The organism is Paraglaciecola sp. G1-13 (genome assembly GCF_055809255.1).
Genome location: NZ_CM147903.1, coordinates 1,440,361 through 1,498,031, shown reverse-complemented (window position 1 = coordinate 1,498,031; position 57,671 = coordinate 1,440,361). Strand labels below are relative to the sequence as shown.

Annotated in this window: 44 protein-coding genes (2 of these 44 only partly in view); 24 read left to right on the top strand and 20 right to left on the bottom strand. The window is 43.9% G+C overall.

Annotated features, from left to right (window positions below; all coding sequences use genetic code 11):
• Positions 1 to 802 carry the 3' portion of a LysR substrate-binding domain-containing protein gene (locus AC0L6N_RS06360; protein WP_473479935.1) on the top strand. 101 nt of this gene lie to the left of the window's left edge, so only the last 802 of its 903 coding nucleotides appear in the window; its start codon lies beyond the left edge, outside the window; the stop codon is at positions 800 to 802.
• Positions 803 to 1,001: 199 nt separating this feature from the next.
• On the opposite strand, the gene AC0L6N_RS06355 is transcribed toward AC0L6N_RS06360, so the two are convergent.
• The gene (locus AC0L6N_RS06355; protein ID WP_473479933.1) at positions 1,002 to 2,000 is read right to left on the bottom strand and encodes an NADP-dependent oxidoreductase; all 999 of its coding nucleotides are present in this window, start codon (positions 1,998 to 2,000) and stop codon (positions 1,002 to 1,004) included.
• 157 nt (positions 2,001 to 2,157) lie between these two features.
• Between AC0L6N_RS06355 and AC0L6N_RS06350 the strand changes: the two genes are divergently transcribed.
• A complete protein-coding gene (locus AC0L6N_RS06350; RefSeq protein ID WP_473479931.1) occupies positions 2,158 to 3,066 on the top strand; it encodes a LysR family transcriptional regulator in 909 nt (302 codons plus the stop codon).
• A 21-nt stretch (positions 3,067 to 3,087) separates the two neighbouring features.
• Here the strand turns inward: AC0L6N_RS06350 and AC0L6N_RS06345 are convergent, their stop codons facing one another.
• The 3 genes from AC0L6N_RS06345 to ffh form a co-directional block, all read right to left on the bottom strand.
• Positions 3,088 to 4,293 (bottom strand): GAK system CofD-like protein, encoded by a 1,206-nt coding sequence (locus AC0L6N_RS06345; protein ID WP_473479929.1) that lies wholly within the window; start codon positions 4,291 to 4,293, stop codon positions 3,088 to 3,090.
• Positions 4,294 to 4,461: 168 nt separating this feature from the next.
• Positions 4,462 to 4,731: a Rho-binding antiterminator gene (locus AC0L6N_RS06340; RefSeq protein WP_473479928.1), complete on the bottom strand. Its 270-nt coding sequence runs from the start codon at positions 4,729 to 4,731 to the stop codon at positions 4,462 to 4,464.
• A gap of 116 nt (positions 4,732 to 4,847) precedes the next feature.
• A complete protein-coding gene (gene ffh, locus AC0L6N_RS06335) occupies positions 4,848 to 6,224 on the bottom strand; it encodes a signal recognition particle protein (RefSeq protein WP_473479926.1) in 1,377 nt (458 codons plus the stop codon).
• A gap of 233 nt (positions 6,225 to 6,457) precedes the next feature.
• Between ffh and AC0L6N_RS06330 the strand changes: the two genes are divergently transcribed.
• On the top strand, positions 6,458 to 7,246 hold the full coding sequence (locus AC0L6N_RS06330; protein ID WP_011574496.1) for a cytochrome C assembly family protein: 789 nt from the start codon (positions 6,458 to 6,460) through the stop codon (positions 7,244 to 7,246).
• Positions 7,247 to 7,349: 103 nt separating this feature from the next.
• The gene (locus AC0L6N_RS06325) at positions 7,350 to 8,639 is read left to right on the top strand and encodes an HlyC/CorC family transporter (protein ID WP_011574495.1); all 1,290 of its coding nucleotides are present in this window, start codon (positions 7,350 to 7,352) and stop codon (positions 8,637 to 8,639) included.
• A gap of 28 nt (positions 8,640 to 8,667) precedes the next feature.
• Here AC0L6N_RS06325 and AC0L6N_RS06320 read toward each other — a convergent pair whose 3' ends face one another.
• Together AC0L6N_RS06320 and sixA are read right to left on the bottom strand one after the other, a co-directional pair.
• Positions 8,668 to 8,859, bottom strand: coding sequence for a hypothetical protein (locus AC0L6N_RS06320; RefSeq protein WP_041713566.1), 192 nt, complete (start codon positions 8,857 to 8,859; stop codon positions 8,668 to 8,670).
• Between the two features lie 69 nt (positions 8,860 to 8,928).
• Positions 8,929 to 9,402 carry a phosphohistidine phosphatase SixA gene (gene sixA / locus AC0L6N_RS06315; RefSeq protein WP_473479924.1) on the bottom strand — a complete coding sequence of 158 codons (474 nt, stop codon included), beginning with the start codon at positions 9,400 to 9,402 and terminating at the stop codon, positions 8,929 to 8,931.
• A 109-nt stretch (positions 9,403 to 9,511) separates the two neighbouring features.
• Between sixA and AC0L6N_RS06310 the strand changes: the two genes are divergently transcribed.
• From AC0L6N_RS06310 to AC0L6N_RS06300, 3 genes are all read left to right on the top strand, one after another.
• A complete protein-coding gene (locus AC0L6N_RS06310; RefSeq protein WP_473479923.1) occupies positions 9,512 to 12,292 on the top strand; it encodes an insulinase family protein in 2,781 nt (926 codons plus the stop codon).
• A 189-nt stretch (positions 12,293 to 12,481) separates the two neighbouring features.
• The gene (locus tag AC0L6N_RS06305; RefSeq protein ID WP_473479921.1) at positions 12,482 to 16,999 is read left to right on the top strand and encodes an EAL domain-containing protein; all 4,518 of its coding nucleotides are present in this window, start codon (positions 12,482 to 12,484) and stop codon (positions 16,997 to 16,999) included.
• 357 nt (positions 17,000 to 17,356) lie between these two features.
• Positions 17,357 to 17,509 carry a hypothetical protein gene (locus tag AC0L6N_RS06300; RefSeq protein ID WP_191917753.1) on the top strand — a complete coding sequence of 51 codons (153 nt, stop codon included), beginning with the start codon at positions 17,357 to 17,359 and terminating at the stop codon, positions 17,507 to 17,509.
• 199 nt (positions 17,510 to 17,708) lie between these two features.
• Here AC0L6N_RS06300 and fadJ read toward each other — a convergent pair whose 3' ends face one another.
• Both fadJ and fadI read right to left on the bottom strand, forming a co-directional pair.
• A complete protein-coding gene (fadJ, locus tag AC0L6N_RS06295) occupies positions 17,709 to 19,862 on the bottom strand; it encodes a fatty acid oxidation complex subunit alpha FadJ (protein ID WP_473479919.1) in 2,154 nt (717 codons plus the stop codon).
• Positions 19,863 to 19,872: 10 nt separating this feature from the next.
• Positions 19,873 to 21,183, bottom strand: coding sequence for an acetyl-CoA C-acyltransferase FadI (fadI, locus tag AC0L6N_RS06290; protein ID WP_006994137.1), 1,311 nt, complete (start codon positions 21,181 to 21,183; stop codon positions 19,873 to 19,875).
• Positions 21,184 to 21,581: 398 nt separating this feature from the next.
• Between fadI and AC0L6N_RS06285 the strand changes: the two genes are divergently transcribed.
• From AC0L6N_RS06285 to AC0L6N_RS06250, 8 genes are all read left to right on the top strand, one after another.
• Entirely contained in the window at positions 21,582 to 22,538 is a 957-nt protein-coding gene (locus AC0L6N_RS06285) for an AAA family ATPase (protein WP_011574490.1), read from the top strand.
• Positions 22,539 to 22,549: 11 nt separating this feature from the next.
• Positions 22,550 to 23,521 carry a DUF58 domain-containing protein gene (locus AC0L6N_RS06280; protein ID WP_473479917.1) on the top strand — a complete coding sequence of 324 codons (972 nt, stop codon included), beginning with the start codon at positions 22,550 to 22,552 and terminating at the stop codon, positions 23,519 to 23,521.
• Positions 23,518 to 24,021: a DUF4381 domain-containing protein gene (locus AC0L6N_RS06275; protein ID WP_473479915.1), complete on the top strand. Its 504-nt coding sequence runs from the start codon at positions 23,518 to 23,520 to the stop codon at positions 24,019 to 24,021. Before AC0L6N_RS06280 ends, AC0L6N_RS06275 begins: the two co-directional genes overlap by 4 nt.
• Positions 24,014 to 25,045: a vWA domain-containing protein gene (locus AC0L6N_RS06270; RefSeq protein ID WP_473479913.1), complete on the top strand. Its 1,032-nt coding sequence runs from the start codon at positions 24,014 to 24,016 to the stop codon at positions 25,043 to 25,045. The genes AC0L6N_RS06275 and AC0L6N_RS06270 overlap by 8 nt, the downstream gene beginning before the upstream one ends.
• Positions 25,038 to 26,993 carry a VWA domain-containing protein gene (locus AC0L6N_RS06265; protein ID WP_473479911.1) on the top strand — a complete coding sequence of 652 codons (1,956 nt, stop codon included), beginning with the start codon at positions 25,038 to 25,040 and terminating at the stop codon, positions 26,991 to 26,993. The genes AC0L6N_RS06270 and AC0L6N_RS06265 overlap by 8 nt, the downstream gene beginning before the upstream one ends.
• A 4-nt stretch (positions 26,994 to 26,997) precedes the next feature.
• Complete coding sequence (locus AC0L6N_RS06260; protein WP_473479909.1) at positions 26,998 to 28,752, top strand: BatD family protein; 1,755 nt, start codon at positions 26,998 to 27,000, stop codon at positions 28,750 to 28,752.
• A gap of 185 nt (positions 28,753 to 28,937) precedes the next feature.
• Entirely contained in the window at positions 28,938 to 29,495 is a 558-nt protein-coding gene (locus AC0L6N_RS06255; protein ID WP_011574484.1) for a sigma-70 family RNA polymerase sigma factor, read from the top strand.
• Entirely contained in the window at positions 29,488 to 30,195 is a 708-nt protein-coding gene (locus AC0L6N_RS06250) for a DUF3379 domain-containing protein (protein ID WP_473481269.1), read from the top strand. Before AC0L6N_RS06255 ends, AC0L6N_RS06250 begins: the two co-directional genes overlap by 8 nt.
• 110 nt (positions 30,196 to 30,305) lie before the next feature.
• Here the strand turns inward: AC0L6N_RS06250 and AC0L6N_RS06245 are convergent, their stop codons facing one another.
• Positions 30,306 to 30,764 (bottom strand): GNAT family N-acetyltransferase, encoded by a 459-nt coding sequence (locus AC0L6N_RS06245; RefSeq protein WP_473479907.1) that lies wholly within the window; start codon positions 30,762 to 30,764, stop codon positions 30,306 to 30,308.
• 106 nt (positions 30,765 to 30,870) lie between these two features.
• Here AC0L6N_RS06245 and putP point away from each other — a divergent pair, with 106 nt between their 5' ends.
• The 7 genes from putP (at position 30,871) to AC0L6N_RS06210 (ending at position 39,234) form a co-directional block, all read left to right on the top strand.
• Positions 30,871 to 32,406, top strand: coding sequence for a sodium/proline symporter PutP (gene putP, locus AC0L6N_RS06240; RefSeq protein ID WP_473479905.1), 1,536 nt, complete (start codon positions 30,871 to 30,873; stop codon positions 32,404 to 32,406).
• Positions 32,407 to 32,426: 20 nt separating this feature from the next.
• A complete protein-coding gene (locus tag AC0L6N_RS06235; protein WP_473479903.1) occupies positions 32,427 to 33,647 on the top strand; it encodes an EAL and HDOD domain-containing protein in 1,221 nt (406 codons plus the stop codon).
• A 130-nt stretch (positions 33,648 to 33,777) separates the two neighbouring features.
• Complete coding sequence (gene cysD / locus AC0L6N_RS06230) at positions 33,778 to 34,692, top strand: sulfate adenylyltransferase subunit CysD (RefSeq protein WP_473479901.1); 915 nt, start codon at positions 33,778 to 33,780, stop codon at positions 34,690 to 34,692.
• A complete protein-coding gene (gene cysC, locus AC0L6N_RS06225; RefSeq protein WP_011574478.1) occupies positions 34,692 to 35,288 on the top strand; it encodes an adenylyl-sulfate kinase in 597 nt (198 codons plus the stop codon). Before cysD ends, cysC begins: the two co-directional genes overlap by 1 nt.
• Positions 35,288 to 36,076 (top strand): 3'(2'),5'-bisphosphate nucleotidase CysQ, encoded by a 789-nt coding sequence (gene cysQ, locus AC0L6N_RS06220; protein WP_473479899.1) that lies wholly within the window; start codon positions 35,288 to 35,290, stop codon positions 36,074 to 36,076. Before cysC ends, cysQ begins: the two co-directional genes overlap by 1 nt.
• A gap of 2 nt (positions 36,077 to 36,078) precedes the next feature.
• Positions 36,079 to 37,488, top strand: a complete 1,410-nt coding sequence (gene cysN / locus AC0L6N_RS06215) for a sulfate adenylyltransferase subunit CysN (protein ID WP_011574476.1) — start codon at positions 36,079 to 36,081, stop codon at positions 37,486 to 37,488.
• Positions 37,489 to 37,506: 18 nt separating this feature from the next.
• Complete coding sequence (locus AC0L6N_RS06210) at positions 37,507 to 39,234, top strand: SLC13 family permease (protein WP_473479897.1); 1,728 nt, start codon at positions 37,507 to 37,509, stop codon at positions 39,232 to 39,234.
• Positions 39,235 to 39,444: 210 nt separating this feature from the next.
• Here the strand turns inward: AC0L6N_RS06210 and rluF are convergent, their stop codons facing one another.
• From rluF to AC0L6N_RS06175, 7 genes are all read right to left on the bottom strand, one after another.
• Entirely contained in the window at positions 39,445 to 40,398 is a 954-nt protein-coding gene (gene rluF, locus AC0L6N_RS06205; RefSeq protein WP_473479895.1) for a 23S rRNA pseudouridine(2604) synthase RluF, read from the bottom strand.
• A 78-nt stretch (positions 40,399 to 40,476) separates the two neighbouring features.
• The gene (locus AC0L6N_RS06200; protein ID WP_473479893.1) at positions 40,477 to 43,275 is read right to left on the bottom strand and encodes a DUF349 domain-containing protein; all 2,799 of its coding nucleotides are present in this window, start codon (positions 43,273 to 43,275) and stop codon (positions 40,477 to 40,479) included.
• Positions 43,265 to 43,546, bottom strand: a complete 282-nt coding sequence (locus AC0L6N_RS06195) for a YeaC family protein (RefSeq protein WP_006994118.1) — start codon at positions 43,544 to 43,546, stop codon at positions 43,265 to 43,267. Before AC0L6N_RS06195 ends, AC0L6N_RS06200 begins: the two co-directional genes overlap by 11 nt.
• Positions 43,546 to 43,872 carry a hypothetical protein gene (locus AC0L6N_RS06190; protein WP_011574472.1) on the bottom strand — a complete coding sequence of 109 codons (327 nt, stop codon included), beginning with the start codon at positions 43,870 to 43,872 and terminating at the stop codon, positions 43,546 to 43,548. Before AC0L6N_RS06190 ends, AC0L6N_RS06195 begins: the two co-directional genes overlap by 1 nt.
• Positions 43,873 to 43,966: 94 nt before the next feature.
• Positions 43,967 to 45,640: an alanine/glycine:cation symporter family protein gene (locus AC0L6N_RS06185; protein WP_011574471.1), complete on the bottom strand. Its 1,674-nt coding sequence runs from the start codon at positions 45,638 to 45,640 to the stop codon at positions 43,967 to 43,969.
• Between the two features lie 87 nt (positions 45,641 to 45,727).
• Positions 45,728 to 46,855 (bottom strand): M14 family metallopeptidase, encoded by a 1,128-nt coding sequence (locus AC0L6N_RS06180; protein WP_473479890.1) that lies wholly within the window; start codon positions 46,853 to 46,855, stop codon positions 45,728 to 45,730.
• 292 nt (positions 46,856 to 47,147) lie between these two features.
• Positions 47,148 to 48,608: a glyceraldehyde-3-phosphate dehydrogenase gene (locus tag AC0L6N_RS06175; protein WP_011574469.1), complete on the bottom strand. Its 1,461-nt coding sequence runs from the start codon at positions 48,606 to 48,608 to the stop codon at positions 47,148 to 47,150.
• A 70-nt stretch (positions 48,609 to 48,678) separates the two neighbouring features.
• On the opposite strand from AC0L6N_RS06175, the gene AC0L6N_RS06170 reads away from it, so the two are divergent.
• Positions 48,679 to 49,581: a DUF2989 domain-containing protein gene (locus tag AC0L6N_RS06170; protein ID WP_473479887.1), complete on the top strand. Its 903-nt coding sequence runs from the start codon at positions 48,679 to 48,681 to the stop codon at positions 49,579 to 49,581.
• Positions 49,582 to 49,715: 134 nt separating this feature from the next.
• Here the strand turns inward: AC0L6N_RS06170 and msrB are convergent, their stop codons facing one another.
• The 4 genes from msrB to malQ form a co-directional block, all read right to left on the bottom strand.
• Positions 49,716 to 50,099, bottom strand: a complete 384-nt coding sequence (msrB, locus tag AC0L6N_RS06165; RefSeq protein WP_011574467.1) for a peptide-methionine (R)-S-oxide reductase MsrB — start codon at positions 50,097 to 50,099, stop codon at positions 49,716 to 49,718.
• Positions 50,100 to 50,228: 129 nt separating this feature from the next.
• Positions 50,229 to 52,304 carry a glycogen debranching protein GlgX gene (gene glgX / locus AC0L6N_RS06160; RefSeq protein ID WP_473479884.1) on the bottom strand — a complete coding sequence of 692 codons (2,076 nt, stop codon included), beginning with the start codon at positions 52,302 to 52,304 and terminating at the stop codon, positions 50,229 to 50,231.
• Between the two features lie 3 nt (positions 52,305 to 52,307).
• Positions 52,308 to 54,497 carry a 1,4-alpha-glucan branching protein GlgB gene (glgB, locus tag AC0L6N_RS06155; RefSeq protein WP_473479882.1) on the bottom strand — a complete coding sequence of 730 codons (2,190 nt, stop codon included), beginning with the start codon at positions 54,495 to 54,497 and terminating at the stop codon, positions 52,308 to 52,310.
• 50 nt (positions 54,498 to 54,547) lie between these two features.
• Complete coding sequence (gene malQ / locus AC0L6N_RS06150; RefSeq protein WP_473479879.1) at positions 54,548 to 56,743, bottom strand: 4-alpha-glucanotransferase; 2,196 nt, start codon at positions 56,741 to 56,743, stop codon at positions 54,548 to 54,550.
• A gap of 235 nt (positions 56,744 to 56,978) precedes the next feature.
• On the opposite strand from malQ, the gene gap reads away from it, so the two are divergent.
• Positions 56,979 to 57,671 carry the 5' portion of a type I glyceraldehyde-3-phosphate dehydrogenase gene (gene gap / locus AC0L6N_RS06145; RefSeq protein ID WP_473479876.1) on the top strand. The gene runs 303 nt beyond the window's last position, so only the first 693 of its 996 coding nucleotides appear in the window; the start codon lies at positions 56,979 to 56,981; the stop codon falls past the right edge of the window.

Genomic DNA, 57,671 nt, shown 5'->3' with positions numbered 1-57,671 from the left:
AGCTTTAACTTATACCATCAGTAAACTTGAAGCGGATTTGGGAGTTGCTCTTTTCGATCGCAAAGGGCAACGGGCTATACTAACTCCGGCCGGCAAATTGGTGCTTAGCGAGGGGAGTGAAATATTAAGAGCCGCCGACGATTTAGAAGAGCGGGTTCAACAATTAGAATCTGGCTGGGAATCAAAATTGGTGATCTCAAAAGATACAATCATCTCTGAAGCGCCATTACTCAAGCTTATCGCGGAATTTTGCACTCTGGATAAACATGTAGACATCACCTTGATTGAGGAAGCACTTGGTGGCGGTTGGGATGCACTTCAAACAAATCGTGCCGATATTGCTTTAGGCGTTACGGGCGAATTACCCAAGGGACAATATGATGTCGCGCTTCTTGGGGAGTTAGAATTTGTATTTGCTGTGAGCGCTAAGCATCCGTTGGCAGATTTTATTGGTTTAATTGAAGGGCATCATATACGCCAATATCCTTACATAGTCGTGGCCGATAGTTCCCGCACCTTGCCGGGACGTACCAGTGGGTTGTTCGATAATAAACAGTTGATTCGAGTAAGTAGCATGAAAAGTAAAGCCCAAGCCCAGGCCGCCGGGATTGGCGTGGGTTTTCTACCTATTCATATTGCAAAGCCATTTTTAGACAATGGCAGCTTAGTGGCAAAAGGTACATCACTACCTCGCCCGCCTATTCCTATTTATTTTGCCAGAGAAAAATCAACCTCAGGCAAGGCCGCGCAATGGTTCTGGGAGCGATTGAGTCAGTATAATTGGCTGGCCCCTCAATCGTGAAATCTTACATAACAGTGCATTTTTTTGGTCACATCACACTTCAAAAACAGGCGATTTAAATAGCTCGATGAAGATTGCGCTTTGAACACATAAAGATTCATAAGCTGGCAGGAAATTAACTTTCCAGCCAGCATAGAAAGTAATGAATGCTATCTATGAAACGGTTATCAAAAGAGTCATTCATTTGTAGAAACAATCGTTAAAGCTTAACCATTAATTTCCCATTGTTGGCACCACTTAACAGCATGTTCAACCCATCAACTGCTGATGGTAACCCCTCAAGTACGTGAGCACGGTATTTAATTTGCCCTTTCATCACGTAGGGCGTTAACTTCGCCAGTAATTCAGGTACCTGAGCGTAATGGTCAGGCATTGTAAAACCTTGAATGGTGAGTCGCTTCTTAATAATCGGGATCCAGTTAGGTCCAGCGCTCGGCTGTGAGGTAGCATAATCTGAAATCATTCCGCATACCGCTATGCGCCCATGGGCATTCATATGCTCAAAGATATGCTGCTGAATTGCGCCACCGGTATTTTCAAAGAAAATGTCCACACCATTTGGCGCAAGTTCATTTAGCTTGGCGTTCATATCGTCTGATTTATAGTTAATCGCGCCATCAAACCCTAGCTCATTAACTAACCACTGGCACTTTTCGTCAGAACCAGCAACACCGATAACCGTCAACCCATCTGCCTTTGCAAGTTGACCTACTATGGAGCCTACTGACCCCGCAGCGCCGCTAACCACAATAGTTTCTCCCGCTTTTGGCTTAGCGACTCCGAATAAGCCTTGAGTGGCCGTTAATCCGGGTAAAGCAAACACTGACAATGCTTGTTCTTCGCCTACGCCCGCGGGTAATTTGTTTAAGCCTTGGCCGGTACTGACGAAGTACTCTGTCCAGCCGGTCATCCCCATGACTTTATCCCCTGCTGTAAAATCGGGATGATTACTTTCTACGACTTCACCTATACCAGAAGAGCGCATGACATCGCCAAGTGCTACGGGTGGAATATAACTTTTGGTATCAGAACTCATCCAACCGATCATCGCAGGATCAAGTGACATGTAGGTTTGCTTGACCAAGATTTCACCAGGTCCTGGCGTAGGCACCGGTTTTTCAACGACTTCGAAAGTTGAAGCGGGGATTGGGCCTGGCTCTGGGCGTTGAATAAGGTTTATAGCGGTATACGTTGACATTATATTTCTCCTAACAATCGTATTTTGGTGTTTTCACTGCTATTTCAGCGATAAATATTATATTAGGCTTTATTTTGCTAAGATAACTCCCCATAAAAGCCAATCTTTATTGTCTTAATAGCAATAATAGAGCGAAATAAAGCGAAACAGATAATTTATGGATCAGCTCAGAGCGATTCGATACTTTTGCAAAGTAGTTGAAACCGGCAGCTTCACCAACGCTGCTACAACTTTCAATGTCCCCCCCTCATCTCTGTCACGAAGGGTCGCTGACTTAGAGCGTTCGTTAGGTGCAACCTTGCTTAAGCGCTCAACGCGAGTGGTGAGGTTAACTGAAATAGGTCAAACCTATTACAATCAAGTCAATGATATATTGCGTCAATTAGAGTTAAGTAATGACACGGTGCGTAGCTATCAAACAGTACCTACAGGGCAGCTTAGGATCAGTGCCATGGTTGAATTTGGCGAGCCCATATTGTTTCCATTATTAGAAGAATTTTCACAGCGTTATCCGCAAATTATTCTTGATGTGCGCCTCAGCGACGAACTATCGGCCTTGTCCCGAGACGAGGTAGACATTGCTATACGAGGCGGGTATGCGCCCAATGAGCGCGTGATTGCAATTAGATTAATGGAAAATCAATTTATTGCCGTTGCCACTAAGGCTTATTTAGAACGATATGGCACACCAAATACACCATTGGATCTCTGTCATCATAAAGGATTGTATTATCGAACCCCTAATGGTCCATTGCGCTGGATCAGCGAAATAAACGGCCAATGGCAAGACGTATCCGCCCCACAGGTGGCGGTTTCAAACAATGGAAAATGGTTATTAGGGAAAGTGCTAGCGGGGCAAGGCATGATGATGGCGCCCAAATGGCTGCTTAAGGAATATCTTGTTTCCGGGGACCTGCAAGAGTTAAGCCTGTCTCCCGAAATTAACATCACTTCGAGCAGTGATTTCGGTATTTATCTTTTGTACCAAAAACAGCGCTATTTAGTGCCAAAAGTCAAAGCAGCAGTGGACTTCCTGGTCGCAAGAATAAAACAATTGCATGCTTAAGTGGTTCTGAAGATAATCAATTTAAACGTGATTTTTGCAGATATCTAATAAACTTCTTAACAGCAATTCATCATTGTAAAACGGCGCACTGCGCATCGTCACTAAATCACGCTGTACGACTTTAATTCCCAGCTCGCGGAGTCGCTCAAAAGGAATCCCACCCGCGTAATATTTCTCATTTACATCGAGCAAAATGGTACTGATATATTTGGCTGCTGGAAGAGGTTGTTCTGTGTGTTTGCGCAAATAGCTAATGAGAGTCAAAACACAATCTTCTAAGCTCATACCTAGCTGTTCAGGATCATTACCTAGATTGGGAATGTAGACCTTTGGATTTGGGTTTCTGCTGACAGCATCCCCTACTCCGACAGGCAATAAATTAGCCACGATACTGGTAAAAAAGCTGCCAGGTGGATAACAAATCATATCGGCTTGCTCAATATATTGGCGATTTTCGCTTAACAAAGAACAATCGACAGCCTCGGGGTTTTCATCGCTCTCGCACAAAAAAAGTTTGGTAATAGCGCTATGCAATACAGGGGTTTCTTTGGCCGTTAATAAATGCTGACCAATCACCGTACTGCCGTCCTGCAATTCTGCGGCTATTTGCAAGTTACACTCGACTATCGGCCTGACTACACCACGGATATCCAACATTTGATGAAAGAAATCGATGCTACATTGCAGTCTATTTTCACCTGCGCACAGGGTATCGATGAACAACAAATTACCGATACTGGCACCGTTTAAATCAAAATTATCAGGCAAACATTGCAACACCCTAGCCATTTTATGACAGAACATTTGGCGCTTTTCTATTTCTAGCGAATGCACAAGTGGATCTTGGCCTTCTGCCATCGACTTAAGATGTTCACGAAGAACGTGCTGAGCTGCAATAGAGGACAATCGATAACCCAATAAGCGAGCTACAACGTTTTGTTCCGGCGTAATATTGTGACTTAGGGCCAGTAAACGATTTCGAATATCTCCAACGCCTGGTAATGCAAAATGCCGACGAATGGTCGCTGAACTGCCACCTGAATCAAACGGTGTTACAAGGTGCACCGAATTATGCGTTGCTTCTATCAGTGGCTGACAGAAACTTCGCAATGCGCTACCGCCACTGAAAAATAAAAGGTTCTTCCCCTGATGCGCTGCCCTATGCTGAGCGTCCAAAGGAGACAGAACAGACGTTAATTTTGTGTGCTGAGTTGGCTTAACGCGCATAAATAGAGGCATTCATATGATGAGGTTAACCCTGAGTGTGACTTTATTATTATGCATAATAGATTACACCTTCGTACAAAAAAGCCAAGGGCGAAGGTAATGTTGCTAGAGTAAAAGCTATATTAAGACGCCGTAAAATTGATAGCGGCTTGTGAGTTAGCGTTTTTACTAGGCGTTGTTTTTAGTGGCCAATGACTTTGAAAACCTGATTTCGCTAAAATGTGGGTTTGCATGTTGAGCTTGCATCAAAGCAATTAAATTGAGCGCTATGCTGCATTCCCCTTCTGCTGAATGAAGCACAATACATTCTTGTTTCTGCTTATTGTAGCTTGTGTCTTTTGCCGTCCCTTTAATCTCACTACCATCGCGCAAACGTAACAAAATTGGCATGTTAAATAAGCAAGCTAGCTCAATATAATCTTGTTCAGCACATTTCATCGTTCATCTCCTGTCTGTCCTAAAGATACTGACTCATGTCAATGAGCTATAAAATGCAAAAAAATAGCCCAACAATGTGGGCTATCAGTATCAGCAAGCTGCAATAAAAACGCTAGTTAACGTGGCGGGAACATTCCACCAGGACCACCAGGGGGCATCATACCTTTCATGTTGCGCATCATTTTCTTCATGCCACCGCCTGACATTTTCTTCATCATCTTCTGCATTTGGGTAAACTGCTTCAACAGGCGGTTTACGTCTTGAATTTGAGTTCCAGACCCCATAGCAATTCGACGTTTGCGTGAGCCTTTGATGGTATCGGGCTTAGCACGCTCAAGGGGTGTCATTGAATTAATGATCGCTTCCATTTGATTAAATGACTTATCGTTGGCCTTGTCTTTCACCTGAGCGGTCATGTTGCCCATACCGGGTAGTTTATCCATCATGGACATCATGCCGCCCATATTACGCATTTGTTCCAACTGCTCTTTGAAATCTTGTAAGTCAAAACCTTTGCCTTTCTGTACTTTCTTGGCAAGACGTTGGGCTTTATCTTTATCAACTTTACGCTCAACTTCCTCAATCAGGCTCAGTACATCACCCATACCCAATATACGCGAAGCAACACGCTCAGGGTGGAAAGGTTCAAGGGCGTCAATCTTTTCGCCCATACCCAAGAATTTAATAGGCTTGCCAGTGATATGGCGAACAGATAATGCAGCACCACCGCGGGCATCACCGTCTGTCTTCGTCAAGATAACACCGGTTAATGGCAACGCTTCATTAAACGCTTTGGCCGTGTTCGCGGCATCTTGCCCGGTCATGGCGTCCACCACGAACAATGTCTCTATCGGTTTAATCGCTTGATGAAGGTCTTTAATCTCTCCCATCATTTCTGCGTCTATGTGTAAACGCCCCGCAGTATCGACTAATAACACATCAAAGAATTTTTTCTTTGCGTGATCAACTGCTGCATTAACAATATCAATCGGCCTTTGTTCTATCGTCGACGGGAAACACTCTACACCGACTTCAATCGCTAGGGTTTCAAGCTGCTTGATGGCCGCAGGACGATACACGTCAGCACTGACCACAAGTACTTTTTTCTTTTCACGGTCGGTTAAATAGCGCGCTAGTTTACCCACGCTGGTGGTTTTACCCGCACCTTGCAGACCTGCCATGAGTACGACTGCTGGCGGCTGCGCGGCAAGGTCTAAGCCTTCATTGGCCTGCCCCATGACAGATTCCAACTCAGCTTGTACAATTTTGATGAATACCTGGCCGGGATTTAAACTTTTTGAAACTTCGGTGCCTACAGCACGCTCTTTCACCTGCTCAATGAAGCTTTTTACCACTGGCAAGGCGACATCGGCCTCAAGAAGCGCCATGCGTACTTCGCGCAGGGTGTCTTTGATGTTGTCATCAGTTAATCGGCCACGGCCGCTGATATCTTTGAGAGTTTTGCCTAAGCGTTCTGTTAAATTTTCAAACATAGCAAATTGGTACAAGTTAAATTCTAGATGTGCTTATGATACCTAAATTCCTCCCAGATAAGAACCAAAGCAGTACAACAAATAAAGTTAATGAGAATTATTGCTAAACACTAGGTATGAAAGGTCATAATGGTTATACTCCGTCGTCTCAGAGCGTTAATCGTTCGCGTTTTTGCCCTTCAGGCTTCGTTCGTGAATTCGCTCAACATCAATACGGAAATCGAGGTTAGATCATGTTGTTAGGCTTAATTTGTTTTTGCCTATATGCTGGCGCTGCTGGCGTAATATTATTGAAGTTTTTTGACCATAAGGGCCCCAACCTAAAACTGTCTTATGTATTAGCTATCGCAGCGATAGCCATGCATGCTTGGCTATTAAATAACGATATTTTTGTTAGCCTTGGCGAGAATTTAAGCATGCTCAATGTTGCTTCACTTGTCGCATGGTTGATTAGTGTGACCATGTTGATAGCCGCCTTTACCATGCCAAATACCATTTTACTGCCTGTGGTGTATTCATTTACTGGTGTCATAATTCTGCTTGACCTCTTTATTCCCGATGCGCACATTATGCAAATTGGCGTGCGCCCTGAATTAATGATTCACATAGGGTTAGCGCTATTTGCTTATGCTTGTCTTGGTATTGCCTTACTCTACGCGCTTCAGTTGGCATACATCAACATGCGCCTTAAAGAGAAAAAAGCCTCGCTCTTGCACTCTTCCCTCCCCCCGTTAATGATGGTTGAAGGCATCCTCTTCAAATTGCTTACCGTTGGTACCATTCTTCTAACACTGTCATTAATAAGTGGGTTTGTATTCTTAGAAAACATGTTCGGCCAAGGACAAGCTCACAAGACCATTTTGTCGATATTGGCTTGGTTGGTGTTTTCTGTTGAGCTATTTGGACACTTCAAATTTGGTTGGCGCGGTAAACCCATTATTTTCGCCACTATTTTGGGTTCAATACTTTTGAGTCTGGCTTATTTTGGTAGCCGGTTTGTCAAAGAAATAATTCTAAGCTGATCCTGTTTTTAGCCAATATCTATAGTAAAATAAGCCAACTTGCTTGAAACGTGGGGAATTTGCCCTTAAAGTTTCGCTTTAACAACCTTTAGGGATCCCTTAGTTGGACGATATATCAACAGGTAGTCTATTTATTCTACTTGGTATTTTAGTATTACTTTCCGCTTATTTTTCTAGCTCTGAAACCAGTATGATGTCGATCAATCGATATCGACTAAAACACTTGGGTAACGAAGGCAATAAAGGTGCCCTGAGAGTTCAAAAGCTTCTTGAAAGGCCTGATCGCTTGATCGGTTTAATCCTTATTGGCAATAATCTCGTCAATATTGCAGCATCGGCAGTTGCAACCGTCTTAGGGTTACGTTTATACGGAGATGTCGGTATAGCGATGGCGACAGTGGTGCTCACCCTGGTTATCCTTATTTTTTCTGAGGTCACACCTAAAACGGTTGCAGCACTTTATCCAGAAAAAGTCTCTTTTCCAGCCTCTTTTTTCCTTCTACCTATGCTTAAGTTACTTTACCCATTGGTGTTTTTAGTAAACGGAATAACTAATTTTATTTTAAAGCTGTTGCGCATCAGTACTGATGACAGTGGCAGCGGTAGTTTAAGCAGAGAAGAACTGCGCACCGTAGTACACGAAGCGGGCGCCATGATCCCCAAAAAGCACCAAGACATGTTAGTGGGCATTTTAGACTTAGAGAAAGTGACCGCTGAAGATATTATGGTCCCACGCAATGAAATTGTGGCCATAGATATCAATCATGAATGGAAAGACATTCAAAAACAGTTGATAAACTCTCAACACACTCGTGTTTTACTGTATCGCGACAGCATTGATGACGCAGTTGGCTTTGTTCATGTGCGTGATGCCTTGCGGTTGCTGTCCAAAGACGAGTTTACCAAATCCAGCCTTTTGCGCGCCGTTCGGGAAATCTACTTCACCCCTGAATCGACACCATTACATACATTAATGTACAAGTTTCAAGCCGTTAAAGAACGCATTGGCTTAGTTGTGGACGAATACGGTGATATTCAAGGTTTGGTTACCTTAGAAGATATCCTTGAAGAAATTATTGGTGACTTCACCACAAGCATGGTGCCGGATCATAGCAAAGAAGCAGATACTCAGCAGGATGGAAGTGTACTGGTTGACGGTAGCGCCAATGTTCGAGAGTTAAACAAAGAGATGGATTGGCATTTTCCCACCGAAGGACCAAAAACCCTTAATGGGATTATTTTAGAGTATTTGGAAGATATTCCAGAAGCTAATATCAGTTTACGATTAGCTGGCTATCCTCTTGAAATTATCGAAATGAAAGATAACGTTGTCAAAACAGTACGAATAATGCCGCAATTCTACTTAGCACAAGATAATAATAGATCTGATTGAGCGAGATTATACCAACACCATTGAAACCTTAAATTTTGGTAAGGGGGTCTTTTGCCAGTCTGTTTTGACGGATTTTCTCTTTTGCTAGCTCTACTTTTGTATTCAGGTTTGTCAGGCGCTCGTAAATGCCCTGAAGCTCAGAGTCATGAGTCAGTTGTGCATTTGATACATGATGTTCAAGTACCTGCTTTAAGTAGGCAGGTAAATTTTTGCCTGGCATGAATGTAACCCCTCTAACGAGTTATCGGTTCTCATACTCAAATCTATAGTGAAAGTTTATCCCTTAACTTCAAGATGGGTGATAAATATCCAACACCGTCCCTGAGTGTGTGGTTGGTTGATAATCAACCATAACTATACTCGAAGTGTCAAAAAATAACGAATGTTGTTGTCCTGTCACCTCGTCTAAAAAATAACTCACAAACGGCATATGGCTCACAATTAATAGAGAATGTTTCACCTTATTCTCTTCGAGTAAATAATCAATGTAATCATGAGTTAGCCAAATGTTCCCGTCAGGCGTGATATCATTTGATACAGTTTGGCTATGGACTGTTATCTCTTCACCGACCGCTTCCAATGTTTGTCGTGCTCGGATAAAAGGGCTAACAAGGCTCATCTCGATCCCTGACGGCTCACAGCGGTCTAATAACCATTGCCCTGCAGCCTTGGCCTGCTCTAGACCAAACCTAGTTAATTCACGGGAACTGTCTTCATATTGAGCAGTCTCGGCTTCGCCATGACGCATGATAATAATATGCATAAATTACTGCTGAATGGTTAACAAACTTTGTTACGCTTAATATAGCAAATAAATGTTTGAAAATCCGAGAGTTGAGTGTTTTTTGCGTTATGCTATTTCAGCGCAATATATGAAAACAGGATCTAGTCTTTTGCTTACTCATCGCCTCGATAATCGTCACTATCACTTTTCTCAGTTTGAGAACGGCTTGAGAGTGATATTTGTCGAAGACCCAAGCAGTGAAGTGTGCAACGTAGCGGCTACTGTTGGCAATGGTCATTTTAGTGATCCTGTTGATTGCTTAGGCTTGAGCCATTTGTTGGAACATATGCTGTTTCAAGGCAACAAAAAATATAAAACGATAGATGCGTTTGATACTTTTCTTTCTTTACATGGCGGCTCGGTAAACGCTGCCACCGGCTCAGAATATAGTCACTATTACTTTTCGGTAACCGGTGAACATCTCTCATCTGCACTTGATCATTTCAGTCAGTTATTGACAGCGCCTTTATTTGAAACAGAGGCAATTGAAAAAGAAATCGGCGCGATTGATGCTGAGTTTTCATTAAAAATACACGACGATTTGCGCAGGCTATATGAGGTGCACAAGGAAACAGCTAACCCGGACCACCCTTTTAGTCAATTTTCTGTCGGTAATGCAACCACCTTGGGTGAACTTAATTTACAAGAAGTGCGGCAGCGTCTAAAAACACTGCATCAAGATAAATACGTCTCTCAAAATATCGCATTGTGCATCATCAGCCCATTTAGTCATCAAACGAGTTTAACGCTCGTTGAGCAATATTTTGGACAACTGGAAAATAGAAAACCGTCTAAGCGCCCCCCTTTACCAGCACTTTACCTGCCCGAGCAGTTGGGTATTAGAATTGATATTACCCCCCTAAAATCGGCTCGCAGGCTTATCGTCACGTTCGCACTGCCATGTGTACACCATTATTATCGCACTAAACCGCTAAGTATTATCAGCGAGTTATTGGCTGATGAGGGCCCAAATGGCTTACTTGGATTTTTTAAAGAAAAGGGATTTGCTACCAATATTAGTGTCGGTGGTGGTATCGAAGGCAGTAACTTTCGAGACTTCAATGTCAACCTACAACTAACAGAATTGGGGTTAGCCAACATTGACTCCATGTTAGAAACGCTATTTCAATACCTAGGGAATATTAGGCAGCACAGTAAACTGCGCTTCTTTGATGAAAAGAAAGCATTGCTGGAACAAATCTGGCAATTTGCTGATGCCATAAAGCCGATTGATGAAGCCGTTAGCTTATCCAGCGCAATATTTCTTTACCCTTGTGAACACCTTATTGCCTCAGAATACATACTCGATAAGGCCGACCCTTCAATCGTGGACGAAATACTGGCTTTTTTTACGCCGTCAAATATGCGCGTTAAAGTCGTCTCCCCTGATGCTCAAACAAACCAGATAAGCCAGTGGTACAACACCCCTTACGCAGTGTCTCCCCTGCCCCCTCAATTGCTAAAGAAATTGCAAAATGAGAGTTGCAGTTCGCTTTTAATGTTACCAGAAGAAAATCAATTTCTAAGCCTCGAGCATACATTGATTCAAGCTGAAAAGAAGTATTCTGTACCCCAAAACATAGTTGCGTCAGAGGACTTCAATGTCTGGTTTGGTCAAGATACCCAATTTGGTTTACCAAGAGGTGATTGCTATATCTCATTCGATTGTCAAGCAGCCACCACTGGGGTTGAAGCGACAGCATCTAGAAAACTGTGGATTGCCTTACTCAATAACCATTTCCAGCAAGCTTATTATCAAGCAAATGTAGCAGGGCTTAATTATCATTTGTATTCTCACCAATGTGGTTTTTCTCTGCATACCAGTGGCTTTAGCGCCAAACAACTGACCTTTAATCAGGAGCTAATAGACCAATTACACTCTTTTGAAGACTTTGAAAAACACTTTGAGCAGATTAAACAACAACAATGTCAGAGCCTACACAACAACTTACTGAACAAACCCATCAACCGATTATTCGCCAGACTCTCGGCTTTCATGCAGCAAAATACCCATACACCACTGAGTATGGTCGCTGCCATGGAGAGCACAACACTTGAACATGTCCACACCGTAAAAGGCCAATTGCTAAATGATAGATATATGGAATCTCTCATTTTTGGAAACTGGGATATCAATCACGTAAACCGATTCTCCGATAAATTACATCAACAACACGCATTATATAGCGGGCACAAAAAGCTATCGAGGAGTGTATTTGATTTATCAAAGCAAGATTCGTTACTTCACGCCCTTCCCTGTGAACATCCGGATGCCGCTGTGGTCATTTATTACCAATCTCCCAATACCGGGCGCCGGGACACATTGTTGACGATATTATTAGAACAATTAGTGTCACCTGTCTTTTTTAACTTTGCCCGCCAGCAAGCGCAATTGGGTTATTTAGTGGGGAGTGGTTATGTGCCGTTCAACCAACATCCCGGCATAGCATTCTATGTGCAATCACCTAAATATTCGGCGCAATACCTCATTACCGTCATCCGAGACTTTTTGAAAAAGTTAACAGTAGATCTATTGTCTTATCAGAAAAATTGGCGTGACATAAAACATGGCGTGATGAAGCAATTATGTCAAAGAGATGCAAATCTAAGTATCAAGAGTCAACGTTTGTGGTCTGCATTAGGCAATCAAGACTATCGTTTTTCTCAAAATAGAGACACGGCAAATGAATTAGAATGCATCGAGTTTTCGGATCTAATGAACTTCGTAAACGGTCTCATCATCGGTAAAAACACGGGTGAATTAATACTGTACAGCGACCCTAAGCATTCAATATCGGCCGATGAGCTTTTGACGACTCCAGTTGACGATGTCTCGGAGTTTAAAAAACGCACGCCGTTAGTAGAATAAAGCGTTAATATTTCTTTAATAGACCGAACAATTCACTGCTTGTTAGTAAAAGTTAGCTGTAGCGTTAAAAAGTAACGATTAAAACTTGTTAAGGCCCCATATTTTAGGCATATTTAAGGCCGTGGGTACTACGGATAGTTTCCTAAATATTAATAATTACAAAGCAGAAAAACTGCTGACAGGTGTTAATTGCGTACTTTAACTATTCCATCCATCTTTTGGTGTCTGTGGCTCGTAAGCGCTACTTTTGGCTTTTTTAATGCCGCTCATGCTCAAACGTTTTCATTTGATAATCTCACCAAAGCCGACGGCTTAACGCAAAATACCATCACCGACATCATCGAAGATAAGCGCGGCTTTATGTGGTTTGCCACTGCAAACGGCTTGAGCCGTTTCGACGGCTATGAATTTGTCAATTATCAACACAACCCAAATGACGTTAAATCATTACCTCATGATTTTATGAGAACCATGTTAATAGATCAGGACGGGGCACTGTGGATCGGCACGCAAAACGGTCTGGCGCGCTACAATCCTTTATCGGATGATTTCACTCGTTATAACCAACAAAATAGCAGTTTAAATAACAATATTATAAATACCCTAAGTCTCACCAATACTGGAAAATTGCTAGTCGCTAACGAATCGACTCTTTACACGTATTCTAAACAGACAAATGATTTCACCCCAGTAGAGGTATCCTCGGAACGACTGCCTGCAGAAATTAAAGCTATACTTGTCGAAGATACTTTTAGCATCATTGGTAGCTACGGACACGGCATTTATCTACTAGAGAATGAGTCAAATACACTCTATAACTTAAACGCTCAAAACCCACTTAACATCACTATTCCTGCTCAATATTTATTTGATGTAAAGCATTTCGGAAACAGTTATTGGTTTGCGACCGAGCTTGGCGCCTATATGTGGGATAAAGAAACTCAAGAGCTACTGCATTTCAACGGGAACAGCTCGCCAAGCCTTCTTGGAAACGAAGTACGCAGCATCCAACAAGGCAATGATGGAGATATCTGGCTCGGTACATCAGCTGGTCTAACAATTGTAAGTAAGACAAAGGATACTACTAAGCATATTTCACCAGATAGTGGCTTAGCCAAGCTCCCCTCACAAAGCGATGCTGGTATATTCCTACTCAGTATGTTTCGTGATAGTAACGATACCTTATGGCTTGGTTCACATACCGGAGGGGTGTATCGATACAATCAAGACTCAGCACTTTTTCGTCATTATGTCTCAACTGCGTCAAATACGAATACATTGGCTGGCGATGTAGTGTGGTCAATAAAGCTAGATAGTAAGGGGTTGGTGTGGCTTGCAACTCAGGCTGGCGGCATATCCGAGTTTAACACTGATACGGAGCGATTTACGTCCTGGCTTGAAGACTTTGAGTACAGTATTTGGGACATGACTATCGACGAAAAAGATCGCCTTTGGTTAGCAACAAGTGGAGGAATATACATTTATGAGAAAGCCGATAATGGCGAATTAAGCCTCTTGAAAACCCTATCTAAAGGTAACTTTTATTATAGGGTTTTGTACTCTAAAAATAAGATTTGGCTAAAGTCCCTTGATAATAAATTACGATGGATAGATACAAGTGATTTTAGCGCCCACACCATACAACTAGGCAATAAAACATTTAAGACATTAGATCCAGTATTCATAGATAGCGAAGAGCGGTTATGGTTAAGAGGAAACAATGAACTCCTGCTCTTTGACATGAAAACGCAAAAACTTGATCAGCTGTCGAACGATCCGCTACTTACCAGCAACAATTTTAGCGCCGTGGTTGAAACAGACGAGCAGTTTTGGTTAGCGTCTCTTGAGTTCGGGCTTATTGTTTTGGATAAGCAAACTTTCCAAGTTACGCAAAAAATAAATGTCAGTTCTGGGTTATCTGATAATCAAATAGTACAAGCTTTGAAAGTAGACGATAGTATTTGGCTAACTACCATGGCAGGCGGAATCGAAGAAGTTTCTATTTCATCTGCTCAGGTCATCCAACAAATAACGCCTGAGAGACTCAATTTTAACGATTTCAATGAAGGCGCTGGACTCGTCACTTCAGATAGGAAAATTTTATTTGGCGGCTCACAAGGTTTTAACCTGTTCGATCATGACCAAATAACTCAGAACAGACCGCCCTCAAGCAGCAACCTTGCTAATAGCAATATTTCAATTCCCCCAATCATTACTCACCTAGGATTATTCAATAGAAAAATCGACGTTCATAGTGTAGGCAGCCCGTTACGAAAGCCCATTTATCTTACCGATGAACTTACACTTTCTAACAGCTCAAATCACGTTAGCTTAACCTTTGGGCAACTTAATCCGCTAGATGCTAAAGGGTATTCTTATCGTTATAAGTTAGGTGGTTATTCTAATAAATGGCTGGATGCAGATAAGCGTACGCGAGAAGCGACTTTTACAAACTTAGACTTTGGCCGATATCAATTTGAGGTTCAAAGCCGGCATAACATGGACCCATGGTCTAAGTCCCGAAAGTTGACAGTCAACATCGAGCCACCGCTATGGTTACATCGCAATGCCCTCATTTTTTACTGCATATTAGTGTTGTTCAGCATATTGGCGGTGGTTAAGCAATATCGCTCTAAGCGTGTGGCACGCTTGGCAATAACCGAAAGTGAAGAGCGTTTAAAACTGACACTATGGAGCAGCGGTGACGAATTATGGGATTGGGATATATATCAAGGTCAAGTGTTCCGCTCAAATACGTGGGGGATCATGGACTTTCCTCAAGATGATATTCGCGTTAACAGTGCCTACCAAGCCAATATCCACCAGAACGATCTAAAGCGGGTTCAGGATGCGCTTAACGAGCACCTACAAGATAAAACCGAGCATTTTGAAGTCACATACCGAGCAAGCACCTTTAAAGGTGAATGGTTGTGGGTGCTTGACCGAGGCAAGGTTGTTAGCCGTGATAACAATAATCAACCTGTTCGGATGACGGGTACATTTAAAAATATTAGCCACCTGAAAGAAGCTGAAGAGCAACTAAAGCTTTTCAAACGCTCCATTGAAACCATTTCAGACGGCGTATTTATTGCAGATACCAGCTTTAGATACATTTCTGTCAACAAGGCATATTGTAAATACACTGGCGAAACGCGAGAGCAAGCATTAGCAAGTTATCTCACTTTCCATCAATATCCTGGGGCTTTTACCGAAGAAGTAAAAAAATCCCTTCGTCAGAAAGGCAATTGGAACGGAGAGGTCGAATCAAGACGAATAAATGGTGAGAAGTATGAGATGGAATTGAACATCGATGCCATCAATGATGAGGACGGCCGCATTAGCCATTACGTAGGTGTATTTTCTGATATTACACCTAGAAAAAGCACCGAAAAAGAATTGCTTAAGTTAGCCAATACTGATCCCCTTACCGACTTACCAAACCGCTCTTTCTTTCAAGCGAGCCATAATAATATTGTGCGCCGTGGCACCCAGCATGCGTTGGTATGTTTAGACATGGACAACTTTAAGAAAATTAACGACTCATTAGGTCATCAGACCGGCGACTTATTGATTAAACAAATAGCACGGCGTTTGCAGAAATTAGCCGGTAAAAGTGCAACGTGCTACCGCCTTGGAGGCGACGAATTTAGTATACTGCTCGACAAAGACACTGACGTGCACAGTGTGACGCATTTCACCCAATCCATTTTAGATGACTTGGCCCGCCCTTTTTTAATCAATCATCAAGAATTTGTGCTGGGTGCCAGTATTGGGATCGCGTTTTATCCTGAAGACGGTAGTTCACCACAGGAATTATTGAAAAATGCGGATACTGCTATGTATTTCGCCAAGAACGCTGGCGGTAACAAATATCAATTTTTCAGCGGTGAAATGAATCAAAATGCAGTGCGCCAATTACAAATAGAGAATTTGATACGCCACGGCTTAAAGGAAGATTTATTTAACGTTTATTATCAGCCTAAGATTGACATCGCTACCGGCAAATTGGTTAGTATGGAAGCCTTAGTGCGCTTTGAACATCCAGAGAAGGGCATTGTGAGCCCGGCTCAGTTCATCCCGTTGTCAGAGCAAACTGGACAAGTCATCGATATTGGTGAAGTGGTATTACGAAAAGCTTGTGAAGACACCAAACGTTGGGTTAAAGCGGGGATTTTCACCGGTCGCGTGGCGGTTAATATATCAGCGCGTCAATTTGAATTACCGGATTTAGATGAGAAAATCGAGAGCATTTTGCAAAAAGCAGATCTTTCGCCATTGCATCTAGAGTGTGAAATTACCGAAGGCACATTGATGCAAGACCCTGACAATGCTCTGCGCATGATGACTCGTTTGCGTGAAAGAGGCATACATTTAGCCCTTGATGACTTCGGTACGGGCTACTCTTCTCTGGCCTATCTAAAACGATTCCCGCTTAACACCCTTAAAATAGACAAAGCCTTTATTGACGACATTGCCACCAGCAGCGTTGACCGGCACATGACTGCCGCTATTATCACCATAGCGCACAATCTTGGCCTCAAAGTTGTTGCCGAGGGTGTAGAGCTCGAAGAACAGATGTCAATATTACGTCGCTATGAATGTGAAATGCTACAAGGCTATCTTTATAGCAAGCCTCTGAGCTCTTCACGCTTCGAACGGTTACTAAAAGAAAATCACCAGCTAAACAAATTATTGCAAGGTAGCTAAGGGTACCCCTTAGCTTTTTTCAGCCACTAGCGTTGCCTAGTTTTCATCACCAAAAAATTGAAACGCTATCGTTAACAACCCCATACTACATGGCTTGGGGAGAATTCTATTTGATTCATCTTCTCCTTGTTCGCTAAAAATTATGAATCTTGATCTATATAATGATCGCAAAGTATTGCGATACGGTTTTTGAAAGTATCTTTACCTTCTCGCGTATAGATAACCTCCCCGCTACATAATTTCATCGTGTATTAATTCTACCTTGAGCACATTGGCACACAATAAGCATTAATACTTTCGACTGACAAATAATAGTCAGCAAAACGTCAATAATAAAAATATAAAGAGGAATATCCAATGTTAAAAGCTTATGCAATTGCTCTAGCCCTTACTACCGCTGCTCCTGTTGCTACACAATCTGTTGAAAGCGCTAAAGCTCCTGAAGCGACAAAAACAATAACTTCAACGGTAGAAAATAAAGCAATAAGAGTAGGTTCAGTAAGATTCTAAATGACTAAATACTAATTGAATTTTATTATTCAGTAGAAAAAAAGAGAGAGGAACTCTCTTTTTTTATGCCTGTAATTTAAGGTTGGTATGACGAGTCGGAACACTCCGAGTTAACTAATTGGTTATTTTGTAAAAATAAGGCATAAAAAAACCGAGCTGGTCTGCTCGGCTTTCAAAGGCTAGTTAAAATACACATTAGCTATTTTGGGTAAAACGTATCCTTACTTTCTGCCATGTCTAAAAGGCGCTTAGCAGGCGCAAACTTGTCACCGAACTGCTGCTGATAATGCGTTAATCGTTCCACAACGTGGTTAATGCCTAAGGTATCCATGTATCTAAACGGGCCGCCTAAGAATGGTGGAAAGCCGATACCAAATATCGCACCTATGTCACCGTCTCTAGGATTACGCACAACACCTTCGTCAAGACATATAGCGGCCTCATTAAGCATGAGTAACACACAACGTTCGGCAATAGTATGCTCGCTCAAGCGGCTATTAGGCGTAATGCCAAGTAGATCATAAACGCTTTCATCGACTTCTTTGCCAGGCTTTTTACCCTCATAGTTATAAAAACCACGCTTGTTCTTCTTACCTTTTCGATCGTCCGCCAATAATTTGTCAAAACCTGGCGCTGACTGGAATCGCTCACCGAACTCAGCAACCAAAATTGGTCCTATTTTAGTGCCAACATCAATACCAACTTCATCTAAAAGTTTGATGGGTCCCACAGGGAAACCGAATTTGACTAACGCCTTATCTATCTGCTCAATGGGCTCACCAGCCAATAGAATTTCAGCAGATTCATTCATATATGGCGCTAAAATTCGATTAACATAAAAACCTGCGCCGTCTTTTACAACGATCGGGGTTTTACCTTGCTTCTTCGCTAGCTCAACCGTAGTGGATATTGTTTGGTCAGAGGTGGCTTCATGCGCAATAACTTCTGCCAAGGGCATCTTATCTACCGGTGAAAAATAATGTAAACCAATAACATTTTCAGGGCGCTTCGCCTTAGCGGCAATTTGACCTATAGGGATAGAAGATGTATTCGAAGCAAAAATCGTATGCTCTGAGCAATGCTCTTCCACATCCGCAACCATATTTTGTTTCAACGCTAAATCTTCGAAAACCGCTTCAATCACCACATCGGTGTTATCAAACCCAACATAATCAACAGAGCCTGTTAGCCGTGATAACTGAGATTGCATTTCTGAGTGCAGCATAAACTTGCGCTTCACTTTTTTGTTCAAAATATCGTAGGAATATTTCATCGCATGCGCGATGCCATCGCTGCGGATATCTTTGATTCGAGCCGGAAGTTTAGCTTTGGTTGCCGTCACAAACGCAATGCCACCGCCCATCAACCCACCGCCTAACACGCCGATTTTCTTCAGTGTTTTAGGCGCTACTCCTTCCACGCCATTTTCTTTTTTCATTTCGGTGGTCGCGAAAAACAAACTACGTAGAGCAGCTGATTCAGACGTCATAACTAGATGACCAAAATGCTTAGCTTCCACAGCAAAACCTTGGGTTCTTCCCTTCTCTAATCCCGTTTCGATGCAATCAATAATGCGCTCAGGTGAGGGATAATTCCCCATTGTTTTAGCCTGAGTTTGTTTGCGAGCTTGTTTAAACATGAGTTTTCGGCCCATAGGGGTACGTTCAAGAAACTGCCCCATTGCATCAAGCTTTACTGGTTTTCTATTCGGTTTAGGTTTTTTCGCCATTTCAATCGCGACTTCAAGCAAAATAGAACGCGGCACCATATCGTCAACGATACCGTATTTTTTGGCTTGTTTTGCTCGTACTGAGGCCCCTGTGAGAATCATTTTCATTGCTTGTTGAACGCTAATTAACCGCGGGAGTCTTTGCGTGCCACCACTACCGGGTAAAAGACCAAGCTGTACTTCAGGTAAGCCCAGCTGCGTCTTATTGTCGTCACTACATACTCGCATGTGACACGCCAACGCCAGTTCAAGCCCGCCTCCCAAAGCAGGGCCGTGGATCGCAGCGACAAATGGCACTGCCATATCCTCGATACGTTGGAATACCGCTTGTCCGCCTTTTCCAATCGCTTCAGCTTCTTCTGCACTTTTACATCCTGCGAGCATAGAGATATCAGCACCGGCCACAAACGAGTTATCTTTACCACTGATCACTACCACGCCTTTAATAGCGCTATCACTTTGAATTTGGTCAAGCATGTCACCGACTTGCTCACCAAACTCCACTTTGAGCGTATTCATGGTTTCCCCTGGCACATCCATACTCAAAATCGCGATGCCATCATCACGCTTGGTTAAGGTAAACGCGCTAGGGGCAAGTTGTTGGGTACTATTTTCAGTTGTCATCTTTTCGCCCTTATTCTGTTTCAACGATCATTGCTGCGGCCAGACCGCCAGCGGCGCAAGCGGTGAGTAATCCACTGCCGCCTCCACGTCGATTTAATTCATTTAACATTTGGGTGATCATACGTGTGCCCGTCGCTGCAAATGGATGCCCATAGGCAAGTGAACTTCCCATAACATTAAATTTAGCCATATCAATTTCGCCTGTGGCTTTACTACGACCGAGCTTTTCTTGGGCAAATTTATCACTAGCAAACATTTTGATATTCGCCAATGTTTGCGCCGCAAACGCTTCGTGCATTTCAATTAAGGTTAGGTCGTTTAATGTCATACCCGCCCTATCTAACGCCATAGGCGTGGCATACGATGGTCCCATTAACATATCTTCCCACACGTCGATTGCGGCAAACGCATAACTCTTAATGTAACCAAGAGGGGTGTAACCCAGTGCTTTTGCACGGCTTTCTGTCATCATCAACACGGCTGAAGCACCATCAGTCAATGGAGTAGCGTTCGCCGCGGTGACAGTACCGTGCTTCTTATCAAACACAGGGCGAAGTTTGGCGTAGCCTTCTAATTTTGAATCAAAGCGGATGTTGTTGTCTTTTTCAAATGCGCTTTTGTAAGGCGCAGGGTAAGCGGTCATCACTTCGCCAGCTAATTTACCTTCATTCCAGCTCTGCGCTGCTAAAGAATGCGAACGGTGTGCGAGCTTATCTTGGTCTGCCCGACTAATACTATGACTCTTGGCCATTTGCTCAGCAGTTTGTCCCATGGACAACCCAGTTGAATACTCTGCAACTGCAGGTGGAACCGGTAACAAATCTTTTAGACCTAGCTTTTTAAGAACATTGAATTTTTGGCCTAAGGTTTTGGTTTTTTGCAGATCTGTCAAAGCCCGTGCTAGGTTTTTGGAAACGCCAATGGGAGACACAGACGTAGAATCAGCGCCCCCGGCAATGCCGACACTGATATTGCCCAGCATCATCGATTCCGCAATATTCACCGTAGACTGGAAGCTCGTCGCACACGCCCTAGATACGCTGTAAGCGTCGGTATGCACACTCATGCCTGTACCAAGCACTATTTCACGTGCAATATTAGGGGCTTCTGGCATCTGCACGACTTGACCATAGACCAATTGCTCGATAAGTAGCGGGTCCACATTGTGCTTAACCAACATCTCATTCACTACCATTTTGCCTAAATCAACAGCAGGAACGCCGTGAAAATTCGTCGCCATTTTAGCGAATGGTGTTCGTAGTCCCGCTACAATAGCGATGCGCTCTCCATCTCGAGTCGTAACTGTTTGCTTTGCCGTCATGATTTGCCCTTAATGTTGAGTCAAAAACCAAGTGGTCTGACCTGTAATTTTAATCGATTGTACAGGGAGAATAGAAATTTTGAAAGTCCAAGTAATATTGCGTCAATTTTGTACATTTACAATAGTCCTTAAGGTGATGAATAACACGCGCCATGGCACCCCATGCGGTCAGGCGACGTTGAATAAGGCAGCGTCAGGGTGTTACGCCCATTAGTTACGCTATTTAACAATGTATACAATAGCTTATACCGTTAAATCGGATTGGTTTTCATCGAAAAGATGTTATTTGTAACATTGTTTTTCACCAATGGAACCCTATATACACAGCATTGTCTGTTATACAGTTTATTTTCCCGTACACCTTTGTACGCCAATCAACCAAGGAATAATAAGAACGCATGCCTTCAGTTCAATTCTCACAACTACAAGCGTATTTAGACTCACAAGTTATTGGTCAAACAACCTTGACGCAAAATATTCTCGTGGCGTTACTTGCTGACGGCCATCTATTGGTTGAAGGTCCTCCCGGATTGGCAAAGACCCGCGCCGTTAACTCATTGGCAAACGGTGTTGAGGGTGACTTTCACCGTGTTCAGTTTACCCCAGATTTACTGCCCGCTGATTTAACAGGTACAGATATATATCGACCAGAAACAGGCAAATTTGATTTTCAAAAAGGCCCACTTTTTCATAATTTGGTCCTTGCCGATGAAATAAACCGCGCGCCCGCCAAGGTGCAGTCGGCGCTGCTAGAAGCAATGGCGGAAAGGCAAATTACTGTAGGTAACAAAACCTATCCGTTGCCTGCGTTATTCTTAGTGATGGCAACTCAAAATCCTATTGAGCAGGAAGGCACCTACCCCTTACCTGAAGCACAACTAGACCGGTTTTTAATGCATTTAGAAATTGATTACCCTGGGGCAGAAACAGAGTTAGCGGTGTTAAAGCTCACGCGCAATGAATCATTAAATAGTGCCCCGGTTATGCCACCCAACTTGACGCAAGAAGACATATTCAAGGCACGCAAATCGGTACTGGAAATCCATTTAGATGAATCCTTAGAGCGCTACTTAGTAGAATTGATTATCGCCACTCGTCAACCGCAAAAATACAGCGAACAACTAGCGAGTTGGATCGAATTTGGTGCGAGCCCAAGAGCCACGATTGCTCTAGACAAATGCGCTCGGGCTCACGCTTGGTTAATGGGCAGAGATTTTGTAGGACCAGATAACATTCACGCGGTATTTCATAATGTACTGCGCCACCGGTTGTTACTCAGTTACGAGGCAGAAGCGGAAGGTGTTAGCAGCAATCAAGTGCTTGATAGCATATTGCAACTTGTCCCTGTTCCTTAAGGACACTGGATATGCAAACGATACAGGACATACCTCAGTGGCTGGCCAGCCATCATAGCGATGGCGTTAATCTGAGTATAAAAGAACTGCTTTATTATCGCACCAAAGCGAGTCTGTTGAATTTAAGCTTAGGACGCCCCGCACAAGCCAAGCTAGCCGGGGGTTACCTCGCGAAGACGAAAGGCCGCGGTATGGAGTTTGATGAAGCTCGTCATTACCAGCCTGGTGATGATATTCGAGCAATCGATTGGCGAGTCACTGCGCGCACGGGTAAAACCCACACAAAAATATACCGCGAAGAGAAAGAGCGTCCTGTTTTTGTGTTAGCGGACTTATCAAGCTCAATGCACTTTGGTACCCAATTACTGTTTAAATCTGTACAGGTCGCACACTTAACCGCATTAATCGCATGGGCGGCTCATAAACGAGGGGATCGAATAGGCGGGTTGGTATACAACCAAACACAGCACAAGGAATTTAAACCGTTTTCTAGGCAGAAAGCCGTACTTTCTTTATTGAATGGTATGGTCAATTTGCATCATCCCCAATCACTTCCCTCTAAACATGATGAAGAGCAAGTGACCTTCTCTGATGCGTGTGCCCGACTTAGGCGTTTAGCACATCCGGGGAGTTTGGTCTTTATATTGAGTGATTTTGCCAACTTAACGGATTCGGCTCAACAGCACATATCCCAGTTAAGCCGGCACTGTGAGGTAACCGCTTATCCTATCAGCGATCCTTTTGAACACGCATTGCCCCAAAGTAAATTCCAACAAATGCTTAACTTAACTGATGGACAAAACGAGCAACAAATACTCATCGGTGAACAGCGCATCGCAACGCAATACCAAAGTCAACACGAACAGCGATTTAACGCGATCAATACGCGTTTGAAAAAATGCCGAGCCAATGTAGTACCGATAAGTTGCGCACAATCTCTAGAGCGACAGTTAGCAAAACGTAGTAGTGAAACAGACGTATGAATCCGTTAGACCAATTAAAAGACATCCACATTCCCTCTCAAATAAGCCCTTGGCCGCCGGCCTATGGTTGGTGGTTAGTCGCCTTTATTATCCTTTTAGTTCTCATTGTGCTCATCACCGCATGGGTGAAACACCGACAATATAACGCCGCACGACGCCATGCACTGAATGAACTGACTTCAATCACAAGCAATCAATCTGATTGGCCAATTCGTATGAATACTTTGCTCAAGCGTACTTGCATGCATTATTTACCGAGTGAGCAACATGCAAATTTGCACTCTCAGCGCTGGCAAGCTTATCTCTGTGAGCAGTTGCCGTCGTCTCAACAAGGTTCCTTTAACGCGGCCTTTTCAGCATTGCAAACACAACTCTACCGCCCAGCTACCGCAGACAGTACGCAATTTACTGCTATTCAGGCCCAAGTCGGCGTATGGCTAAAGTACGCCAAATTAAAAGATGTTAGTGAGTCTTCTTCAACAGGAGCCGCACATGTTTGAGTTTGCATGGTGGTGGATGTGGTTCGCTTTACCGTTACCCATATTGGTTTACTTGTTGCCCGCAAAGGCACAAGTGCAATCTGCTGCTTTGAGGGTACCTCACCTGCCCCAAGGGATCCAAAACGTCTCTAAGCCACCCACAAGTAGAAAGGCATTTTTGATAATTGCCACCATAGGCTGGGTTGCCCTAGTAAGTGCAAGTGCCCGCCCTCAATGGTTAGGCGAGCCCATTAGTATTCCCGCAGAAGGCCGCGACCTGATGATTGCGGTTGATTTATCTGGCAGTATGAAAATTGACGATATGCAAGTTAACGGCCGTCAAGTCGATCGCTTGCAAATGATAAAGTCAGTATTACGTGACTTCATTCAACGTCGCATAGGTGACCGATTAGGGCTTATTTTCTTTGCTGACACAGCCTACTTGCAAGCACCCTTGACTTACGATCGTGAGACAGTGTCACAGTTATTAAACGAGTCACTCATTGGCTTGGTAGGAGAACAAACCGCTATCGGGGATGCCATTGGTTTAGCCATCAAGCGCTTCAAGAGCAAAGAAGAGTCAAACAAAGTATTGATCCTGTTAACTGACGGGCAAAATACCGCGGGTAACATTACGCCGGAACAAGCCAATGAACTAGCCATTAACAACGGCGTCACATTATACACAATAGGCGTCGGTGCCGACCAAATGTTAGTACAAAGTATCTTTGGCAGTCGCCAAGTCAATCCCTCACAAGAGTTAGATGAAGGCATGTTAACCACCCTTGCAGAATCCACTGGGGGCCGCTACTTTCGTGCAAGAGATGCCCAAAGCCTAACGGAAATTTATAGCAAGCTAGACGAATTAGAGCCCATCGCTAGAGAAAGTCGACAAATGCGCCCGCTGCAGGCACTTTATTTCTACCCCTTAGGCTTGGCGCTACTTATTTCCTTATTACTGGCCCTTAAACCGCTTGTTTCCAGCTGGTTGTTTAATCTTAAAAACGCTAGAACATCTAAAGAAAGGAGCCAGATTGATGTTTGATTTTACCCTAGCGGATTTTCATTTTTTGCGCCCTTTGTGGTTATTAGCCATTATTCCTTTGTTTTTACTCATTGCGCTGTTGAAACGCATGAACCAACAACGCTCAGGGTGGCAATCTGTTTTACCTTCACACCTGTACCAACACCTTGTCGCGAATAATGGGGTTAAATCTTCGAAACCGCCTTTATACGTATTAGTCGTCGCTTGGACCTTAGCCTGCTTAGCCCTCGCGGGACCAACGTGGCAGCGCTTGCCTCAGCCGGTATATCAGTTAAACAGCGGAAAAGTCGTGGTACTGGATATGTCATTATCAATGCGAGCAACAGATGTCACGCCGAACCGTCTAACTCGTGCTAAGTACAAGGCTATTGATTTAGTCAAGGCCATCGCCGAAGGTGAAACCGGCCTCGTTGCTTATGCTGGTGATGCCTTCACTATTAGCCCGCTAAGTTCAGATGGGCAGAATTTAACCGCTTTGATCCCCAGCCTGTCGCCCGAAATTATGCCCGTTGCCGGTAGCGAGCCGTTTTTAGGCTTGGAATCAGCGATCGCGCTATTACGCAATGCTGGTTACCAGCAAGGTGAAATATTTTGGATAACCGATGGCATTGAAAATACGCAAGTCGCTGAGGTGAGTAAATTGCTTGAGGATTCACCTTATCGCCTTTCCATATTGTCGATTGGTACACCCGATGGAGCTCCTATTCAATTGGTTAATGGTGACTTTTTAAAAGACAATAGTGGCGCTGTAGTCGTGCCTCGATTACGGGCAAGTAACCTGCAAACCCTCGCACGCAAAGGGGGGGGCAGGTATATTGCGATGCGCACAGATGATAGCGATATCGACTACCTTAAAAACCAAACTGTGCTCTCGTCACAAGAAGACAAGCCTGGCGAAACCGATGACAAGTTTGGTGATAAGTGGCAAGAGATGGGCCCTTATCTGTTAATACTGTTATTACCCCTAGCCGCGTATGGCTTTCGTCGCGGGTTACTAAGCATATTTGCAGTTTTCATGTTATTGCCCGGGTATACACCGCCCGCCAGTGCAACTTGGTGGGATGACATGTGGCAAACCGCAGATCAGCAAGGTCAACACGCCTTTAAAACTGAGAATTACGAAGAAGCAGCTAAACACTTTGACGACCCTATGTGGCGAGGAACAGCTGCCTACAAAGCGCAAGACTACGCTGCTGCACTTGATGCATTTCGCGCAGCAAGTGGCGCGCAAGCCCGTTACAACGAGGGAAATACTCTTGCCCAGCTAGGTGAAATTGATGAGGCCATTAAAGCTTACGATAAAGCACTGGCGGTTGATCCCGCTCACGAGGATGCAAAAGCAAACAAGGCATTGCTCGAACAGCAAAAGCAACAGGACCAGCAACAAGACCAGCAAAATCAAGAACAGCAGGAAAATGCTGAACAACAACAGCAAGACGAAAACCAGCAAGGTGACAACAACCAATCTGGCGATCAACAAGAGGGCCAAGATGCCGATAACAGCCCTGAGCAATCTTCACAGGAAAACCCACAGCAATCGCAAACGAATAATGACACGCAACAAGGTGATAGCGAGCCATCCACTTCTGAGGAACAACCTGAGCCTAACGAGCAAGATAGCGAAAACAACAGTCAGCAAGACGGTGCACAGTCTTCTCAACAAGAGGAGCGAGAGCAGTCCCAAGATGAGCAATCATCTCAACCTGCCTCTATGGATGAAAATGAGCAAGCAGAGGAACAAGATGCGTCTCAGCAGCAGGCTGCTTCCATGGGCGCACAAGCACCACAAGAGCTTACTGACGAACAGAAAGAACAAATGCAACGCATGCAAACATTGCTCAACCGCGTTCCTGACGATCCAGCATTTTTATTAAAACGAAAAATGCAGATAGAAAATCAAAAGCGAAGACAACAACGTACACCGACTCAACGACAAAGGAACTGGTAGCAAAATGCAGTTATTTATCCGTTATTTATCTCGTTCATGTTTATTCCTCTGGGCCTTAAGCACATTTGCTCTTGCGCAAATAGATGAGCTGTCAGCCACGGTCGATAAAAACCCCGTACTCGCTGATGAATCGATAACCCTAAGTGTGGTTGCCTCGGGCGATGCATCTCGCGAGGCATTCGATCCTAGCCCATTGAACGCAGATTTTATCGTAGGCAGAACCTCTGTTAGCTCGCAAACCCAAATGATAAACTTTGACACAACCCGCACCACCATTTGGACCACCGTTCTTATTCCACGCAAGCCAGGGCGCTTTGTCATTCCAGCATTTACCATAGAAGGCAAAAGCTCAGCACCCATTAATATGATGGTTTTACCGGTATCGGCTCGTCAAAGTACAGAAGGTCGAGATGTGTATGTCACAACGTCAGTAGACACAGATGAAACCTACCTACAGCAACAAATCCGTTATACCGTAAAGTTGTTTCTTGCCAGAGACCTGCAGCGAGGTAGCTTATCGGCTCCTACGTTGGCCGACGGAGAAATTCGACAAATCGGTAAAGATGCAGAATACAACGACATCGTCGATGGAAAACGCTATCGGGTGATTGAACGCACCTTTGCGGTTATTCCACAAAAGAGCGGTACCTTTACCATCCAAGGCCCGATGTTTGAAGGCGAAGTAGTTCAGGATAGGCAACAAAGCTTTGGTTTCTTCAGCCGCAGTAAAACCATTAATCGTGTGGGGCCAGCACAAGAAATAACCGTGAAACCCATTCCGGCTAATTTTTCTGGTACCTGGTTGCCGAGTGATTATGTTGAGCTACACGAAGAGTGGCAACCTGATGCATCCAAATTCACGGTCGGTGAGCCAATCACCCGCACTTTGACTCTTACCGCTGTAGGTGTTGATGAAGCGCAGCTGCCAAGTATCAATAGTCAATATCCCAGCGGCGTGAAGGTTTACCCTAACCAACCAAATACCACCACTGTTGAAAAAGACGATACGCTCATCGCCCAGCGCACTGAAACCATCGCGATCATTCCCAGTCAAGCGGGTGAATTCACGCTAGATGAAGTGAGCATTCCTTGGTTTAATATTGTCAGCGGACAAGTAGAATACGCCAAGCTGCCCAAACGCATCATTACGGTCGTTGCAGGCGCTAATGATACGTCAGCCTCCAACATTCCACCTGCAGCTGCTGGCAAAAACGAACAGTTTCCCCCTACTGTGCAAACTGCAGAACAGGCCCCTCAGCAGGACAGCCAACACAGCGTTGAACAATCAGCCTCAAGGGTTAGCCAAACAACCAATCTCTGGTTCTGGCTCAGCTGCACATTAATAACCTTGTGGGTAACCACACTTATTGGCTGGGCGGCGCACGTTCGTCGCTTAACAACCAAAGCAAACCTGTTTAGTAGAGCCAATAATGGCGCAGCGAATAAGACGAATCCTTCTGAGAAGCAAGCGTGGAAATCGTTGCAAGCAGCTATCAGCAAGCAAGATACGCAGGCAATTATTCAGGCATTAACGTTATGGCTAAATACGTTAACGGGAAGTAATGGTAAATCAATCAATACATTACAAAACGAATTTAGCAACGCCTCACTAGATAATGCGATAAGTACATTATATGCCTCTAAATTTGGCGCCGAGGACAAACAATGGAACAAGGAAGAAATTGTCTCAATACTTAGCTTAATTCGACAGCAAGCAAGCGCTCATCACAGCAACGAAAAATTAGCCCCACTTTATTAGCTGATGAATAGGTAACAGCTTTGATGACTTAAGAGCGCTATTTTCATGCCTCATTTGCAAATATGGGGCAACTTCCGCAGTAAAAATGCATGTGCAATCAGTCTTTCTGTCACGACTAAGGGCGAATTGCACTATGCCCCGCTTTAACGAATAATAAGGTCACACATAAAAGGCGGAAATAAATAATGAATTTGCGAAAGCAATTTAAAAAAGCCTCGGTCTCTAGTGACATGCTAGATAAACAAAAACGATACGAAACCCTAGTCCAAGCATTACATGGTGATATATTCCGCTATGCATACTGGCTGGTGAAAGATAAAGCGGTGGCAGAAGACATAGTCCAAGAGACGTTTCTGCGTGCATGGAAATCATTGGATTCATTAAAGGACGAAAAAGCCGCCAAATCTTGGTTGATTACGATATTGCGTCGGGAAAATGCCCGACGCTTTGAACGTAAGCAGTTCGACTTGGTTGATATCGATGATGTGTCTATCTCAGACGATCAGTTGACTCACGAAGTTGAGATTGAGCACCGAGAGTTACGGAAAATAATGGCGTCTTTGACTGAAGAGTATAGAGAGCCATTAATGTTGCAAATCATGTTTGGATACAGCGGAGATGAAATTGCAGCTCAACTAGATTTAAACAAGAATACCGTAATGACCCGACTATTTAGGGCGCGAAGCCAAATTAAAGAGGCGCTAGAGAAATCAAATGACAATCGAGAACGGAAAAATGGATGATTTAGAATTTCGCAGAACCATTTATGCTGATCCGAATTGCGATGACATACGAGTCAAAGAAGCGGCAGCACAAGACCCTGCAAAACACGAATTTTGGTCTGAGCAAAAAAAGATCGATGCGAGTTTACAAGCGGCGATGAAAGTCGATGTGCCTGACGATTTAGCACACAAACTTATTTTGCGCCAAACTATGCAAACTCACCAACACAATAAGAAGCGTGCCCGGGTGCATTTAGCGCTAGCGGCATCTTTAGCGTTTGTTGTGGGTGTCAGTTTCACGCTGTGGCAACAACAAAATTACATTGATGTGTCAGCCCAATCACTGGCTCATGTATATCATGAAGGTCCTCATGCGCTTGATGCGAACGAAGATTTTACCTTGCAACAAGTCAACGCTAAGCTCGCCCAATACGGTGGTCATTTAAATGAGGATATGGGGCAAGTATTTTACGCTAACCACTGTGACTTCGAAGGGGTTAGAAGCCTACACTTAGTCATGCAAGGCGAGAATGGCAAAGTGACTGTGTTTGTTGTGCCTCATAAAGACGGTTACAAAGCAAAAGACAGAGTCAGCGATGGCTATCTAACCGCCGAAGCAGTGGATATGAAAGATACCAGCTTAGTGATCGTCAGTGAAAATGTACATGATGTAGAGCAGACCAAAGATAAATTGACTAGAGGCATGACCTTCTCTGCCTAAGAATGTGTAGCGCGTAAAGAAGAGCGCGCTACATAGAAAACGACAATTTTTGAGAAAAAGGAGCTTATGCTCCTTTTTTTATCCCTCTCGACTCCCTTTTGAAGCTCCCCTTATCTGCCCACCGATAAAAACATATCAATGTGCTCGATGCCGCCATCATCGTAAGGCTTACCCTCTGGATGAAAACCAAATTTAAGATAGAAATCAGACGCATCAGTCTGGGCCGATAACGTGATCGTTGTGACTTTAGGGTCAAGACGAATCTGCACAATCGCCTCTTCAATTAATCTATTCCCGACTCCCTGCCCCCTGTGTTCTGGCAAACACACCACCCGCTCAATCTTGGCGATATTTGGCTGTTTTGTTGTACGTACCCTTGCATAAGCAATTAACCTAGCTTGGTGAAACACGCAAACGTGTGTGCTGACGTTATCCTGCTCGTCTATGTCTCTGTATATACTTTGTTGTTCGATGATAAATACGTCCTGACGCAACTGTAAAATTGCGTATAAATCGTTCAACTCCAGCTGACTAAAAGAGATTACTTGGGTTTTATATAATGCCGACACTAGTGTATTCCTAGGTTGCTTGATAGCATGGTGTAAAAAAGTAAACGCTAATTTGCAACAGCGTAAACAAAAATTCAATCATTCCTCATCTTAATCGAAGGACACCATGGAAACAGCCACTTTTATATCATTAGGATTGTACTTTCTCGCCATGCTCGCTATTGGCCTTTATTCTTTCAAACAGGCAAATACTGACGTAGAAGGTTATATGCTGGGGGGGCGAAACCTTAGCCCAAAAGTTACTGCCCTTTCGGCTGGCGCTTCAGATATGAGCGGATGGATGTTAATGGGCTTGCCCGGCGCAATGTATTTGACCGGTTTGTCAAGTGCTTGGATAGCAATAGGTCTCGTCATTGGCGCCTATTTTAACTATGTACTGGTAGCTCCCCGTTTACGGGTATACACAGAAGTGGCAAATAATGCGATTACTATCCCTGACTATTTTGAGAATCGGTTCAACGACAAGAGCCGCGTTTTGCGCATTGTTTCCTCTATCGTCATTGTGCTGTTTTTTACCTTATATACCTCATCCGGTGTCGTTGCTGGCGGCAAATTGTTTGAAACATCATTCGGTCTAAATTATGAATTGGGTTTATACATTACCGCTGGTGTGGTCGTGGCATATACCTTATTTGGAGGATTTATGGCCGTGAGCATCACTGACTTTGTGCAAGGATGTATCATGTTTGTAGCGCTGGTATTGGTTCCAGTGGTGGTGCTCGTCGATTTGGACGGTTGGCAAGGTGTCACCCAGTCTTTAAGTACCCTTGATGGTCAATACTTGGATATGTTCGTCAATGCCTCAAACGGTGAGCTTGTATCGACAATTGCCATCATATCCATGCTGTCTTGGGGATTCGGGTATTTTGGGCAACCCCATATCATTGTGCGCTTCATGGCCATTCGCAGCGTAAACGACATTAAAACCGCTCAGACGATCGGCATATCGTGGATGGTAGTAGCCATAACAGGGGCATTAGCAACGGGGCTACTAGGGCTAGCTTATGTGACCAAACAAGGCACCCCATTGAATGACGCGGAAACAATCTTTATTTATTTATCTCAGTTGCTCTTTCATCCTCTAATCGGTGGTTTCTTGCTTGCAGCAATTCTGGCTGCAATTATGAGCACTATTTCCTCGCAATTACTGGTCACATCGAGCTCTCTAACGAGCGACTTTTATCAAGCATTTTTCAGACGAGATGCGAGTCAACACGAACTGATCATCGTTGGCCGTATATCCGTGGTCATTGTTGCTTTGGTCGCTATTTTCTTGGCGTACGACAGAGATAGCAGCATATTGTCATTGGTCAGTAATGCGTGGGCCGGTTTCGGTGCAGCATTTGGGCCTTTGATTTTATTCAGTCTATTTTGGAAGCGAATGACACTCATCTCAGCCATAAGTGGCATGTTAGTCGGCGCTGTAACAGTGTTATTATGGATTTATTTGCCGATTACTATTGACGGCCAGAGCCTAAGTGCTTGGCTATACGAAATAGTACCGGGCTTTATATTGTCGAGCTTGACTATTGTTGTAATCAGCCTAGTGTCAAAACAAAGTGATAGTTCAATTATCAATACATTTGAGAAAGTAGAGAAGACTTTGCACGACTCGGTAAATAACGGCGGCAATGCTTCTTAAGGTTTAAATAGGGAATTTACATGAACTTTTATGCCGCTAGGCAACCGATATTACATGCAGATAAAACACTGTTTGCTTATGAATTGTTATTTCGGGATAGTTTGGAGAATACCTTTCCCAATATAAATGAAGATGAAGCTACAGCGAAAATGGTCGCTGGGCTTCAATTTAATCTAGGGTTAGACAGCTTGTTGCCTGACACGCTAGCGTTCATAAACTTTACACACAATTCGTTATTAGACGGGTATCCTTTGATGCTACCTAAAGAGAAGATTGTAGTAGAGATTTTAGAAACGGTTAAACCAGGTAAAAAACTACTTAATGCGTGTATCGATCTAAAGGAAAAGGGCTATATCGTTGCCCTTGATGACTATGTTCACCAAGGAGTCTGGCTGCATTTCTTTCCTTATATCGATATTATTAAAATTGACTATCAAGATACCTCACATGAGCAAATTCTAAAGATAATAGAAGCAATAAAGCCCTTCCCCAAGATAAAATTGTTAGCAGAAAAGATTGAAACCCACCAAGAATACTTACAAGCACTGGAGTATGGCTGTTGTTATTTTCAAGGCTACTTTTTCAGTAAACCAGAGATCATAAAAAACACAGCCCTAACGCCTTCGCAAATGTCGATAGCGAAATTAATGGGGGAAATGGCCAAAGAAGACCCCAAAATTGAGATTATCACTCAAGCGTTTGAATCTGATGTGAGTCTCTCTTTTAAATTGCTGCGTTATGCCCAATCGCCGATTTTTAAACGCACCAAACAAATTGAGACGATAAAACAAGCTATTGTGGTGTTGGGCCAAACTGAGCTTAGGCGTTTTGTGTCGTTGCTTTTTACTGCTCAATTCAGTGAAGGTAAGCCTGCTGAGCTTACCGTGATGTCACTTTCGCGGGCTCGTTATTGTGAACTACTCACAGAATATTCCCATCAACGCGACGGCGTGGCATCCGCTTTCTTGGTTGGGCTTTTGTCATTACTTGACGCCATGTTGGATGCTGATATCGCAGACCTTATGGAAAAACTGCCTATATCTCAGAATATCAAAGACAGTATCGTGCTACGTCAGGGCGAACAGGCCAAATACTTAATGCTGAGCGAATTTTTTGAGGAAGGTCGATGGAGTGATGTCAATCGCCTGTGTGAAAATCTCGACATTAATTTTGATGATGCATTTTCAATGTTTCAACAATCTCAACTGTGGGCAAAAGAAAGACTCCAAGCTTTAAAGTAATCCCCATTCAAACAGTTGTCATTTTGTCATGATATATTTTTAAAAAATATATCATGACTGCTCGCTTTCGTGATATTGTTCTATGCATATAATATTTTAGTATATCCATTAACTTAGCACGAGAAACTCTATGACTTCGTCGATTCCAAACGTTACACATTTGAAACAGCTTGAAGCGGAAAGTATTCACATTTTTCGTGAAGTAGCCGCTGAATTTGATAACCCAGTAATGCTTTACTCAGTAGGTAAAGACTCTTCTGTGTTGTTACATCTAGCGCGTAAAGCCTTTGCCCCAGGTAAAATCCCCTTTCCTTTGCTGCATGTAGACACCACATGGAAATTCCACGAAATGATTGCCTTTCGTGACCAAATGGCAGACAAGCACGACTTAGACTTGTTGGTTCATATTAACCAAGAAGGCGTGGATATGGACATTAACCCATTTATTCATGGCAGTGCTAAGCATACAGATATTATGAAAACGGTTGGTCTTAAGCAGGCGTTAAACAAATACAAATTCGACGCAGCGTTTGGCGGCGCAAGGCGTGATGAAGAAAAGTCACGTGCAAAAGAGCGCGTGTACTCTTTCCGAGATGAAAACCACCGCTGGGATCCTAAAAACCAACGTCCTGAATTATGGAATATCTACAATTCACAAATTAACAAGGGCGAAAGCATTCGTGTATTTCCAATGTCGAATTGGACAGAGTTAGATATCTGGCAATACATCTACATGGAAAACATCGAAATTCCTTCTTTATACCTTGCTAAGCCACGCCCAGTAGTAGAGCGCGACGGTTTGCTGATCATGGTTGATGACGAGCGCATGCCCTTAGAAGAAGGTGAAACGCCAGAGATGCGTTCAGTACGCTTTAGAACGTTAGGCTGTTATCCATTAACAGGTGCCGTTGAATCGACTGCGAATACACTACCTGAAGTTATTCAAGAAATGCTACTAACTAAAACCTCCGAGCGCCAAGGGCGAGTCATTGATAATGATTCATCTGGCTCTATGGAGAAGAAAAAAATGGAAGGTTATTTCTAATGGAAAACAACATTGTTTGGCATCAGCACGAGGTTGACAAACGTCGCCGCGCTGACGCTAAAGGGCAAAAGCCGTGTGTGGTTTGGCTGACCGGGTTAAGCGGTTCTGGCAAGTCGACCATCGCTAATTTGTTAGAAAAAAAATTAGCCGATAACGGCAAGCACACTTACTTACTTGACGGCGACAATGTTCGTCATGGTCTCAATGGTGATTTGACCTTTAGCGACAAAGATCGGGTTGAAAACATTCGCCGCATAAGTGAGTTATCCAAACTCTTCGTAGATTCAGGCTTGATTGTCATCACCGCATTTATCTCACCGTTTAAGAGTGAACGTGATTACTGCCGCTCACTGCTTGAGCAAAACGAATTTGTTGAGGTGTTCGTCGATACGCCATTAGAGGAATGCGAAAAACGCGATCCTAAAGGGTTGTATCAAAAAGCGCGTTCTGGCGAAATTACTGATTTTACCGGTATCAGCTCACCCTATGAAGCGCCAGAATCTCCTGAGATCACCCTTAATTTCAGCGGACAAAGCGCCCAAGAATCTGCGGAACAACTGTTCACTCAATTAAAGCAAAAAGGATTGATTGACTAATGCTCGATAGCAAATTGATAGACAGTATTACCCAGATTGCACACCAAGCGGGTGATGCAATAATGGATATATATCAGCGTGATTTTGCGGTATATGAAAAGTCTGACGAAAGCCCTTTAACAGAAGCTGATTTAGCTGCCCACAATTGCATTGTGAAAGGCTTACAAGCTGTATCTGATCTACCTATTTTGTCAGAAGAATCCGCTAACATACCTTGGTCTGAACGCCAGACATGGGATAAGTATTGGTTGGTAGATCCCCTTGATGGCACAAAAGAGTTTATAAAAAAGAATGGCGAGTTTACAGTCAACATTGCATTAATTGATAACGGTGAACCCGTCTTTGGTGTCGTTTTTGCCCCCGTACTAAAGCAAACCTATGTCGGTATTGTGGGCCAAGGCGCTTATAAGCTAGAAGGTGATAGCCGGACTGCGATTACCCCTAAAATGAAGAGCGATGACGAAGAGTGGCGCGTGGTAGGCAGTCGCTCACATCAAAGTCCTGATATTCAAGCGCTACTTGCCAAACTTGGTGGAGAGCCTGAGCTTGTGGCCATGGGCAGTTCGTTGAAATTATGCTTAGTTGCTGAAGGTGCAGCGCATTTATACCCTCGCTTAGGCCCTACGTCTGAATGGGATACAGGTGCAGCTGATGCGGTGGTTCGTGCCGCCGGTGGTAAAGTCACTATTATTGAAAGTGCCGCCAATGTGTTCGACGAACACGCTAAACCTCTTAGCTACAACCAAAAAGAATCCGTTTTAAACCCTTATTTCCTTGTGAGTTGCTGATCATGAATAGTGAAAACGCGTTATTACAATCTGACATCCTGGCGTACCTCGAACAGCATGAGCAAAAAGACATGCTGCGTTTTTTAACCTGCGGTAGCGTAGATGATGGTAAAAGCACCCTAATTGGTCGTTTATTACACGACTCGAAAATGATTTACGAAGATCAGCTTGCCGCCATCACCAAAGACAGTAAGAAGTCTGGTACCACTGGCGACAAAGTAGATTTAGCCTTGTTGGTGGATGGCCTAGCGTCTGAGCGTGAGCAAGGGATCACCATTGATGTGGCATATCGTTACTTCTCAACGGATAAACGTAAGTTTATCATCGCCGATACGCCGGGACATGAGCAATATACCCGCAACATGGTAACGGGTGCATCAACATGTGATTTGGCCATCATATTGGTAGATGCTCGTGCTGGAGTTAAAACCCAAACCCGTCGTCATTCATTTTTGGTTTCATTGCTTGGCATCAAACACGTCATCGTGGCAATCAACAAAATGGATTTAATGGAGTTCAGTGAAGAAGTGTACGAGAACATCAAGAAAGACTACTTGGTCTTTTCTGAACAACTAGATATTCCTGATATTCAGTTCGTGCCTATCTCAGCCCTTGATGGCGATAATGTGGTTAATAAGAGCGAGAATACTCCTTGGTTTGAAGGCTCTACGTTAATGAAAACCTTGGAAAATATTGAAATTGGTAATGACGCCAATATCGATGATTTCCGTTTCCCCGTGCAATACGTAAACCGCCCTAATCTTAACTTCCGTGGTTTTGCTGGCACGGTTGTGTCTGGCCAAATCAAAAAAGGCGATAAGATCACCGCGCTTCCGTCGGGCAAACAATCTACCGTGCGCTCTATTGTCGGTTTTGAAGGCGAGCAAGAGGTGGCTTATACGCCGCTTACCACTACCATCACCCTTGAAGATGAAATCGATATCTCTCGTGGTGACATGATTGTCAAATCTGACAACTTGCCTTTACAAAGCAGTGCTTATGAAGTCAATTTAGTGTGGATGGACGAAACACCGTTAATGCCAAACAAACAATACGGTTTCAAATTTGCCACTAAGTTTGTACCAGGTAGCGTAACGGACATCGAACACCAGATTGATGTAAATACCATGGAGCACAAAGAGGCAGTAAGGCTTAATTTGAATGAAATTGGTGTTGGAAAAATCAAGCTTACGCAGTCAGTTGCCTGTGACCCATACACCAAAAACCGTGAAACCGGTGCGTTCATTATTATTGACCGATTAACCAATAGCACAGTCGGTGCAGGTATGGTGATTGATGCCATTCAAGACTCAGGTACGAAAACAGAATATTCTGAGTTTGAACTTGAATTTAATACTTTGGTTAGAAAGCATTTTCCACATTGGAATGCCACTGACATCACTAAGCTGTAGGCGCAACGTCGATACTATATGGACATAAACCAGCTTCTGGTATTAGCAATATTTACCGGTACATTAGCGGCGCTTATTCTCACGAATAAGCGCCCTTCTTCAATTTTTGCGGGTACATTGTTAGCACTTATATTAAGTCAGCAATTATCGCTTTCAAACATCATCACCAACTTCACAAACCAAGGATTAATTACCCTTATTCTGCTGTTGATTGTAAGCACAGCAGTAGATAAAACGTCCCTCGTCAAACGGTTGGGCCGCACGCTTATCGTTGCGAGCTTCAAACGCAGTTACTGGCGCTTATTTGGGCTAACGTTTGCTTCTTCAGCATTGTTGAATAACACCGCCGTGGTAGCAAGTTTGATTGGTCCGACTAAACAAAATCAATACCATCCTGCTTCTAAGTTACTTATCCCTCTTTCATACGCAGCAATTTTAGGCGGTACAGTGACACTTATAGGTACCTCCACCAACCTCATTGTTGATAGTTTCATGCGCGAGCATGGTCACGCAGGTTTTAACTTCTGGGACTTTACGCTCTATGGTATGGTCGCAGGTTTAAGCTGTGGCGTGTTAATGTTTTTGTTAACGCCACTGTTGCCCGTAATCGAAAACAAAAACCGCAAGTACAATAGTTATTTTATTGACGCGAAAGTAGAAGCCGATTCTGAATTAATTGGCAAAAGTGTCGAGCAAAACCACTTACGCAATTTACCTGAGCTTTTTTTAATCGAAGTGGTACGCAACGGTAAACTTATCAGTCCTGTTAACCCTGAGCTAGTCATACAACAAAACGACAAACTGATTTTTTCAGGGGATATCCATAAAGTCGATAATTTAAGTCACATCAAGGGATTAACCCTTTTTGCAGAATCAAATGGTTTGCTACGTGAAAACCTTACCGAAGTGATTATTTCTAATCGGGCGCAAATCATTGGTAAAACACTGAAAAGTGTTGGTTTTAGGGCATTATTTGATGCCGCTGTTGTCGCTATCCGTCGAGACGGTGAAACCCTATCAGGAAAATTAGGGGAAATTAAACTCCAAGCAGGTGATTTTTTGCTTTTGGCTACAGGCCCTGACTTCGTCAAGCGCCAAAACTTAACCAAAAACTTTTTCATTTTATCCGAGAAAAAAGTCGCCACAAAACTCCTCGATAAACAAGAATGGATAACCTTAGGCGGTTTTCTAGTCACTATCGCCCTTGCTGCCGCATCCATCATTTCACTTTCCACAGGTTTAGTGTTTTTCCTAGCGATATTGGTAGCCACTGGCGTTACATCCACCAACGAAGTTAAACGTCACCTACCGTTAGAGCTCATTATCGTGATTGTCGGCGCCCTTAGCCTGGCTAACGCGTTAGAAGGTGCAGGAGTGATAACCACTCTCACACACTATTTAGAGCCCTTAATGACAAGCTCCAGTCCATTTGTGGCATTGGTAGTGGTGTATTTAGCAACCTTGTTGTTAACAGAGGTAGTTACCAATAACGCTGCTGCAGCACTGATGTTCCCCTTTGCTTATGGGTTGGTAGAGAGTTTAGGCGTACCTTTGATGCCGTTTGCCTTAGCGGTCGCTTTTGCCGCCAGCGCTAGCTTTATATCACCCTATGGGTATCAAACCAATTTACTGGTTTTTAGTGCCAGTAATTATAAGATGAAACACTTTGTGAAATTTGGTTTGCCTATTTCAGTTTGTTACTCGAGCATCGTGCTCATCCTACTGAAGTACACATATGACTTTTAAGTCAGCGAACATTTTCAGCAGCCCAACGGGTTAACCGTTTTAAAACGCAAATAATCCACTTCCCAAGACAAAAAAGACGAGAGTGTCACCACTCTCGTCTTTTTCTTTTGTTGTGTCTGTGTCTTATAGCAATTCCATTAAATAATTAGCCACTCAGCGGAAATTTATTGGAGTTGGAATGATTGACATAAGTCCGCAGTAAATGTCAGCTTACGCCTTAGGTTTGCGTCCTCGGCTCAGCGTGGCCGGTGCGGTGTTGTTTGTCGCTTGACGTCTACTTCCGTGTTTTGCCTCCCCCCCTTGGGACTTGATCCCTCGATGATGACTGCGCTTGGAAGAGCGGGTTGGCTCGGTCTTTGGGGCATTTTTATCGGTAACGTTAGCTGCTATTTTCTGATCGATTTTCAGTGCTGTTTTGGTTGAGCCCTCAACAGCGTCACTAATTTCACGCATTTCATCAGGGGTTAAATTTCGCCACTGCCCTACCTTTAGCCCCGCTAAACGAATTGACATAATACGGCTGCGTTTTAACCTGGTTACGCCGTAACCTAAGTATTCGCACATACGGCGAATTTGCCTATTTAACCCTTGGGTTAAAATAATACGAAATACGAATTTACTCTGCATTGTTACCGTACAGGGCTTAGTCACCGTGTCGAGTATAGGTACTCCGGCTCCCATGGCGTGAATAAAACGCTCTGTCAACGGTCGGTCCACCGTCACTATGTACTCTTTGTCATGGGCATTTTCAGCGCGCAAAATTTTGTTAACTATGTCACCGTCACTAGTCAAAAAAATTAAACCTTCCGAAGGTTTGTCTAATCGGCCAATGGGAAAAATGCGCTCGGGATGACCGATGGCATCGATAATATTCCCTTTGACGTGGCGCTCAGTCGTGCACGTGATCCCGACAGGTTTATGGTATGCCAAATACACTCTGTCAGACTTATTCTCGGCACTCGCTTTAATCAAGTTTCCGTCAACGCGCACTTCATCCCCAGGCAACACTTTAGTGCCTAATTCAGGAATAACGCCATTGATCGTCACGCGTTGGCTGTCTATCAACTTATCTGCTTCGCGACGAGAGCAGAAACCTGAGTCACTAATAAATTTGTTTAAGCGAATGCTAGAAACAGTTGTGCTTGATGTGTTCGATGTATTCAATGTAACCCACTATGTCATCGTTAGTTAGCGCCTAGACATTCCTAGGCGAAACAGATGTAAACGGTTGATAACGCTTGACTAAGCAAAGCATCGTTGAGCACGGGATAACAACACCTGCTCTTGTTTTGCGACAGGACCATGTTGTATCCATAACTTCAGTAATGACGATTTGTCATATTCAAGGCCTTGCTGCAGTTTATCGGCCATCAATTGCAGCTGTATTTCCTTACGCAACGCTTCGTCAGCTTGCGGCGAAGGGACATCGCATACTATTTCTAGCATCAAGGTTAGATTAAGACGAGGTACGTCACTTTGCCCAAGAGCTTTAAACGACTGCTGCCATTGGTTAGGCAATGAGTCTATATCGTCAGGCAAAGCAGGCGTTTCCCAGCGCTTCAGTACATCAAATAGTGCGCTCACATCGTGGGCTCTAGATTGGCGTTGTAACCCCTCCAATTTGGTTTGTCGTTCATCAATAAGCCCGGATAGGCGACGAAATAAACCAGAGTTTGACGCTTTAGGCATCGCTACCAATTGCGCTTCTAGCTCAGTTTGCAAAATGTGAGTGCCGTCCAATTCATCAAACGTTTGTGCTTCATTAACCGCCTGTTGCAATTTTTGCAATATGTCAGCTGCGGCGGCTACTTGCGCGTTAATTTCCTGCTTCTGTAGCTGATTGTGCGCTTTGCGCTTAGCAAAAATCACATCGTTGGCTTTTCGAAATTGATCCCACAAGGCATTTTCAACTTTACGTTGGGTCTGGCCTACGTGTTTCCACTTTTCTTGTAATGCTTTGGCTTGCTCAATGGCGACATTAACATCTTCGACCGCTGACAATGCTTGTGCTTGCAGGATAAGCGCTTGCTTCATCTCAGTATTCTCATTGAAATACACTTCGACTTGTTTCTTCAACGGCGCCAAGGCTTCACGATAAGCATTGTTCACTTGTGTTTTAACAGTGAAATCAACATCACCGACGTTTTGCCACTTCTGCTGCACCTGTTGAATCGCTTTTGCTAACGCATCAGCGGATAAACCATGCTCAGCTAATGTGCCAATCTCGTTGATCAGAGCCTGTTTTTGCGCAAGGTTATTTTCGCGCTGCAACTGTTGCTTTTCAAAGTGTTCGCGACAAGGCGCAAAAGAAAGTTCAATTAACGCGTCAAACTGCTTATTGAGCACATCATCGTCAGGTGTATTCAACACACCCAAACTATTCCAACGTCGACGCAGCTCTTTCACCTGCTCTGCCCGCAATGATACTGGCAATTTAGCATCAACTAACGTTTTTGCTTCTTCAAGCAAAGCGGGCTTTCGCGGCAAGGCGATGTAGGCCTGCAACGACTTTAATTCTTCTATTTTAGCGCTGACCTGTTCGAGTGTGCGCTCATTGCGAGCTTTTTCTTGTTCAGGTAACGCTTCAAACCATTTAGTGACCTTGGTAAAGAGAGCCATGGCCGCCTTGTATTTTCCCTGTTCGATAAGCACATCAATGGCCTTAGCTTTACTGCGGATACGGTTCACATCTTGAGTAATGCTTGCTGAAAGGGTTTTGATTGCACTGCGCCATGTACTCTGTAATTGCGTAAACCTTTGATCAAGCGCTCCAGGCCAACTGTCTTGATATGCTTCACGTAGCGCAAACCACTGCTGCGTCGTGCTCTGCAATATCGATTTAGCACTTTGCACATCATCCCCTTGAGAAGGGATGGCCAACTGGGCAAAATCCGTCAATAACGAATCCGCTTGTTTTAGGGCATCTTGAAATGCAGGTAAATGATTGAACGTGTGCTGGCGTTTTTGTAAGGCATCAAGTAAAGCCTGTAGCGCTTTCGTTTGCACGGCCATGCCCACTGAATTGGCATCCAATAACAAAGCGTCAATACGAGACATACGATTCTGAATTTCTGTTTGTGCTTGCTCCGTTTGTGCCAACGTAACACTTGATACATCGCTTGATAAAATATCTGACAACCACACGAGCATCGCTTGCGTATCTGCCGTGGCATGCTGCACGGCATCTATTACATCTCGTTTGCGCTGCTGCGCCTGATAAACAGGTGCTAATTCTGCATCTAGAATGTCTAACTTACTGTTTATATCAGTATATTTAGCCGTAAACTCTTGGCGTTTCTCTTGTGATAAGCAATCGAATTGTGCTGAAAAAATTACGTATTCGTCATTTAGTTTGGTTCGAGTATCCACCAACTTTCGGTAATCACGCTGCTCTTTTAACGCTAACAAGCGAGACAAAACGAGACGCGTTCCCTTTTCAACTTCAATCGGTTGGGCTTTGGCAAATGCTAACTGATTTAACTTATCTTGCGCCTGAGACTTAATGCTTTCACTAGAAGCTTTTTTGATTATTTTTTGTAAGCTTGCTGGACTGTCCGCATACGCAAGAAGCGCACTTTGAAGAACGTCATCATCGCTGGATAACAGAATAGGTAACGCCAGTTGCGGTTTATTCAGTACGGACAAAATATGCAGTACCAATTTAGGCTCTTGCTGCACCCAAGGCTGCTTAATCAAGCGCTCGAGCAATTTACTGTTTTTACACTCATAGGCAAATTCGCGTTTCTGAGCTTTACTCAATAGGCTCTCATCGTCGTCAAATAGTGTATTATCAACGACTTGTTGAGCGCGTTTGAGCACACGTTCGTTTTTGGCTATCTCTGCCATCTTGTGCCACAACACGAAGCTACTTAACTTTGTCAGCGCGGCTAAACTAACATTCACATCTTCATCGTTGAACGCCAATTCATGCAGAATTGACTTTTGTTCTGGCAAGTCAGGAGACAACGAGTCAATAGCGACTATTCTCACCGCAGGTTTTGGATCTTGATGCTTAGGACGAAACAGTTTTTTAAATATCATTTTCGGTGAACCGCGCTATGGTGTTTTTATCATTTAGCTCTTGCTTAAATTGCTGACGGCTTTTTTGCACTATTTCGCCGTTAGCCCCAACAGTCATATGTTGATCTGACTTAAGGATTTTCGCTTGATACAACATAACAGCTTGCATAGTCGTTTCTCGTTGCCCTTCTGTTAACGGGTTGCCATCAAGCCACTTACCGGTTTCCACCGCTTGCAACAATTTTTGATAAACCTCTGGGGTCATCGATTTGAGTAACATTTCTGGGTTCATTAATTAGACTTCTTAACAAAAACGAGACGCACACGATTGATGATGTACCAAACAAAACCGATAATCGCGACACCCACAGCAATATTATATTGCACTTCACCTGGAGCAGCTCCGCCCCAATACATAAATCCAAACCCTGAGACAAACATCAGCATGGCTATCATTGACTGGGTTTGGATTTTTTGTGATTTCAGATACTTTTGTAAATTGCGTTTGCGGGCAATATCTTCATCGCTCGCATGCCCCATGGCGAAACCGCAGTGATTGCATTCTTCGGTTTTGTCAGAGATTTTCTTATTGCACGATGGGCAATCAATTAACGCCATTTTTTACTCCACTACTAATACGGTTAACAATTTCACCTTGACACTAGATCACGAAAGCGCGGACTGTGCCGCGCTTAATTTATGGATACCGTGACTAGGACTTGTGTTCTTTATTAAAATCATCCCAATATTCATTGACTGATTCTTTCATTTCTTTGCGCAGCAAAAATATGCCTAATAAGTTAGGCAATGTCATCACCACAATAGCCACTGCCGACAACGTCCACACTAGAGTGGTATCTGATACTGCGGCCCAAACGAACGCAAACACGTACACAACGCGATAAGGCATGACTGAGCGCGGCCCTAACAAATAAGTCATTGCTCTATCGCCGTAATATGACCAAGCTATTGCGGTTGAAAACGCGAACAGCAATAAACCAATGGAAACGATGTATTTGCCTGACTCACCAAAAAAGCCTTTGGTAAACGCCAGCGCCGTTAAACTTGCCGAGTGAATTAAAGACTTACCTGAGACCACGATATTGTCTTTAATTAGGTTACCGTCAACCACTTTGAGTTTACCGGTAAACAAATCTTCATCTTCACCAAAGGTAAATTTCACGTTTTCTGCGACAGAGCGCGCGTTGAGCAAGGTATAACCTGTGCTAATTGATTTACCGTTTACTATCTGTATGTCGCCGTTATAAGGCGCCACAGTTGAGGTATCAAGATCATTGATGTAAGCGTAAAGCGCTTGTCTGTCGTTATCGTCGGTATCCGAATAAGCGCCCGCAACAATCATCATGTCACTGCGGTCAAACACGTTTTGGTGTTTTTCTTTCCACACCCCTGAAGACAGAATAACCAAACCGGTGATCGTACAAATAATAATGGTATCGATGAATGGCTCTAAAATAGACACCATGCCTTCTGATACTGGCTCATCTGTTTTAGCCGCGGCATGGGCAATGGGTGCTGAACCTTGACCCGCCTCGTTTGAGAACAAACCACGGTTAACGCCTCGGTTAAATGCATAAGCAATTGTTGCGCCTAAAAAGCCGCCCGTTGCCGCTGAACCAGTAAACACATCGCCAATGACCGAGGCAAACGCAGGGCCGATATTTTCTAGATTGGCAAAAATGACAGCTAAGGCGCCCACTAGGTATATTAATGCCATAAGGGGCACAATTTTAGAGGTCACCGCTGCAATGCGCGTAATGCCACCTAAAATAACCAAGCCAAGCAAAATGCCTAGTATGCTTCCTACCACTAAAGGGTCGAAGCCAAAGGTCGACTCTATACTGGCCGCTATGTTGTTACTTTGAGGAAGGTTACCTGTGCCGAACGAGCTGATAACGGTTGCAATTGCGAAAGCAACAGCCAACCATTTCATATTAAGACGTCTGTCCATGTAATACATGGGGCCACCCGCCATGGTTCCATCGGCAGTTTTGACCCTATATTTGTGGGATAACGTCACCTCGACAAACTTGGTGGTCATACCGAAAAACGCGGTCGCCCACATCCAAAAGAGCGCAGCTGGTCCACCCAAGAAAATAGCAAATGCCACACCGCCAATGTTACCCGTGCCTACGGTTCCCGATAATGCCGTCGTTAATGCCCGAAAGTGAGTGGTGTCACCCTCAGAGCCCTTTTTATCGTATTTCCCTGTTACGACCAGCCAAGCGTGCTTGAAAAAGCGCACTTGCGGAAACTTTAAATAAATCGTAAAAAATAAACCTGTTCCAAGTAACACATAAGGAAACCACCAAGCGCCCCCAAGCATTCCATCTAGCATCTTCAATAAGTCATGAAAGCCTTCCACACTGTTCCCCTTACTTTATTTTGTTTTTAATCGTTATTATTTTATTTTGTAATGTTAAGCCTAATGGTAAAACGTGTAGATGAACTGCTAGCGCAATTCATCTACCACAGCGCGTATGGCAACAAGCACATCTTGGCCCAGTTGCTTACAACGAATTGGGGACCAGCCATAGGCTGTATCCGGTATTTCTAAGTTGTCTTTGAAAGGCATTTCTAAGGTATATGCCAAGCAAGAAAACGCATGAGCGATTGCATTGGTTGCAACGGTCATATTCGCTTTACCTGGTTCATCTTTGTCGTAGCCGAACACATCTTGAAATTCAGGCGTTGCCGTGAGTAGTGCATTTTTAAATGACGATTCTAACTGAGCAATCCGTCCATCGTAGTTCGGATTCCCTTCACTACCGGCTACAAAGTTATAAGGCAGAGCCTCATCACCGTGCATATCTAAAAACAAATCAACGCCAGTTTGCTGCATTTTTTCAGTCACTAAAAAGACTTCTGGGCTATTCTCCATGCTAGGCGTGGCCCATTCACGATTTAAATTTACCCCTTTTGCATTGGTACGTAAATGCCCACGAGCTGCGCCATCAGGATTCATATTTGGTACAACATAAAAAACAGCTTTATCTAACAACAAGCGAGCAAGGCCATCGTCTTCGTCCAATAAACGCTCTAGCAGACCTTCTACTAGCCACTGCGCCATCGTTTCGCCAGGGTGCTGACGAGCTGTGATCCAAATTGCTTTCTTACCTTCACCCGGCTCACCTATGGTTAACATAGACATGTCTCGCCCATCTAGGGTATTACCAAGAAATGTCTCTTCACATAAAGCGTTGGTTTGCGCCCAAGCTAATAAATCTAGATGGCGCTCATAACCATAAGGCGCGAAATACGCAAAGTACATTTGCCCTTGTTCGGGTGTATGTTCGATAACGAGGTTGTCACCGTCAAACTCAGTTTCAACTCGAAACCACTCTTGTCTGTCGTAAGACGCTACGGCTTGGTAGTTTTTCCAGCCTTCAGGATAAGCTGAATGTTCAAGATCGGTAATGGTGAGACGATGGGATATCCAAGGGCGGGTATCTAATTTGAAATGAAACCACTGATAAAAGTCAGACTGATTGTCTTTGTTGATAGCGAGTTTAATGTCGCTTTCGTTCTGTGCTGATATAACGCGAATATTACCACTGTCAAAATTGCTACTAATTCTCACATTTACTGTCCATCTAATTTAACCGCGGTCAATTTAGCATATTGTCAGACTAAAAAGCCAAGGATGCACTGCTTTTTGTATAGGAGATTTGCAACATTTTACACAGCCGCATACTCCCCTTCATTACTGGGTGAGCAGGCAGTTTGAGTTATCAGGAAAATTTGTGCATTTAAGCAACAACATTCAGCCAACAAAAAAGGCGCGCTACCTAAACAAGAAAGTAACACGCCCACTCAGAAACTCGATGTGTACTAGCTCAATAATCACTTTGCATTGAACTTTACATTCGGCTTTAAACAGCCAATTTTACCTTCGGCAAACTTGGGTAATGCAAACCTGCCATATCCTGAACAACGCGCAGAACTTGGCAGCTGTAACCAAATTCGTTGTCGTACCATACGTATAAGGTGGCTCTATTACCCGCCACGATCGTTGCTTGAGAATCAACCACAGACGCGGCACGAGAGCCGACCAAATCAGTCGACACTATCTCTTTCGAGCTGGTGTAATCCACTTGGTTTTGTAACGGTGAAAATAACGAAACATCGCGCAAAAATTCATTTATTTGCGCTTTGTCGGTTTCCTTCGATAAGTGTAAATTCAAAATAGCTAAGGATACATTTGGAGTCGGTACGCGTATTGAGCTGCCTGTGAGCTTACCTTCAAGCTGCGGATAGGCTTTGGCAACGGCACTTGCAGCACCCGTTTCTGTGATCACCATATTCAGCGCTGCACTGCGTCCACGGCGGTCCGCTTTGTGGAAATTATCAATCAGGTTTTGGTCATTAGTGAATGAATGCACTGTTTCAACATGACCACCGTTAATACCATATTCTTCATCTAGCGCTTTTAAAACAGGCGTGATGGCGTTGGTAGTACAACTAGCGGCTGACAAAATCGTATCTTGGGATTGAATATCGTTTTGATTTACGCCATAAACAATATTTTTAATGGCGCCTTTACCCGGTGCTGTTAACAGCACTTTTTTCACACCTTTTGAGGTTAAATGCTGGCCAAGACCTGCTTCATCACGCCACATACCGGTGTTATCCACCACGATAGCGTTTTCAATACCATACTGGCTGTAATCGACTTCACTTGGCGAGTTGGCATAGATGACTTGAATGTATGAGCCATTGGCTTTAATCGCATTACGCTCGGTATCCACAGTGATACTGCCATTAAACGGTCCATGCACTGAGTCTCTGCGTAACAAGCTTGCCCGTTTCTCTAGGTCACCTTCTTTACCGCCTCGCACCACAATTGCTCTTAAACGCAGCTTGTTAGTTTTGCCCTGGCGCTCTATGAGCAAGCGCGCTAACAAACGACCTATACGACCAAAGCCATACAACACCACATCTTGTGCAGAGTGACTGTCGTCCACATCTAGGATGTCGGCCAGTTCTTCGCGCAAATATTGTTCAATGCTCTTACCCTTGTGTTCATCTTTAAAATGAAACGCGTAGGCGAGTTTTCCAAGATCAATCTGTGCTGGCGCGAGAGGTAATTTGCTTAACTCCTCCAGTAAGGGCCAACTTTCTCGTAGGCGCAGTTTAGTGCCTTCTTTCAGACGAACCGTGCGATGCGCCTTAATAATATCAATGGTAGATGCGCCTAACATAGGACGACCATATATTGATATTTCAATGGCTTTATTGCGATACAAATTTCCCAATAACGGCAACATACGCTCTGCGTACTCTTGACGTTCTTGCCAACTGCTCATTAATGCTTGTTCAGATTGTTGATTCATGATCTTTAAAAACTCTCAAAAAACGTAAGTTGGCTCATAAAAAGCGACGAGATTGCTTGGATAAAGCAAAATGGGCCATTATTCTAATCAAAGGGGCTGTTTGCGCCAAATTGTTGAAAATTTACTTAATTCAGTAATTTGTCGTATAAAATGGCAATATATTGGTAATTTAACTACAAGGGAATTTATGCGGATCACTGGCATCCTACTTTCTATTTTCGCCCTCTCGGGATGCGACATGCTGTTCCCTATGACAGCCACAAAAATTTGTGAAGAGCACTCTGAATTCTGTGATGACCTTAATCCTGATGGGTGGTGCTTAGCGGAGAAGAGCCGAATCATTAAGCATAGGTACGCTTACCAGCAGTCACCTAGCGAACTGCTTGACTATTACCTGCTTGAAGACTTTGAAAAGTACAAAGTGTGTATCAATAAAGCTGCACAAATTGAACATATCGTTCAGGTAGAAAAGCAAACTAAGCGCAGGCAAGCCGCAGTCAATGCGGAGCGTGAATTGAATCGATTAGTACGCAAGACGCGTAATTCAAAAGAGCCACATTTATTGCTTTATCACTGGTCGCGCTTTGGTAAACAAGACGCGTTAACCCACTTCTTAGCACTTGAAAAACAAGGCAAATTAAATACCGCGAGTCTGCAATTAGGCTTAGCCTCTTATTATGTGAAATTTGATTTAGAAAAGGCCAAAGGGGCTCTATATAAGGCATTAGCGCTTTATACGGAAGAGCAAGATATTGATACCAATATCTTCGTGAGCCTGAGTACCATTAACCTAAAACAAGAAAATTACCCTGAGGCCTACGTATGGGCGTACTTAGCCCATGAGTTCAAAGTGGAAAATATCAGCTTGACTGACATTAGAAATGCCCTGCCGGCCTCAAGCGACATAACGTCGCTCGAAGACAAAGCAGAGCAATATAAAGAAGAAATTGACGACCGTGTATTTTCACTTTGAACATATCAAAGAGCCAATGTGTACAAAAAACAACCAGCATCTGAAAAAAACTTTCACTAAAAAAATTTATTTTTTTTCAGTTTTATCAAATTAGAGGGTGTTTTATTCAACAGAACGAGCAAAAGTCGTTATTTCTAGGTTTTATTGAAGGCCAAAGACACAGAGTTGACACAAAACCGTTGTCCCGTTGGGGCGGGTCCATCGCTAAAGACATGACCTAAATGCGCATCACAGTTTTTACACACGATCTCGATACGCTGCATGCCATGACTGTTGTCTTGTTGAAACTCGACGTTTCCATCAGCACTTTGCGCCGAAAACGACGGCCAACCACAGCCCGCATCAAATTTGTCTTGGGCGTCAAACAACTTCTCACCACAGCAACGACATACATAATCTCCGAGCGCGTTGTTATCTAACAGCTCTCCAGTGAAAGGGCGTTCAGTGCCTTTTTGGCGCGTCACCCTAAATTCTTCATCACTGAGTTTTTCACGCCATTCTTGCTCAGATAATTTCATCGTTTTACCTCAACTCTTTGTTTATACGTTAGGCATTATAATGGGGATGACATCGTGGTTTTCCATCATTTATCAACTAAAACCTGCCGCTTTCAATGCCTAACGCTCAGCTTGGTGCCATCTGTTATGCTAGATGGCGTTGAACAAACAAATGCTATTACTGGCTTGTTTGTAGCAATTTTGAACCACAACTTCAGGTTGTTCACTAAACTGGGCATAACGCGTATCAAGTACTAACTTCCAACGTTGATTAGCCTCGTAAGTTGGGCAGTTGAACTTAACATCATGGTCACTGGCGTTGAACACGATTAACCAGTGTTCTGTCGTTTCACCGGTTGCATATTCTTCCCCACGCAATTCAACAGCAAAACATTGATTATCAGGGTCGTGCCAATCATCTTCTAATTTACGAGCTCCGTCTGGGCGATACCAATAAATTTTTGCCACATTGTGGGATAAGTCAAAATTGTCGTCTTGAAGCTGCAAGTGGTGCAACAGCACGCTTTGCTTGCGAATATCAATTACGTGCTGGCAAAAGGATAAAAACTTTTGCTGGGTAGCGTCTAAGTTCCAATCAAGCCAACTAATAGGGTTATCTTGGCAATAGGCATTATTGTTACCTTGTTGAGTACGACTTAGTTCATCCCCACCCAATACATGAGGTATACCTTGGGATAATAACAAGGTGGTGAACAAATTACGTTTCTGCCGTTCGCGGATAGCAATGATTTTCGGATCTGTCGTTGGACCTTCTACGCCGTAATTGGCGGACAAATTATGTCCGTGTCCATCACGGTTTTGCTCACCATTTGCTTCATTATGGCGTTCTTGATAACTCACCATATCATGCAAGGTAAAACCATCGTGGTAGCTCACGTTGTTTACAGAGGTTAAAATAGAGCGGCTTTCTTTGGGAAATACATCTCTTGAGCCTAGCAAACGGGTGGCAAAATCACTGGTGGTGCCTTTATCTCCTCGCCAAAATGCGCGCACGGTATCTCGATATTTGTCATTGCATTCAAGCCAGTTAGACGGGAACTGCCCCAAACGATATCCACCATGCCCTATATCCCAAGGCTCAGCAATTAACTTGCAGCCAATTAACACAGGATCTTGACGTATCGTTCTAAAGAAACCTGATAAGGCTGAAAACTCATAAGGATCGCGACCTAAGCTGGCAGCCAAATCAAAGCGGAATCCATCCACTCCCATTTCCTGTACCCAGTAGCGTAATGCATCCATGACCATCTTGAGGACATATGGAAAAGCCGTGTTGACACTGTTACCACAGCCAGAATTATTTACGAACTTGGTATAATCAATAGCCCCGTATTCATTGCGTTCAAATAAATAGAAAGACGAGTTATCAAACCCTTTAAAAGACAAGACCGGGCCGTCTAAACCGCCTTCTGCCGTATGATTAAACACCACATCTAATATGATTTCGATGCCCGCCTCATGATAACTATCCACCATGGTTTTAAATTCACCAATAGCGTCATTTACAGCATATCTTGGTTCCGGACTGAAATAGTTTATCGGGTTGTAGCCCCAATAATTGGTTAGGCCTTTATTCGTAATGTAAGGCTCAGGCATGAAGGCCGCCACTGGCATTAATTGAACGGCACTGATCCCCAAGTCTTGTAAATGCTTAATCACGCTAGGCTGGCACATGCCTAGATACGTCCCTCTTAGCTCGGATGGAATATTCGGGTGCTGTGCCGTCATGCCTTTTACATGAGCTTCGTAAAGCACAGTGTGATCTAAAGGCGTATTGGGCTTTGCTGGACGGTCTTGCCATGCTGAATTTGCAACGACCACGCTTTTGGCAACCATCTTCTGACTGTCGCCAGAGTATAGCTTCGCATCCCAAACCATCGGCCGACTCAACTTTTTAGCGTACGGATCGATTAACAGTTTTTCCGGCATAAAGCGAAAACCAGTGGCTTCTTTGTTGCCACCAGATGTTCTGTAGCCGTACAACTGCCCCGCTTGGATACCTTCAATATAGCAGTGCCAGACTTTGCCCGTTTTAGCGGGAACGTCAATAACCGCAATTTCTGCCTCATCTTCGCTGCTAAACAAACACAGCTGAACCAGATCAGCGTTCGGACAATGCACGGCAAAATTACAACCATTTTCGTCGAGCACGGCACCTAAATAGGTAGCGCTCCCTGGCTGCACGTTTAAATCTGACACGGTCATTACTTACTGTCCCTTATACAAAATAAACACGGTTGCCAGAGGGGGTAACGAAACACTAATAGAATAGGCTTGGTTGTTCCACGGCGTTTTATCCGCTTTGATGGTTTTATTCTGGCTGTGCCCACTGCCCCAATATTGTTTATCATCGGTGTTGAGCAAAATGCTGTATTCCCCTGGGGCCTTGACGCCTAAGCGAAAATTGGTGCGCGGCACGGGAGTAAAATTACTCAAAGCATAAACTTGCTGCTTACCCCCTTTTGATTGTCGCAACATGGCTAAGGTGCTTTGCTCAGCATTTTCATGCTCAATCCACTCAAAACCCGCGGGATCATGGTCTAATTCATGTAATGCAGGGTATTCAGCGTAAAGTGTATTCAAATCTCGATACAGCGCTTGTATGCCACTGTGTTTGTCATAATCAAGAAGATGCCAGTTAATAGAACTGTCGTGGTTCCACTCTGCCGATTGCCCTATCTCATTACCCATAAAATTAAGTTTCTTGCCTGGGTGCGCATACATGAAGGCGGCGTAGCAACGTAGATTCGCCGCTTGCTGCCATTCATCCCCTGGCATTTTTCGCAATAGCGAGCCTTTACCATGCACTACTTCGTCATGAGATATGGGCAATACAAAACTCTCGTCATACGCATACACCATGGAAAAAGTCATTTCCCCGTGATGGTATCTACGATAAGACGGATCTTTAGAAATATAATGCAACGAATCATGCATCCAGCCCATATTCCACTTAAAGCCAAATCCTAATCCGCCTTCAAATACCGGCCGAGATACCTTGGCGAATGAAGTAGACTCCTCCGCAATGGTAATCGCATTCGGGTAATGGGAATACACTTCTTTATTCATCCATTGCAATAGGCTAATGGCTTCGTAATTGTGGTTACCGCCATCCACATTAGGCACCCATTCGTCTGCTTCTCTGGAATAATCTAAATAAAGCATAGATGCCACTGCATCAACACGAAGGCCATCAACATGATATTTATCTAGCCAGAATAAAGCGTTAGCCACTAAGAATTGACGTACTGTGTCTTTGCCAAAATCATAGATGCAAGAGTTCCAATCTGGGTGCCAACCCTTACGTGGATCTTCATATTCGTACACATGAGTGCCATCAAAGCGCGCCAAACCATGGCCATCTTCAGGGAAGTGGGCAGGTACCCAATCGATGATGACGCCAATGCCATTTTGGTGACATTGATCAACAAAATACTTAAAGTCATCTGGCCCACCAAAGCGACTCGTGGGTGCAAACAAGCCTACAGGCTGATAGCCCCAAGAACCATCAAATGGAAACTCCGAAATAGGCAATAACTCTAAATGGGTGTACCCCATGTCTTTTACATAAGGGATAAGCTCATCCACCAATTCGTGGTAACTAAGATACGTTTTGCCAGATTGGCTATCTGGGCGCTTCCAAGAGCCTAAGTGCACCTCATAGATACTCATGGCTTGAGTGTATTTATCCCCTTTGACTTGTTGTTGCCACTTCGTGTCTTGCCACTGGTATTGCTCGTGATCAAATACCACCGAGGCATGGGACGGGTATTGTTCAGCATAAAAGCCAACTGGGTCAGCCTTGTGCGGCAGCTCATTACCGTGGGCATCTTTGATTTGGTACTTGTATTTATCACCGGCTTTAACACCTGGCACAACTAACACCCAGTACCCAAAATCGGTTTTTTGCATAGGCAAACATGAGCCGTCCCAATAATTGAAATCCCCAATAACAGATACTGCACTGGCATTGGGCGCAAACACGGCAAATCGGGTCGCGGCGATAGGTGTTTTCAAACCGACGTCTAAATCAATTAATTGCGCACCTAATTGCTGATATACGTTTTTTGGCAAATGATCAACGAAATGCACCGCGTGAAAGGCTTGCTCTTGAAACTGATAAGGGTCGATGATGCGATAGCTGCCTTGCGCGTTTTTAACTTCAAATGCATACACTGCAGGGGGATTACCCTTAGTAAACTCAGCCGTAAACAGATCACTCTGGGCTTGCCTCTTAAGGCTGCCTATCGCTTTGTCCGTCGCTAAATCAATCACCTTAATACCAGTGGCGTTTGGTACCCAGGCTGTGATAGTAAAAGCGTTGTCGGTTTTGAGAAGACCTAGATGAGAAAAAGGAAAGGTACATTGAGCGTGTTGTAGCTGTTTTTCTAATTGCATTGTGCCGCCTTGCAGTGTTGGCGGCCTGACATACAGGCCGCCTGAGTTATTTATTGCTTTGCTTGACGTCTTACCTCTGTCAAGCGATGAGCTAACGCTTGTAGCTCAGGGTTGCTAAAAATCTGTTGTAAACTTTGAGTCAGTTTACGTTGCCAATTCGGGTATTCATTAAATGTACCCGGAATATTAACGGGTTTATCCATTTCTAACCAATCTTCTAGCTGTAAACTGAGCAGAGAGCTCGAACCGCCAGCCATGTGTGTTTGCATACCAAAATTGAGTCCCTTGGTCATACCCACTTGATTCACATCTCCACTGATTTCATCAGAAATAGAATGATGACCATGCAAGGTATCTAAAATAGACTGTTTGTTATCATGTCTGCTCTCGTACAAGCTTGCAAGGATCTCTTGTGTTGGATACAAGCCTAGTTCCTTGCCTAACGCCAAATCGTCGCAATGCCAGAAGCCATTTAAGGTAGGCATATCGTGCGTGGTTAACGTCGACATTGATTGCACCGGATAATGACTAGGCGAATAGAACCCGCCATCTTTGGCTTGTTCGAAAAAGAACACGCGATAAGAATAAACGCCATTATCCGCCAGCTTTTCACGGATTTCCTCCGGCACTGTGCCTAAATCTTCACCTATCACCATAGATTGATTGCGATGGCTCTCTAGTGCCAAGATCGCAAGTAAGTCATCCACAGGATAATAAACATAGCCTCCTTGCTTAGCGCTATCCCCTTTAGGCACCCACCACAATCGCAAAAGTGCCATCACGTGATCGATGCGTAAAGCGCCGGTAGCATGCATATTTGCACTGAACAAATCGATGATCGGTTGATACGCTTGTTCGTATAATTTGTGTGGATCCATAGGTGGCAATCCCCATGTCTGTCCAAGCGGTCCTAAAATATCTGGTGGCGCTCCCACACTTGCCCCAGTGCAGTACAACGCTTTGTTTCCCCAAATCTCTGCGCTACCTTCACTGACACCTACAGCCAAATCACGATATAAACCAATCTGCATATTGTGGTCTTGGGCGACTTTATTGGCTTTTTCAAATTGCTGGGCAGCTTGCCATTGTAACCACAAGAAAAATTGCACACGTTTAGCGTTCGCTTTGGCAAATTTAGCCACTGCTGGGGCGTTAAAATCAGCGTACTCTGGAGGGAAGACAGGCCATCCCCATGAAGCTTTGCCTTTTAAGGCTAAGTCCTCTTGCAATGCATCATATACAGCGATGGTTTGTAGGCTTTCCCCCCCTTGCTCGACAAATGCTTTAAATGCGCGGTTTTGGGCCGTGTTCTTACTAAAATATTGCTGGCGTTGCCAGTCAAACACCGCGCTTAATGCTTCAAGTTTTAATTTTGTGACCGCTGGATAATCAACTAACTCACTGCCACGTGCTTGCTGTATAGCCCCTTGGAACTCAACAGCATTCACAATAGCCTTGGTGCTATCTTGCTCATACCCGTCAACGGCAGCAACATCAATGTAAATAAAATTTAACCAACGACGAGATGACGGCCCGTAAGGGCTGCATGCGCTAGGGTTGGCAGGATACAATGAATGAATGGGGTTTAAGCCAATAAAATCCGCACCGGTTTTCGCTGCCTCTGCGGTCAAATAAGCCAAGTCGCTAAAATCCCCTACTCCCCAGTTATCATCACTGCGCAGACAATACAGTTGCACACTCAAGCCCCACACTTTATTACCGTCTAATAACGTTTGTGGTTGATAGCATGCATGAGGCGCAATAATGACGCGCATCTCGCTCAGCGACTCGCCATCTACTATTAGTGATAGGTTGTGGTAACCCAAAGGCAAGTTGCACTCGATTGTAATGTAATATTCGTGAAACTCTATCTCATCAATATGATTCACGTTAACCAGTTCACCGTCGATGGGCTCGAAAGAATGAGCAATCACTTCGCCGCTTTCCAATGTTAGCTGCGCGCTATATTCATCGGTCACCAACTCGATGGGTAGGCGCACACAAAAGGAAAGCGCATCATTGCTGCGTTGCACATGAACGGGATTGAGCGGTGTTAACCAATCTTTGATCATTTCTTGCTTCACTTGCTCTTCCAGAGCAGATTGATCATCAACGTTATATCCCATAACGCCTAACAGCTTCTTCTTCACTGTTGATTCGATGGTGGCAGGTTTACCCCACGCATCGGTGTAATTTGACTCAATACCGCGATGCTCTACGAGCTGATCAATCAATGAAGCTGTCATTAATATGTAATTCCTATAAATGGGGACTATGTTCAGCCTACCATTATCAATCAAAGCCAACGTCAGGCGAAGTTGAATACGTTTGCATTAAATAAAACTGTAACAAAATAACATTTTTAAGGGATTATTTTGCCTTATTTATCCATTTAGTCCATAATTTCGTAATTATATTTCACAATTTTGAATTTACGACTCGTCAGAGTTCGAACTTACGACCCGCTTAGAGGATGTATATATGACTATTAAAATTGGTATCAACGGTTTTGGCCGTATAGGTAGATTTGTTTTTCGCGCAGCATGTGAGCGCAGCGATATCGAAGTAGTCGGTATCAACGATTTATTAGACGCAGATTACATGGCGTATATGTTGAAGTACGACTCAACTCACGGCCAGTTCAAAGGCACTGTTGAAGTACAAGACGGACAACTGGTTGTTAACGGTAAAACTATCCGCGTAACGGCTGAGCGCGACCCTGCTGCATTAGCATGGGGTGACGTTGACGCGCAAGTCGTGGTTGAAGCGACAGGCTTGTTCTTAACCGACGAAACCGCGCGTAAGCACATCACTGCTGGCGCTAAAAAAGTGGTTCTTTCGGCGCCTTCTAAAGATGATACACCTATGTTCGTTATGGGTGTTAACCACGACACATACGCTGGTCAAGAAGTGGTTTCAAACGCATCATGTACAACTAACTGTCTAGCGCCGCTGGCTAAAGTATTAAATGATAACTTCGGTATTGTTGACGGCCTGATGACAACGGTACACGCTACGACAGCGACGCAGAAGACCGTTGATGGCCCTTCTCACAAAGATTGGCGCGGTGGACGCGGTGCGTCTCAAAACATCATCCCGTCATCAACTGGCGCAGCAAAAGCCGTAGGTAAGGTTATTCCTGAGCTTAACGGTAAGTTAACGGGTATGGCGTTC

Excerpts from the sequence above, each read along its gene's own strand:
- AC0L6N_RS06355 (WP_473479933.1), bottom strand. The coding sequence starts at position 2,000 with ATGTCAACGTATACCGCTATAAACCTTATTCAACGCCCAGAGCCAGGC.
- AC0L6N_RS06350 (WP_473479931.1), top strand. The coding sequence starts at position 2,158 with ATGGATCAGCTCAGAGCGATTCGATACTTTTGCAAAGTAGTTGAAACC.
- AC0L6N_RS06345 (WP_473479929.1), bottom strand. The coding sequence starts at position 4,293 with ATGCGCGTTAAGCCAACTCAGCACACAAAATTAACGTCTGTTCTGTCT.
- AC0L6N_RS06340 (WP_473479928.1), bottom strand. The coding sequence starts at position 4,731 with ATGAAATGTGCTGAACAAGATTATATTGAGCTAGCTTGCTTATTTAAC.
- ffh (WP_473479926.1), bottom strand. The coding sequence starts at position 6,224 with ATGTTTGAAAATTTAACAGAACGCTTAGGCAAAACTCTCAAAGATATC.
- AC0L6N_RS06330 (WP_011574496.1), top strand. The coding sequence starts at position 6,458 with ATGTTGTTAGGCTTAATTTGTTTTTGCCTATATGCTGGCGCTGCTGGC.
- AC0L6N_RS06320 (WP_041713566.1), bottom strand. The coding sequence starts at position 8,859 with ATGCCAGGCAAAAATTTACCTGCCTACTTAAAGCAGGTACTTGAACAT.
- sixA (WP_473479924.1), bottom strand. The coding sequence starts at position 9,402 with ATGCATATTATTATCATGCGTCATGGCGAAGCCGAGACTGCTCAATAT.
- AC0L6N_RS06310 (WP_473479923.1), top strand. The coding sequence starts at position 9,512 with ATGAAAACAGGATCTAGTCTTTTGCTTACTCATCGCCTCGATAATCGT.
- AC0L6N_RS06300 (WP_191917753.1), top strand. The coding sequence starts at position 17,357 with ATGTTAAAAGCTTATGCAATTGCTCTAGCCCTTACTACCGCTGCTCCT.
- fadJ (WP_473479919.1), bottom strand. The coding sequence starts at position 19,862 with ATGACAACTGAAAATAGTACCCAACAACTTGCCCCTAGCGCGTTTACC.
- fadI (WP_006994137.1), bottom strand. The coding sequence starts at position 21,183 with ATGACGGCAAAGCAAACAGTTACGACTCGAGATGGAGAGCGCATCGCT.
- AC0L6N_RS06285 (WP_011574490.1), top strand. The coding sequence starts at position 21,582 with ATGCCTTCAGTTCAATTCTCACAACTACAAGCGTATTTAGACTCACAA.
- AC0L6N_RS06280 (WP_473479917.1), top strand. The coding sequence starts at position 22,550 with ATGCAAACGATACAGGACATACCTCAGTGGCTGGCCAGCCATCATAGC.
- AC0L6N_RS06275 (WP_473479915.1), top strand. The coding sequence starts at position 23,518 with ATGAATCCGTTAGACCAATTAAAAGACATCCACATTCCCTCTCAAATA.
- AC0L6N_RS06270 (WP_473479913.1), top strand. The coding sequence starts at position 24,014 with ATGTTTGAGTTTGCATGGTGGTGGATGTGGTTCGCTTTACCGTTACCC.
- AC0L6N_RS06265 (WP_473479911.1), top strand. The coding sequence starts at position 25,038 with ATGTTTGATTTTACCCTAGCGGATTTTCATTTTTTGCGCCCTTTGTGG.
- AC0L6N_RS06260 (WP_473479909.1), top strand. The coding sequence starts at position 26,998 with ATGCAGTTATTTATCCGTTATTTATCTCGTTCATGTTTATTCCTCTGG.
- AC0L6N_RS06255 (WP_011574484.1), top strand. The coding sequence starts at position 28,938 with ATGAATTTGCGAAAGCAATTTAAAAAAGCCTCGGTCTCTAGTGACATG.
- AC0L6N_RS06250 (WP_473481269.1), top strand. The coding sequence starts at position 29,488 with ATGGATGATTTAGAATTTCGCAGAACCATTTATGCTGATCCGAATTGC.
- putP (WP_473479905.1), top strand. The coding sequence starts at position 30,871 with ATGGAAACAGCCACTTTTATATCATTAGGATTGTACTTTCTCGCCATG.
- AC0L6N_RS06235 (WP_473479903.1), top strand. The coding sequence starts at position 32,427 with ATGAACTTTTATGCCGCTAGGCAACCGATATTACATGCAGATAAAACA.
- cysD (WP_473479901.1), top strand. The coding sequence starts at position 33,778 with ATGACTTCGTCGATTCCAAACGTTACACATTTGAAACAGCTTGAAGCG.
- cysC (WP_011574478.1), top strand. The coding sequence starts at position 34,692 with ATGGAAAACAACATTGTTTGGCATCAGCACGAGGTTGACAAACGTCGC.
- cysQ (WP_473479899.1), top strand. The coding sequence starts at position 35,288 with ATGCTCGATAGCAAATTGATAGACAGTATTACCCAGATTGCACACCAA.
- cysN (WP_011574476.1), top strand. The coding sequence starts at position 36,079 with ATGAATAGTGAAAACGCGTTATTACAATCTGACATCCTGGCGTACCTC.
- AC0L6N_RS06210 (WP_473479897.1), top strand. The coding sequence starts at position 37,507 with ATGGACATAAACCAGCTTCTGGTATTAGCAATATTTACCGGTACATTA.
- AC0L6N_RS06200 (WP_473479893.1), bottom strand. The coding sequence starts at position 43,275 with ATGATATTTAAAAAACTGTTTCGTCCTAAGCATCAAGATCCAAAACCT.
- AC0L6N_RS06195 (WP_006994118.1), bottom strand. The coding sequence starts at position 43,546 with ATGAACCCAGAAATGTTACTCAAATCGATGACCCCAGAGGTTTATCAA.
- AC0L6N_RS06190 (WP_011574472.1), bottom strand. The coding sequence starts at position 43,872 with ATGGCGTTAATTGATTGCCCATCGTGCAATAAGAAAATCTCTGACAAA.
- AC0L6N_RS06175 (WP_011574469.1), bottom strand. The coding sequence starts at position 48,608 with ATGAATCAACAATCTGAACAAGCATTAATGAGCAGTTGGCAAGAACGT.
- AC0L6N_RS06170 (WP_473479887.1), top strand. The coding sequence starts at position 48,679 with ATGGGCCATTATTCTAATCAAAGGGGCTGTTTGCGCCAAATTGTTGAA.
- msrB (WP_011574467.1), bottom strand. The coding sequence starts at position 50,099 with ATGAAATTATCTGAGCAAGAATGGCGTGAAAAACTCAGTGATGAAGAA.
- glgX (WP_473479884.1), bottom strand. The coding sequence starts at position 52,304 with ATGACCGTGTCAGATTTAAACGTGCAGCCAGGGAGCGCTACCTATTTA.
- glgB (WP_473479882.1), bottom strand. The coding sequence starts at position 54,497 with ATGCAATTAGAAAAACAGCTACAACACGCTCAATGTACCTTTCCTTTT.
- malQ (WP_473479879.1), bottom strand. The coding sequence starts at position 56,743 with ATGACAGCTTCATTGATTGATCAGCTCGTAGAGCATCGCGGTATTGAG.